Origin of the sequence: Kushneria aurantia DSM 21353 (assembly GCF_000382245.1) — a bacterium.
Taxonomy (GTDB): Bacteria; Pseudomonadota; Gammaproteobacteria; order Pseudomonadales; family Halomonadaceae; genus Kushneria; species Kushneria aurantia.
Window position 1 is genome coordinate 1 of record NZ_KB907887.1, and the last position, 52,351, is coordinate 52,351.

The following is a 52,351-nucleotide window of genomic DNA, read 5'->3' on the forward strand; positions in this document are numbered from 1 at the left end:
CATCGTGCGCGAACTCTACCCTTTAATCATCAAGGATTTACAGGCCGCCAGCGCCGTGCCTTGACATAGGAGCGTCAACGCCCCGACAGAGCGCTTTTTCAGAAGCTTGAAAACGGAATGGATACCGGAGATCGGTTATTCGTGCTTTGTCTCGGCGAAGCGGTCAATCACGGATTATCTGATCGGCTATTACAGTGCTCTCCGGCCCCACAAGCATAATGATGGGCTGCCGCCCAATGTGGCTGAGCAGCTCTATTGGAAGACTCAAAAGACAGTGGCCTAAATCACTTGACCACTACAGATCTCGATCTAGTCCTATGCCCTGCATGCATACAGTTGTTCAGGCTCTGCTGGGGATAGAAGGCGAAATTGATCTCTGGGCCAAGGGTCGGCTACAGCCGAGGAGTGACAGGGCACCAATGACGTTGCCGAGGGAAAGGCTGGCATCTGACCCGGGCCCGCTGTCACAGATGGCGAAGGATGGCTCAAGGGGGCTGAATGACATGGTACCCCATTACAAAAAAGACTGGGGGACTGAGTGGGGGACTGGAGATGGTCAGAAAAAGAAAAAACCCCTGAAATCAGCGGCTTATCTATATTCGGTGGCGGAGGGGGAGGGATGGGCCTCGCTGCGCTCCGCCGCTCGGCGCCCATACCCCCGGGCCCCTTCGGCTCGAACCGGAGGGTTCTCATCACCTCCCCCTGCCTATGCCCTGTTCCAGCCATAAAAAACCGGCCATTGAAGCCGGTTCTTGAAATACCTGGCGGAGGGGGAGGGATTCGAACCCTCGAAGCCTTTCAGCTTACGCACTTTCCAGGCGCGCTCCTTCGACCACTCGGACACCCCTCCGTTTTTGCTGATCTCAAAAGGCAATGCCCCGCGAGACCGGCGCACATCCTGACACGCCAGGGCATCGATTGCAAGTTCAGTCGCTTACGCGCGTCACGTATGCCTGCGGGTCAAGGGGTTTAATACGGCGCGCTCCTTTGGCCTGCCCGATATAGATGAAGCCAACCACTTCGTCGTCGGCCGCCAGCCCCATTTCCCCACGCACAACCTCGTGATAGGTGAAATCGCCGGTGCGCCACATGGCGCCCAGCCCCTGAGCACTGGCGGCGTAGAGGATGGCGTGGGCGGCGCAGCCGGCGGAGAGCAGTTGTTCGCTACGCGGTATCTTTTTCGAAGCCCTGGGGCTGGCGATAACGGCGATTACCATGGGCGCGCGCAGCGGTTTGCCACGCGCTTTTTCTAGTGCCTTGTCACTGGCCTCGGGGTCATCAGCCTGCACGGCACGGGCAAAGGCGTCCCCCAGCCGGTCAAGACCGGCGCCGCTGTATTCGATAAAACGCCAGGGGCGCAGTTCACCGTGGTCCGGCGCGCGCAGGGCGGCGCGGTAAAGGATGTCGAGCTGTTGCGAGGTCGGCGGCGGTCCTTCCAGCCGCCCTTCCGAGCGGCGCTCCAGCAGCAGGGTAATGGCGTCCATGGGGAGTTCTCTATTGGCGCATCAGGCGCACGGTTTTCAGCGGCGGCTCGCCCGGCAGGCAGCGCCAGGGGCTGATATCCAGCCCACCACGGCGCACGTAGCGCGCCATCACCAGCAGCCGGTCGGGCTCGGCCTCACGCAGCAAATCCATGAAGATGCGCTCGACGCAGTGCTCATGAAAATCCTGATGCTCACGGAAGGAGACGATGTAGGCCAGCAACGCATGATGATCCAGCGCCGGGCCGCTGTAGCGGATCAGCAGGCTGCCCCAGTCGGGTTGACCAGTCACCGGGCAGTTGGACTTGAGCAGATGGGAGTGCAGCGTCTCCTCGACGATATGCGACTCGGTGATGATCAGTTCCGGGTCGGGCGTCCAGGTGTCGATCTCGACGTCCAGATCATCGAGGCAGATGCCCGGTAGCCGTGCCGGCGACAAGGCCATGTCGTCGACACCGAACAGGGTCACTTCGACTTCGGCGCCGGCCGTGCGGGAAAGATCGCTGACCAGGGTGCGGCGCACCTCCACCGAGGAGGCGAAGCGGGTCTGATTGAAGCTGTTGAGATAGAGCTTCCACGACTTCGATTCGATCAGAAAGGGGGAGTCCGCCGGTACCCGAAAGCGCGCCACGGCCACCACCGGCTTGCCGGTGGGGGTCAACCAGGAGAGTTCGAATGCCTGCCACTCGTCCTCACCCTCAAAGGGCAGATCGTCATCATCGAGATCCAGCGCCGCGCGGCTGGCGCTGCGCGCGATGGGATACAGCAGCGACGGCTCGTACTCGGTGATATAGGCGCTGGTTCTGCCCAGCGGCGCCTCTTTCAGATCATCGTTCATGATCAGCTACGCAGCCCCTTGCCACGGCGCAGCAGCCACATGGCACAGGCGAAAAAGATCACAATGAAGATCGCTATCGCCCCGACGGCCGCGCCCACGTTGATATCCGAGACACCCAGAATACCGTACCGGAAGGTGTTGACCATATACAGAATGGGATTGATCAGCGACACATGCTGCCAGAACGCGGGCAGCGTATGGATCGAGTAGAACACCCCGCCCAGATAGGTCAGCGGCGTCAGCACGAAAATCGGCACAATCGAGATGTCGTCGAACTTCTTGCCCAGCAGCGCGTTGATGAAACCACCGATGGAGAAAAGAATCGCCGTCATGACCACCACCAGCAGGGTCAGTATCGGATGCTGCATATCAAGATCGGTGAAAAACAGCGAGACGGCGGTAACGATCAGCCCCACGGCCAGACCGCGCGCCGCACCGCCGATCACAAAGCCCGACAGCACCAGGGCGTTAGGCATCGGCGAGATGATCATCTCCTCGACGCTGCGCTGAAACTTGCTGCCGAAAAACGACGAGGCGACGTTGGAGTAGCTGTTGGTGATCACCGACATCATGATCAGGCCGGGCACGATGTACTCCATATAGTTGACGCCATCCATCTGCCCGATACGTGAGCCGATCAGATTGCCGAAGATAATGAAATACATCGTCATGGTGATCGACGGCGGCAGCAGGGTCTGCGGCCAGATCCGCATGAAGCGGCGAATTTCGCTGCGCACAATGGTCCACAGGGCGATCAGAAGCTGGGTCGTGTTCATCAGCGAATCTCTCCCTTTGTCGTCTCGTCGCTGCTCTCCTCCACCAGCCGCACGAACAGCTCCTCGAGGCGGTTGGCGCGGTTACGCATCGACACGACCTCGATATGCTGCTCACTGAGCCGTGCGAAGGCATCGTTGATGCGCTGCCCCTTGTCGACCGACAGCATTAGTTGGCCGCCATCGACCAGCTCGACATCAAAGCCCTCGACCGCGGGACACTGCGTGATCGGTTCGGCCAGATCGAGCACGAAGGTCTCCTGCGACAGCTGAGACAGCAGCTCACGCATGCTGGTGTTCTGCACGATCTCGCCATGATTGATAATGGCGATATTGCGACACAGGCTCTCCGCCTCCTCCAGGTAGTGGGTCGTCAGAATGATGGTCACCCCCTCCTGTTCGTTGATGCGCTTCATGTACTGCCACATGCTGCGGCGCAGTTCGATATCGACGCCGGCGGTAGGCTCGTCGAGGATCAGCAGGCGCGGACCGTGAACCAGTGCACGAGCGATCATCAGACGCCGCTTCATGCCGCCGGAGAGCTGACGCGCAGCGTCATGACGCTTGTCCCACAGCCCCAGATCCTCGAGCAGCTGGTGGGTACGCTTCACGGCTTTCTGTCGTGGAATGCCGTAGTAGCCCGCCTGGGTGAGGATGATGTCCTCGACCTTCTCGAACTGATTGAAGTTGAACTCCTGGGGCACCACGCCGAGGTAGTAGCGGGCGCGGGCAAATTCGCGGTCGACATCGATACCGTAGATCGATACCTTGCCGGCGGTCTTGCGTACCAGCGAACTGACCACGCCCAGAGTGGTCGACTTGCCGGCACCGTTGGGGCCCAGCAGGGCAAAGAAATCGCCTTCAGGTACTTCCAGATCGATGCCCTTGAGGGCGTGAAAACTGTTGTCGTAAACCTTGGTCAGGCCTCTTATGGAGAGGGCGGATTGCACGGTCGGAAAACTCCATGGTCGATCGAAAACGGCGCCTCCCGGGGATGCGCAGACATCAGCGACAGACGCTCTGCCCTGACATTCGCACACGACAGCGAGGCAGCTCCGGCTCGCCGGGGAGAGCGCATGCTGGTCGCGCGTCGGGGCGCGGGCTGACGTAATCGTTGGGGCGCTAATGATAGCCGATCATGCCGCCGCTATCACTTTCAGGTGCAAATCAGGTGTAGAAAAGCCCTGATAAAGCAAGGCATTCACCGCCCCGGGCGGGCGCATCATGGCGGGCCAGGCTATGCTGGCGCTGCGTTCGGTCAAAGGATTCAAAAGGAGAAGCACAGCGTGTTGATGGCAATTGCGGCCGTAATAGCCGGCCTTGTGGTACTCACCTGGAGCGCCGACCGTTTCGTTGAGGGGGCAGCCGCCACGGCACGCCACCTCGGCATGCCGCCGCTTTCGGTGGGTATTGTGATCATCGGCTTCGGCACCTCGGCGCCGGAGCTGACGGTCTCGGTGCTGTCTGCCGCCGAGGGTAATCCGGGGCTGGCGCTGGGTAACGCCTACGGTTCCAACATCGCCAATATCGCGCTGGTAACCGGCCTGGTGGCACTGATCGGCCCGCTGGCGGTACACCGCCGTGTGATACGTCGCGAGCTGCCGCTGCTGGGCGTGGCCACGCTGGCGTCGCTGTGGTGCCTGTGGGACGGTACCGTCTCGCGCCTGGATGGCGCCCTGCTGCTCCTGTTGCTGGTGCTGTCACTGGGTTACAGCCTGCTGCGCTCCGGCAGCCAGAGCAGCGAAGAGGCGGTCCAGGCCGAGGAAGCAGCCGGTCAGATGTCACTCCAGCGTGGCCTCGTCTGGACCCTGATCGGTCTGGCTCTGTTGGTCGCCAGTTCACGTCTGCTGGTGTGGGGGGCCGTCTATATCGCCAGCGCGCTGGGCGTCAGCGATCTGGTGATCGGTCTGACGGTCGTGGCGATCGGCACCTCCCTGCCGGAGCTGGCCTCCTCCATCTCGGCGGTACGCAAAAACCAGCACGACATGGTGTTGGGCAACATGGTGGGCTCCAACTTCTTCAACACCCTGGCGGTGGTGGGGCTGGCCGGCGTGGTGCACCCCATCAGCGTCGGCTCGGAGGTACTGATTCGCGATTGGCCGATCATGGCAGCGCTGACGCTGCTGCTGTTCGTATTCTGCCTGAGCGGCCGGCGCATCAACCGCCCGGAGGGTGGCGTACTGCTGACAATTTTTATCGCCTACACCGGCTGGCTGGTGTATAGCGTGATCGGAGCTGCCAGCGCCTGACGCGCACCCCGGTGTTTAAAGCACAAAAACCGAGGCGCCTGAAACCGTAACTCACGACGGGCGGCCTCGAGGCTCAAAAGTCCCGGCTAGCGTACATATCCGACAGTCAACCGATGTGGAGCAACGGGTGTCGATAGGCAGACACGCTGAAACAATGGCAGAAAATTGCCATCAGAAGAGGGAGAAAAACTGGAGCGGGAAAGGAGATCGACCGGGCTGGCGCCCCAGCTCACGACCCTTGGCAATCCTGGCGTGCCACTAAAGATATGGAGCGGGAAAGGAGATTCGAACTCCCGACCCTCGCCTTGGCAAGGCGATGCTCTACCGCTGAGCTATTCCCGCAAACGACTGATCGATAAAACTGAGGTGGCGTCCCGTAGGGGGTTCGAACCCCTGTTACCGCCGTGAAAGGGCGGTGTCCTGGACCACTAGACGAACGGGACGCAACTATCGGTATTGCTATGCTTTTAAAACATGGCGCGGGAAAGGAGATGGATTGGACCGGCACACCGGCTCACGACCCTCGACAACCCTGCCATTCCACTAAAAGTATGGCGCGGGAAAGGAGATCGACCGGGCTGGCGCTCCAGCTCACGACCCTCGACAATCCTGCCATATCACTAAAAGCATGGAGCGGGAAAGGAGATTCGAACTCCCGACCCTCGCCTTGGCAAGGCGATGCTCTACCACTGAGCTATTCCCGCAACCGATTGATCGATAAAACGAAGTGGCGTCCCGTAGGGGGTTCGAACCCCTGTTACCGCCGTGAAAGGGCGGTGTCCTGGACCACTAGACGAACGGGACGTTTCGGCCTCGTCTCACCGAGTGGCGCGCATATTACCCGCCCCTCCCGGGGGTGTCAAGGCACCCCTTTTGATCGACAGGCGGCGACCCCATATCAGCAACTGTTAACCTATTCCGGGACCGGACCGACTCGCTGCAAAGAGGAGTTTTTACATGGACAAGGTACACAAAAGCGATCAGGAGTGGCGCGAGCAGCTTACCGATGAGCAGTACCGCGTCACCCGTCAGGCGGGCACCGAGCGCCCCTATACCGGCGACTATCAGGTGGAGCCGGTGCAGGGTATTTACCACTGCGTCTGCTGCGGCGCACCGCTTTTTGAAAACGAGCACAAATTCGAGTCGCACTGCGGCTGGCCCAGCTTCGATCGCCCACTGGCCGATGCATCGCTGGAGGAACATCAGGACGACAGCCATGGCATGCGCCGCATCGAGGTGACCTGCCGGCGCTGTGATGCCCATCTGGGCCATGTCTTCCCCGACGGCCCGCGCGACACCACCGGCCAGCGCTACTGCATCAACTCGGTGGCGATCACCTTCCATCAGGGCGAGTAAGCGCCGCCTCTTCGACGCCCGGACTCGGCGGGTTACACTCTCTTTTCACGCGCCCCACCCGGGGCGCTTTTGCGCCTATCAAATGAGGCAGTAACGGGAGAAACGCCATGCTTGGCTGGTATCCGGGGCACATGCACAAGGCGCGGCGCCAGATCAACGAAGCGCTGCCGGAGATCGACGTGGTGATCGAGGTGCTGGACGCCCGCCTGCCCTACTCCAGCGCCAACCCCATGCTGGCCCAACTGATCCGTCACAAACCGTCGCTCAAGGTGCTCTCGCGCGCCGATCTGGCCGATCCCGAACTGACGACACGCTGGATTGCGCACTTCGATGCCCAGGAGGAGACGCGTGCCATGGCGGTCACCACCACCGAGCCGCGCCAGCTCAAGCCGCTCTACAAGCTCTGCCATGAACTGGCCGGCCGGGTGCGTGAGGATCGCGATGTACGGGTCATGGTGATGGGCATTCCCAACGTGGGCAAATCAACCCTGATCAATACGCTTGCCGGTAAAAAGGTCGCCAAAACCGGCAACGAGCCAGCGGTCACCAAGCGCCAGCAGAAAATCCGTATCGGCCAGCGCATCGCCCTGACCGATACCCCTGGCGTGTTGTGGCCACGCATCGAGGATCAGAACAGTGCCTATCGGCTGGCCGCCAGCGGCGCGATTCGCGATACCGCCCTTGAGTACGAAGACGTGGCGGCGGTGACGGCGCTGGCGCTCGCCGAGCGCTACCCGCAGGCGCTGCACGATCGCTACCGGCTCGAAAGCCTTGAAGGCAGCGGCGTAACGCTGGTGGAGGCCATTGCCGCCAAACGCGGCGGCCTGCGCGCCGGCGGCGAGGTCGACCGGCACCGCGGCGCCGAGGTACTGCTGATGGACCTGCGCGGTGGCAAACTGGGGCGCATTACGCTGGAAACGCCGCAGGACATTCCCGACGAGGCGCAGATGGAAGCGATGCGCGAAGAGCGCAGCCGCTTCAACCGCGGCGAGGAGTTTCCAGCAGATGAACCAGTATCCGACGACGCCTCTTACCGGGGGTAAGCCACACCATAAATCGTCCCCTGATTCCGCCCATGGCACCGGTCACGCACGACGCGGTATGCTGGCTCGCAGCACACGCCACTCGTGTCACCTTCATTCCGGCGGCCGGCGCCCTCCTCCACGGCGCCACCCCCAAAAGCGGACAGACCAGCAGCATGACCACGCCGATCAGGAAATCGCACAAGCTCGATCACGTCTCCTATGACATTCGCGGCCCGGTGCTCGAGCACGCCCGGCGTCTCGAGGACGAGGGGCACCGCATTCTCAAGCTCAACATCGGTAACCCCGCGCCCTTCGGCTTCGAGGCGCCGGAGGAGATTCTGCAGGATGTGATGCGCAACCTGCCTACTGCCCAGGGCTACTGCGACTCCAAAGGGCTTTATTCGGCGCGCAAGGCGATCATGCAGGAGTGTCAGCGCCATCGCGTCGAGGGCGTGGGGATCGAGGATATCTACATTGGCAACGGCGTCTCCGAGCTGATCGTAATGGCGATGCAGGCGCTGCTCGATGACAGCGACGAGGTGCTGATACCGGCGCCGGACTATCCGCTGTGGACCGCTGCAGCCAATCTCTCCGGCGGCCATGCGGTGCACTATCTGTGCGACGAGGAGCAGGGCTGGGAGCCGGATATCGACGACATCCGGGCGAAGGTCACCGCGCGCACAAAGGCGCTGGTACTGATCAACCCCAACAACCCCACCGGGGCGGTCTACTCGAAAGAGGTCATCGAGCGCGTACTGCAGGTGGCGCGCGAACATGAGCTGATCGTGTTCGCCGACGAGATCTACGACAAGATTCTCTACGACGGCGCGACCCACACGCCGACCGCCTCGCTGGCGGAAGATCTGTTGATCATCACCATGAACGGCCTCTCCAAGAGCTACCGCTGCGCCGGCTTTCGCTCCGGCTGGATGGTGGTCTCCGGCGAGAAACGCCACGCCCGCGACTTTATTCAGGGCCTGGACATGCTGGCCTCGATGCGGCTGTGCGCCAACGTGCCTTCGCAGCACGCCATTCAGGCGGCACTGGGCGGCTATCAGTCGATCAACGATTTGGTGCTGCCCGGCGGGCGGCTGCTGGCGCAGCGCGATATGGCGTGGGAAAAGCTCAACACCATTCCCGGCGTCAGCTGCGTCAAGCCACAGGGCGCGCTTTATATGTTTCCGCGTCTTGACCCCGAGGTCTACGCTATCAAGGATGATCAGCAGCTGGTGCTGGACCTGCTGCTGGAGGAGAAGATGCTGCTGGTGCAGGGGACTGCCTTCAACTGGCCGACCCCGGATCATCTGCGCATCGTCACTCTACCCTGGGCGGAACAGCTCGAGGACGCTATCGACCGACTGGGTCGTTTTCTGGCGCGGCGGCGCTGAAAACGCCGGTCAACGGCGGATTGACCCAAGGAAGCGCTGAATAAATCGACGAGCGAGATGAAGCGCGAGGCGCATGGAACGCAGAAAACGAGACATAACATGAGGTTAGGCGATTTTTCGAGTACCACGTAACGAAGCGATTCGCTCGCGCAGGCATTTATGCAGCGTTTCCCTAAACGCTGCTTAACCGGAAGTTGAAACCAAAACCCGCTGCAATTATCTAAAGGTCTATACTGCCCGCTGCCGGCATAACGCCGGTCGGGTTCATCCTACATATCGGGGAGCATCGCGATCATGATGAGGATCGTCCTCTTTCTTGCCACCAACCTGGCCGTGGTGCTGGTGGCGAGCATTACCCTGCGCCTTTTGGGGGTAGAAAGCTATCTCACCGGCACCGGGCTCAACCTGACGTCGCTTTTGATCTTCTGTTTCGTGTTCGGCATGGCCGGCTCGCTGGTCTCGCTGCTGCTGTCGAAAAAGATGGCGAAATGGAGCACCAAAGCGCAGATCATCGAGCGGCCGAGCAATGCCAACGAGCAGTGGCTGCATGACACCGTCGCCGAACTGGCCCGCGATGCCAATATCAAAATGCCCGAGGTGGGCGTTTTCCCGGCGCAGCAGCCCAACGCCTTCGCCACCGGCTGGAACAAGAACGACTCGCTGGTATGCGTCTCCGCCGGACTGTTGAACCAGATGCGCCCTGAAGAAGTGCGCGCGGTACTGGCCCATGAGATCGCCCACGTCGCCAATGGCGATATGGTCACGCTGGCGCTGATTCAGGGCGTGCTCAACACCTTCGTGATGTTCTTTGCGCGCATTGCCGCTCAGTTGATCGACAGCTTCCTGCGCCGCGACGACGGCGGCGGTCTGGGGTTCATGGGCTACTTCGGGGTCGTGATTGCGCTGGAGATCGTCTTCGGCCTGATCGCCTCGATTATCGTCGCGGCCTTCTCGCGCTGGCGCGAATATCGTGCCGATGCGGGCGGCGCCCGGCTGGCCGGCAGCGGCGCGATGATCAATGCGCTGGCGCGGCTCAAGGCGAGCCAGGAGATGCCCAACCAGATGCCGGATTCACTGACCGCCTTCGGCATCGCCGGTGGCAAGAGCCGCAAGATCATGGAGCAGCTGTTCGCCAGCCATCCGCCGCTGGATGACCGCATCAGCGCACTGAAAAAGGCGGCCTACCAGCAGTAAAAGGCTAAAGACCGGACAACGGCAAGGCCCGCCGTCTTCTGCGGGCCTTTTTTATGGGTAAAGGCATGTCGACGCCGGACGCCGCGTGAAAAAGCGCCTTCGCCAGCGCCGACGGGGTGAGCCGGATTACTTGCGCCGCTTGTCACGAATCGAGAAGCCGGCGTGCTCGAGCATCTCACGCACCGCGCCGGCACTGCGCTTGAGCTCTACCCGCAGGCTGGAGTACTCGCGCCGCAGAGGGTACTCCTTGCGCATCAGATCGAACCCTTCGGCCATGCCGTAGTGACGCCGGTAGCGCTCCATCAGCAGGGCATCGCGGCGTACGTCGTAGCAGCTGCGGGCACACAGCCTCAACGCCTCCATCGGCGGCGCGCGGCCCGACAGCGCGATGCGCTTGAGCCAGTTTTCCGGCATCATCTGGCCGAGGCTGCGCCGCGCCGGCAGGCCGTAAAAACGGCTGACCGCCTGATAGAGCATCTCGCTGCCCAGCATCTTGCCCTCCAGGCTGTACCCCGCCACGTGCGGCGTGGCGATGGTGGCCAGGCGGTAGAGCGCCTCGTCGATAGCGGGCTCGTTCTCCCACACGTCGATCACCGTGCGCAGCCCCGGGTCGCGCTGCAGGCGCGCCTTGAGCGCTTCGCTATCGACACAGTCACCGCGCCCGGCACTGATCAGTACCTGATCGCTGCGCAGCGCTTCAATACGCTGCTCATTCAGCAGATGAAAAGTGGCATGCCGCCCCTCGCTGACCAGCGGGGTATGCAGCGACACCACATCGGCGCGCTCGAGCAGCTCGTCGAGTTCAACGAAGCCCTCTTCGCCTTCCGCTTCGGCGCGCGGCGGGTCGCATACCAGACACGTCACGCCCAGCGCACGCAGCCGACTGAGCAGCCGTCCACCAACGTTGCCGGCACCCACCACGCCCACCACGCGCTCGGTAAATACCCGGCCATCCTGCTCATCAAGCAGCAGCAGTGACGACAGCACCCAGTCGACCACCGACTCGGCATTGCTGCCCGGCGCACTGGCAAAACCAATGCCGTGCTGGTCGAGATAGTCGCGATCGATATGATCGAAACCGATGGTGGCCGTCCCTACAAAGCGCACCCGGCTACCCTCGAGCAGTTCAGCGTTGACCGGCGTGACCGAGCGCACCAGCAGAATATCGGCATCGCGCAGCTGGTCGGCGCACATCTCGCGCCCCGACAGGCGTGTTATCTCACCGTACTCGCCAAAAAACTCCTCGACGAGCGGCATGTTCTCATCGGCAACTATTCGCATCACGAACTCGACAGACTGAAGTTTGGGGTCGATCCCGAACGCTTTGTGACCACCGCTGCGACCGTTACAATCGGCAGCTTCGCGCCGAGATGCCGTCATCACACAGGAGCCACCCTTGATCATTCGCTGGGAGAGCGACCACGACTACGTGCTGATACACGTCCACCAGGACATGTTCGGTGACTGGATCTTCGTGCGCGCCTGGGGCCAGATCGGCACCGGCTACGGCGGTGTCGTGCACTCGCTGGCAGAAGATTACGCCCGCGCCATGGCGTGGGTCGAGGATATCGATCATATCCAGCGCCTGCGCGGCTATCAAAAGGTGCTCGAGATCAGCGACGACAGTGCCCCCGAGGCCCGCGATGCCATGCACCAGCTGTCGCTCTTGAGCAGCTAAGAGGGTGTTATTGGCCTTCGCGACTCACGATATGAAAGACGTGATGAATATCCGGGCGGCGCTCGAAATCCGGGTCCAGCATTTTGCGTGACAGATCGGTGACAGCATAGCGCGCGCGCAGCGCCTCATCGAGACGAAAACGACGCAGATTGTTGGAAAAGAGAAGCTCGCCGCCCGGCGCCAGATGTCTCATCGCCGCCTCGATCATGGTCGTGTGGTCGCGCTGCACATCCAGCACGCTGTCCATCTTCTTCGAGTTGGAGAAGCTCGGCGGATCGAGGAAAATCAGATCGAACTGCGCCCCGTCCTGCTCCAGCCACTTCATGCAGTCTTCGCGCAGCAGCCGGTGGCGGCGCAGATCGAGACGATTGAGGCGAAAGTTGTCCTCCGCCCACTTCAGATAGGTGTTCGACATGTCGAGGCTCAGACTCTCCCGCGCGCCGCCCAGCGCCGCCTGCACGGTGGCACTGGCGGTATAGCAGAAGAGGTTGAGCACGCTTTTGCCGCCCGCGTGCTCGCCCAGCCAGCGCCGCACCGGGCGGTGATCGAGAAAGAGTCCGGTATCCAGATAGTCGCGCAGATTGACCAGCAATCGGGCGTCGCCTTCGCGCACCTCGAAGCGCTCGCCGGTGCGGTCGCGGCGCTCGTACTGGGCACTGCCCGACTGGCGCTGCCGGCGCTTGAGATAAATCGCCTCGGGGGTAACGCCCAGCACCTCGGGCAGCACACCGAGTGCCTCCATCAGCCGGCGCTCGGCCTGGTCGGCGGCGATCGACGCCGGCGCGGCATACTCCTGCACCTGCACCCGGTCAGCATAGAGATCGATGGCCAGCGCGTACTCCGGCATATCGGCATCGTAGAGACGGTAGCAGCTCACGCCGCTGCGTCGCAGCCACTTCGACAACCGCTTGCGGTTCTTCGCCAGCCGATTGGCAAACATGCGCGCGCCTTCGGAGTGCGAGGCCGCCGCTGTGGCGGCTGCGGTAACGGCCGGCCCGTCCGACGCCGGCGCGCTCCGAGGGTGAACCTCGATCAGCAGCAGGCGGCAGTCGAGGCTGCCATTTTTGAAGGCGTAGTGGCGATGGGCACGCATTCCCAGCCGGTGACCCAGCCTGGCATCACCGGTCAGCAGCGCCAGCGACCAGCCACCCAGATGCTCGCGCAGCGTCGCTCCCAGCCCCTGGTAGAGCGCGATCAGCGCCGGCAGTTCACCCAGCCGCTCCCCATAGGGCGGATTGGTCATTACCAGCCCGCGCGGCATCTCCACAGGCGGCGCGGCCGTAGCATCGCCCTGCTCGAAACGCACCAACGCCTCGACCGGCGAACGGGCGGCGTTGGCGCGGGCGGCGTTGGCGCGGGCGGCGTTGGCGCGGGCGGCGGCAATGGCGCGCGAGTCACGGTCACGGCCAACCAGGGTGAGTGAGCAGTCACGCTGCCCCACACGGGCGCGATGCGCCGCCTCACCGTGAATATCGCGCCACAGCGACTCATCGTGTCGCGCCCAGGCGTGAAAGCCAAAGCGCCGGCGCGATAGATTGGGGGCGATGTCACAGGCGATCAGCGCCGCCTCGATCACCAGCGTGCCCGAGCCGCACAGCGGATCATAGAGGCTTTCACCGCCAGCGGCGCGCTCCGGCCAGCCGGCACGTATCAGCAGCGCCGCCGCCAGATTCTCCTTGAGTGGCGCGCTGGCCCCCTCCAGCCGGTAGCCGCGCAGGTGCAGACTGTCGCCGGATAGATCGACGCCCAGCGTCAGACGACCACGATGCAGGTGGGCGTAAAGGCGCAGGTCGGCATCTCCGGGGTCGACCGTTGGCCGTGCCCGGCCCTGCTCGCCGAGCCGTTGCACCACGCCATCCTTGACGCACTGAGCGCCAAAGCGGGTGTGGCGAATCTCGTCGCCGCGACCGTGAAAATCGACCCGAATGGTGGCGCCCTCGCCGAGCTCATCCTCCCAGCCGACAGTGGCTGCAGCGGCGCTCAGCTGCCTGGCACTGTCGATCTCGTCGAAGCGGCCCAGTACCCGCACGATACGGTTGGCCAGCCGCGACCAAAGACAGAGCCGGTAGAGGGTAGCCATGGTGGCGCTGCCGTGAACGCTGGCAACGCTCTCGCGTGCCACCTCGGCGCCCAGCGCGGTCAGCTCCTCGGCCAGCAGGCCCTCCAGCCCGCGCGGACAGGTCGCCAGAAAGGGGAAAAATGCACAAGCTGCGCTGTCAGACGGTGCGTTCATGGGCTGTCATATTCCTGCAATGTATAAAAAAATGAGTTTTTAATTGAAAACAATTTTCGACAGCATCAGCCCACTCCTGTAAAGGTATTAGCGTAGCTACGCAGTACCGCACGACAGCTGTCAGCCTGCACGCCACCCCGAGCTCATCGATCAATGCGCTCATTGTCATCAGGGTGGTCAACACATGAGAGTGTGAAGCGAGGTTCGCCATGAAGCGACAGAAACGTGATCCCTATCAGAAAGCCTATGTAAGCGGTTACAAGGCAGGCGTAAGCGGAAGATCCCGCGATGAATGCCCTGGCAGTAATATCAACGCGCGTGAGTTCTGGATGAGTGGCTGGCGCGAGGGTCGCGAGGATCAGTGGTCCGGCATGACGGGGATTTCGGGTCTGCACAAGAACCCCATGGCCGCGAGCTGATCGGCTCGAGACTATCTTCACAGCGCCGGGTCCCGTCAGGGGCCCGGCGAATCTCGCCTGCCGGTCCATACGGCCTGTATTGCTGGCTTTATTTATTGACGACCGCGCATCACTCCACCAGTGCCCGCGCGCACTCCCCTGTCAGGGCCGGCCCACGATAGATCAACCCGCTGTAGAGCTGCACCAGATCGGCACCGGCACGGCGTTTCTCCAGCGCGGCCTCGCCGCTGTCCACGCCACCCGCACCGATAATCGCTATCTCCGGCAGCCGCTGGCGCAGTCGTGCGATCACGCCGTTCGAAGCCTCGCGCAGCGGCCGGCCCGACAGCCCGCCGCTCTCCTCGGCGTGCGCTGCACCGGCCACCGCCTCGCGGGACAGGGTGGTATTGGTGGCAATTACCGCATCGATGGCGCAGTCGCGCAGGCAGTCGGCGATCAGATCGATCTCCGGCTCGCTCATGTCGGGAGCGATCTTGACCGCCAGCGGCACCGCTTTCTCCTTCTCGCCGTCAAGGCGGCGGCTCTCCTCGCGCAGCGCCGACAGCAGGGCGTTGAGCTGCTCACCGAACTGCAGGCTGCGCAGCCCGGGCGTGTTGGGCGAGGAGATATTGACGGTGATGTAGTGCGCACTGGCATGTACCGCGCGCAGGCAGATCAGATAGTCATCCAGCGCACGCTCCACCGGCGTGGTGAGGTTCTTGCCGATATTGATGCCCAGCACGCCGGCATAGCGGCTGCGCGCCACGTTGGCGACAAGCGCCTCGACGCCGTGGTTGTTGAACCCCATACGATTGATCAGCGCACCGTGCTCGGGCAGGCGAAAAAGGCGCGGACGCGGATTGCCGGACTGCGCCCTGGGCGTCACCGTACCCACTTCGACGAAGCCGAAGCCCAGCGCACCGAGACCGTCGAGATGTTCGGCGTTCTTGTCCAGCCCGGCGGCCAGGCCAACCCGATTTTCGAACGCAAGCCCCATCAACGTCACCGGGTCGCTGACCGGCGCACCGGCAAGGCGCTGCGCCAATCCCAACCGCCCGACCGCATCCAGCCCGCCAAGCGCCACGGCGTGGGCGCGCTCGGGGTCGAGGCGAAAAAGCAGGGCACGGGCGGTTGCGTACATGGCAGCGAGTCTTGTCGGGTATATGAATCAGCAGGCGTGGTTTCGGCAGGCGGCGGCATGGCCGCCGCGGCATGACAGGCGTTATTCGCCGTCCTGGGAGACGCGCAGCGTCCAGGTATCCCCGGCAATATCGGCGCCGGAACTGGCCTCGACGCGCACGGTATAGATGCCGGGCTGCAGGCGCTCACGGATCTCGAATTTACCGACGAAACCACGGGTGCGATCGCGCCCCACCACGTTACCCTCGGCGTCTACCACCTCGGCGGCAAGGTTGTAACTGCCGGCGTCAGCGGTGGTAAAGCTCTCCACCGTTACCACTCCGGGCGTCACCACCTCAAAGCGCAGCACCTCACCCTCGGCGCGGAAGGAGACGCTCTGCTGAATCAACTCGCGAGCCGGCGCGACCTCCTCGTCCCGCGTCGGCGCAGCACCTGCGCCGCCGGAGGCCGCAGCGTTTTCCAGTGCCCGACCGGAGGGGCCCGGCTGCGGCGCGGGGGCATCCGGGGCCGCGGTCTGGCTGGCGCTACGCTGCGCGCTGCCGGTGCCCGCCAGCGTCGCGTCCTGCTCGACGGTGCCCTGTGGGGCGACCCGGGCGGGGCGCTCGACACTACCGGCGGGCGCCAGCCGAGTGACCCGGTTGGCCTCGGCAAGACCTGCGGTGCGGCTTTCGCCATCGGCATTGCGGACCGTGGCAGTCACCGTCGTGACCCGCTCCCGCGCCGGCCCCTCGCTCTGGCCGGTGACCACTACCTCGTAGTGACCGGGCGAGAGCTGGCGACGAATCGTGGCGCCGTTGCTGCGCGCATCGCCCTTGGCACGGGCCAGTACCTTGCCATCGGCATTTTGCAATACGGCGTTGACCTCGTAGGCGCCGCTGCGGCCCATCGGGGCCCGTACTTCGATGACGTAATCGCCGGCACTTTCGACCTCGAATTCGTGGCTTAACGGCCGCTGACCGAGATAGAGCGAGCGACTCATGGAGTCGGTATCGTTGCTGATATAGCGGGTGAGATCGACCTGGCTGGCGGCCTGTTCGGTGCGCTGCAGCGCCGGGCTGTCGGCCAGCGCAGTATTCGCGCCGAGACCGGCACAAAGGCCGAGAGCGAGGTAGAAACCGCTTTTTTTGACAATCGCCATGATCTCTCTCACTGATGGGGTAAACGATCAACCGGCAGGGTTATGGCCGGGAAGAACGCGCACAGCATATCAGAGCGCGGTGCCCTCGTGCTCGGGGGAAAGCACCACGCGCATTGCGCGCGCAAGCGTCACCCCCTCGCCCGACAGTACAACGGCGTTCTCGCCGAAGAAAGCGCCCTTTTGCTCGACATGCGACATGCGGCTCAGAGTGCCCAGCGGCTCGCCCGGATGCAGGATCTCGCCGCTGCACTGATCGACGGTGACCACCCGACAGCGCTCACAGGGCTTGCACAACCATAGTGAAAAACCCTCGCCGCCAAGCCGCGTCGCCGCGTGCTCGGCAAAGGCCGGGGTGTGGTCGATCACCAGATTGGGCCGAAAGCGGCTCATCGGCACCGGCGGCAGCTCGCGCTCGGCCAGCCGCGCATTGAGTGCCGCCAGCGAAGCGCTGGCGGTAACCAGCAGCGGATAGCCGTCAGCAAAACCGGTGAGAGCGACAAGCTCGCCAAGCCGTTGGGGACTGACCCGACGCCGGTTATCGCGCGGCACCCGCTTGAGACGCACGCTACGACCCAGCGCCGCGCTCAGCCAGGCGGCCGCCTCGTCGCCCTCGTCCTGCCCCTGACACTCGGTTTTGAAGATACGTACCCGATCGGCAGGGGTGGCAGGTTCAGCGAGCGGCACGAACAGATGGCGCCGGCTCGGCGCCGTAATGATCAGATGTTCACTGTCAATCGCGGTGCCGAGGGTCGCCATGGCGGGGCAGTCACGCTGGGTGACGAAGTTGCCCCGCTCGTCGGTGATCACCCAGCGGCGATCGAAGGCCAGCCCCTCACCGGTCAGCATCACGGCGGGCATATCGATACCGGCCAGTGACTTGACCGGATAGATGTAAAGCGCGCTGATGGAGGCCGAGGAAGTCATGGCGACACAACCGGCTCAGATGGCGGACTGGCGATCGGCCAGCTCGCCCAGCGCGCGTACCGCCACTGTGAAAAGCGCATAGCCCAGCTCCTGACTCGAATGCACCTCGTCGAGCAGCGCACACCAGCGATCCACCGCACTGCGATGCTCCGCCATCCAGTGTTCGACACTGTCGTCGACCGACTCGCTCTCCTCACGGCGCAGCACGCTGGCGGTAAGCGCCAGCTGCTGGCGATCAAGGTCGTCGCGCAGCGACTCGCGGGCGATCGCCTGCCAGTTGTCGGCCACCTCCAGACGGTTGACCTGCTCGAGCATCCACGGCAGCGACAACCGCTCACCGATCAGGTAGTAGCTGTCGGCCACCCGCTCCAGAGAAATCCCGGTCATGCGCGCGGTCTCGATGATGCCCAGACCGGCGTAGAGACTCTCGGTGGCGGCAACGATATCGGCCAGCGTCTGTGGCACTCCCGCCGCCACGAAACGGTCGCGCTGCTCGGCCCATTGACGATGCGCCTCGCCGCGCAGGCGCTCGCCGATGCTCTCCTGCAGGCGCGCCAGATCGGGCTGATACTGCTCGATGATATCGCCGGCCAGGGCGTTGGGGTAGTAGCGCAGAAAAAAGCGCGTGGCGCGGCGCAGCAGACGCACCAGCGACAGCATCATGTCGTACTGCAGTTCGGCGTCGACCTGCGTATCGAGTGACTCGATCTGCGCCCACAGCGCCTCCAGTTCAAAGCTGTCGCGCGCCATCACATAGGCACGCACCACCTGGGCGGCGCTGCTGCCGGTAATGTCCATCAGCCGGCGCACGAAAGGGATGCCCATGTGGTTAATGACATCACCGGCGACCTGGGTGGCGACAATCTGCTGACGCAGACGGTGCGCCATCGCTTCATCGCGGTAGCGCTCGATCAGGGTCGCGGGGAAGGCGCGCTCGACGTGGCGGGCCAGCCAGGGCTCGTCGAGAATCTCGCTCTCCTCGGCCAGCATGCCCTTGAGATCGATCTTGGCGTGCGAGATCAGCGATGCCAGCTCCGGATGCGTCAATCCCTCGCCCTGCCGTGAGCGCTCGGCAAGGCTGTCGTCGTCGGGCAGCGCCTCCAGCTCGCGATCCAGCAGGCCGGCGCCCTCCAGATCGTTGATGAAGCGGCGATAAGGGCCAGGGTTCTCTTTTGACAGCAGCCGCGACAGCGACAGCGCCTGGGTCTGCTGGTAGTTGTCGTCGACCACCAGATCGGCCACTTCGTCGGTCATGCTCGACAGCAGGTCGTTGCGCTGCTTGCCGGTCAGGTCACCGCGGGTGACCACCTCGTCGAGCAGAATCTTGATGTTGACCTCGTGGTCGGAGCAGTTGACCCCGCCGGCGTTGTCGATGAAGTCGGTATTGACCCTGACGCCGTGATCGGCCGCCTCGCGGCGCCCCAGTTGGGTAACACCGAGGTTACCGCCCTCGCCGATCACCCGGCAGCCCAGCTCGCAGCCGTCGACCCGCAGGCTGTCGTTGGCCTTGTCGCCGACGTCGGCATGGCTCTCCTCGCTCGACTTGACGTAGGTGCCAATACCGCCATTCCAGAGCAGATCGACCTGTGCCCTGAGCAGCGCGTGGATCAGATCGTTGGGCGCCATGCGCTGCTCGCTGATGCCAAAGCGCTCACGCATCGCATCGCTGATCTCGATCGACTTGGCCTCGCGGGAGAAAACCCCGCCGCCCTCGCTGATCAGCGACTTGTCGTAATCCGCCCAGCTGGAGGTAGCCAGCTCGAACATGCGCTTGCGCTCCTTGAAAGAGGCCTCGCAGTCCGGCTCGGGGTCGATGAAGATGTGGCGATGGTTGAAGGCCGCCACCAGGCGGATCTTTTCCGACAACAGCATGCCGTTACCGAAGACGTCACCGGCCATGTCGCCCACGCCGATCACCGTAAAGGGGTCGGACTGGGTATTGATGCCCAGCTCGCGGAAATGGCGCTTGACCGCCTCCCAGGCACCGCGCGCGGTGATCGCCATGCCCTTGTGGTCGTAGCCGTGCTTGCCGCCCGAGGCGAAAGCGTCACCCAGCCAGAAGTTATACTCATGGGCCAGCGCGTTGGCGATATCGGAGAAGGTCGCGGTGCCCTTGTCGGCGGCGACCACCAGGTAGGTGTCGTCGCCGTCATGGCGCACCACCCGCTCGGGCGCCACTACCTGCTTGTCGACCAGGTTGTCGGTGACATCCAGCATGCCGCGGATCAGCGTCTGGTAGCAGGCGATGCCCTCTTTCTGGATCGCCTCGCGACCGCCACCCTCGGGCAGCTGCCTGCAGATGAAGCCGCCCTTGGCACCGCTGGGTACGATCACCGAGTTCTTGACCTGCTGCGCCTTGACCAGACCCAGAATCTCGGTGCGAAAATCCTCGAAGCGATCCGACCAGCGCATGCCACCACGCGCGATATTGCTGGTGCGCAGGTGCACCCCTTCCATGCGCGGCGAATAGACGAAGATTTCATACAGCGGGCGTGGGCGGGGAATATCGGCCACCCGGCGCGGCGCCAGCTTGAAGGCAATGTAGGATTTGGGGCCGCCATCCGCCCCCGGCTGGAAGTAATTGGTGCGCAGGGTGGCATCGATCAGCGCCATGTAGCGGCGTACCAGTTGGTCGTCGTTGAGGCTGGTGACCTCCTCCAGATGGTGCTCGATACGGCCGCGTATCTCCTCGGCATGCGCCTCGTCACGCTCGGCATCAGGATCGAAACGCGCCCGGAACAGCGCGACCAGCTCACGAGTAATGTCGGCGTGGAGGGTCAAGGCGGTGGCGATATAGTCCTGCGACAGGCCGAAACGCACCTGCTTGAGGTAGTGGGCATAGGCGCGCAGCATCGCCACCTCGCGCCAGTCGAGGCCGGCGGCGATGATCAGACGGTTGAAGCTGTCGCTTTCCGCCGAGCCGGCCCAGATGCGCCGAAAGGCGTCGATGAAAGTGTCGCGCATGCCGTGCAGATCGACGCGATCACGGCCGGCGGATTCGAGATTGAAGTCGTGAATCCACATCTCGCCGTCGCTGCGCTCGATCTCGTAGGGCCGCTCGCTGATCACTCTGAGCCCCATGTGTTCGAGCATCGGCAGCACATCGGAGAGCGGCACCGGGCGGCTGCGATGAAACAGCTTGAGATTGACATCCTCGGTGTTTTCCACCTGACGATAGAGACTCAGGCCGATGTCATCGTTCGCCTCGACCTCTTCCATGTGACCGATATCGTGAATCGCGGTGCGCGGCGAGAAGTCATCGCAATAACTTCCCGGGAAGGCGTCACGATAGCGCTCCATCAGGCGATTGGCGGGCTCCTCGCCGTAGCCCTCGACCAGCGCGGCGTGCAGGTCGTCGCGCCAGCTGCGGGCAATATCCACCACCTTCTGCTCGAGGCGGCGGGCATCCCACTCGGCAGGCCGCTCGCCGTTGAAGCGCAGCACCAGTTGAATGCGCGCCAGTACCGACTCGGAGAGATAGGTGTTGAAATCACCGAAGGTGGCGTCAAGCTCCTCGCACAGCATGTTCTGAATGCGCAGGCGCAGGTCGGTGGAGAAAACATCGCGGGGCACATAGACCAGGCAGGAGTAGAAGCGCCCCGAACGGTCCTCGCGAATAAACAGCCTGACCCGCCGCCGCTCGCGAATGGAGAGGATGCCCAGCGCCGTGCGGCACAGCTCGTCGGTGCCCATCTGGAACAGTTCGTCGCGCGGATAGACCTCCAGAATCTGCTGTAGCTGCTTGCCGTTATGGCCTGCCGGATCGACCCCGGAGGCATTGACTACAGCGTCGATCTTGCGCCGCAGAACCGGAATATTGACCGGCCGCTCGTTGTAGACCGACAGGGTGTAAAGGCCGAGGAAACGGCGTTCGCCGATCACCTCGCCGCGCTCGTTATAGCGCTCGACAATGATGTAGTCCGGGTAGGCGGGACGATGAATGCGCGACGGCCAGGCGCTCTTGGCGAAGGAGATCAGCTCCGGTACCAGCACGTATTCGCCGCTGTCGTCGGCTTCGTTACGCGCCGGCTGTTCCTGATAGCGCGGCTTGTCGAGACGCAGCACGCCCAGTTCGCTGCCTTCAACACGGCGCGGTTCGGGACGAGCACGATCGCCATCGAATTCGTACTCCTCGTAGCCGAGAAAGGTGAAGTGGTCATCGAGCAGCCAGCCGAGAAAGTCGTGCGCCTCGCCAACATCGCGCTCCTCGACATCTTCAGGCAGCCGGCCGGAGAGCGCACTCATTTCGTCCATGGCGCTCTCGGCGCGGCTGCGCATGTCGTCGAAGTCGCCTACCGCGGCACGCACATCGCCGAGCACTTCCTCGAGCCCCTCGCGCAGCGTTTCCAGCATCCGGCGGTCGGAGTGTCGGTCGATCTCGATATAGATGATCGACTCGCGTCGCTCGGGGGCGTTGTCGGCGCGCAGCGGCGTGAAACGCACCAGCCGGTGGGCGTCATCCCGCTCGACGGCAACCACTGCGTTGTGGATGGCGTGTACCGTAACGCCCTGATGGTTGAGCTCGATGCGTACCGAGTCGACCAGAAATGACATATCGCGGCTGAGCACCTCGACTATAGTATGCGTCGATTGCCAGCCGTGCTCCTCGTAATCGGGATTGAAAACCCGCACCCGGGGGCGGTCGATGTGCTCGCGCTGCTGCAGAAAAAACCAGGTGGAGAGCGTGGAGCCGTAGATGTCCTCGAGGCGGCGTTCCTGTAGATCCTCATGGCTGGTGGCAGCATAGTAATGGCGGGCAAAGGCGCTGACCGCCTCCGCCTGTTCGGCCGACAGCCGCTCCCTGAAGCGCTCCTCGAGCGCTGTAAAAAAGGCTTCCTTGCTGTCAAACGCCGTGCTCTGCATCGGTTCTCCTCGCCTCACCGGGAAGTCGTCATGACACACCGCCGCTGCCCGAATGGACAGAGCGGCTCCCGCCCAATGGCGGGATACCATGAAGGAAAAGCTAACACAGATTGGCAGTGACGCAGAGCGGGTGTCGTGGCGGCGCTGAAGTTCCGCTTATGCTCATGGTATGCGGCATCGAGAGCTGAGCGCCTCTCGCAGCGGTGCAGATGTCGGGACTCATGTCATGGTGGATGCAACATCAGGCCGGTATTGCTGCTCGCAGCATGTGCTATCCGACATTACGAAAGAGCGCACGATCCTTGCCAGTTCGCTGCCATCATCGGCCAGCCGGATATGCGTCATGGGCAGGGGCGGCAGCCCACAGGCAGCCGGTACTTCAACCAGCGCCCGGCCGGTCAGTGACAGCGGTAGCGCCGCTACGGCGAGATCGGCACGCAGCGCGGCCAGCTGCCCCATCGAAGTATCACTCGAGTAGGCGATGCGATAGCGTCTTTGCGCTCTCTGCAGCGCATCGAGAGCGACGTCGCGCCATGCACAGCCGACTTCTGCGGCAGCCAGTGGCAGTGGACTCTGCCCGACCGCTCGCCCCTCCCGACACATCAACCACGTCAGTGGTTCCGAAAAAAGCTCGCGGGACGCCAGAGTGGAGCGCCCCACGTCATTGAACAGCGCCAACTGGACATCACCAGCGGTGAAGCTTTCCCGGATGCGCTCGCTGGCCATCAGCCGCACATCGACGTACAGGTCAGGATAGCGGTCGGCCAGCCTGCGCAGCAGCGTCGGCACCAGCGAGATACCCAGATCATGAGGCGCGGCAAGGCAAATTCGACCCGACAGCGGCGCCTGATGAAAAAGACCCAGGGTCTCTTCGCTCAGGTTCAAAAGACGCCGCGCCTGCTCCAGCAGTAGCTCGCCCGCCTCTGTCAATACGACACGACGCGCATTGCGGTCGAGTATTCTCACCCCCAGCCGCTGTTCCAGCTTGCCGATCTGCAAGCTGACTGCCGAGGGAGATTTGTGCACGCGCACAGCGGCAAGCCGAAAGGTGCCTGTCTCACAGATGGCGACAAAGCAACTCAGTGCCTCCAGGTCGAGCGTTCTGCTGGCAGCAAGCGGGCGATGTGACACGACAATGATTGAGCTTTTCTAAACGATTGGATTGGATCATATCGCTTTGCTGATCGCTGTTCCAGCGCCACTCTTCTCTTCATTGCAGAGGAGACAGCACAAATGATACGAGCAGAGCGACTCATCGGCGCCAGTTGGGCACTGATTGCCATTCTGATCTGGTCGGGCTCGCTGGTACTGCTGCGGCTCGGGGTCACCACCACACTGAACGCCTACGACCTGGCGATGCTGCGTTTCACCACGGCGGCACTGGTGCTGGCGCCGATCGCGCTGCGCCACCGTGGCAGCTCCGCCAGACGTCCGGGCTGGGCCGATATCGCCCTGATGGCCGCCCTGTTCGGCGCCCCCTATATTCTGCTGATGGCCTATGCCCTGCAGAGCGCGCCGGCCTCGGCAGCGGGAATCCTCAATCCTGGAGTAATGGCGATCACGGCCGTGGTAATGGGGCGGCTGCGGTTTGGTGACCGCATTGGCAGCGCACGGCTGTGGGGGATGGCAGTGGCCATCAGCGGCCTGCTGGCGTTTCTTTTCAGCACGCGCAATACGAGCGTGACTGCGGGTCATGGCCTGCTGGTGGTGACCGGTGCCATGTGGGCGGGCTATGTGCTGACCGTTCGCCACAGCGGCGTTTCCGCGCTGGGCGCTGCGATGATCGTCGCCATCGGTTCAGCGCTGTGCTATGCGCCGCTCTATCTGCTCTGGCTGCCAAAGCAGATCACGGCCGCACCCTGGACGGATATTGCACTGCAGATCGGTTTTCAGGGCGTTGCCGTCAGCGTCGTCGCCCTCTACGCCTTCAATCGTTCTTTCGAACTGCTGGGACCGGTTGCCGGTGCCACCCTCCCCGCCCTGATCCCGGTGGCCACCCTCGTGCTCGGAAGATTGATCCTCGCTGAGCCGATCGGTATTGGCGAAGCGGTGGCGGCACTGCTGGTCACTGTCGGCGTGGCGCTGGTACTGCTGGGTCCAGCCCTGCTGGCGCGACTGCGGAAATGGGGGACAAACGCCCTCCAGGGAGGCGCTGAATAAATCGCCGAACGAGATGAAGGGCAAGGCGCACGGAACGCAGAAGGCGAGACATAACATGTGGTTAGGCGAGTTTTCGAGTACCGCGCAACGTAGTCATTCGCTCGTGCAGGCATTTATGCAGCGGTTCCCTAACACCGCGCCAGCAGCACCCCGCACTCGCAGTGGTGCGTCCAGGGAAACTGGTCGAACAGCGCCATGCGCACGATACGGTGCGTTTTGCCCAGTATGGCAAGGTTGGCGTGCAGGCTATCCGGGTTGCAGGAGATGTAGACAATGCGCTCGAAGCGGGCGATCTGCGCGCAGCTTGCGTCATCCAGCCCGGCACGCGGCGGGTCGACCAGCACGGTGGAGAAGTCGTGCTCATCAAGGCGCATCTCGCTCACCCGTTGGCCGCGATTGCTGCCCTCCAGCGCGGCAGCGAACGCTTCGCTGGACATGCGCGCGACGTGAACGTTGTCGATGCCGTTGAGCTCAAGGTTGAACTTCGCCGAGGCGACCGAGGTGCGCGAGATTTCGGTAGCCAGCACACGGCGAAAGTTGTCTGCCAGCGCGATGGTGAAGTGGCCGTTACCGCAGTAGAGCTCGACCAGGTCAGTCTCGTGCCGTCCGCCGCCGACCGGCCGGGTCACTTCACGCGCCCACTCGAGCATCTGCGCGGCAATCACCGCATTGGGCTGGGTAAAGCTGTTCTCCACCTGCTGCCAGGCGAAGGTGCGCCCCGCCACCTCGAGGCGCTCGATAACGTCGTCGCGCGCCAGCACCCACCGCTGCTTGCGGGCGCGACCAATAATGGCAACGCCCAGCCGCGTCTGCAGCGCACGCGCCTCGCGCTCCCAGTTATCGTCGAGGCGGCGGTGATAGATCAGGGTGATCAACGCCTGGCCGTCGAGGGTGGTGAGGTACTCCACCTGAAAAAGGCGGTGGCGCAGATCGGGGTTGTCACGCAGCGCCTCGATCAACTGCGGCATCAGCGCGTTGATGCGCCGCGAGGCGACCGGATACTGATCCATGCGCACTACCCGTTTGCCGTCGGGACGCTCGGGGTCGGGCTCGAACATGGCGTGGAAGAGATCGTCGCCGTCATGCCACAGGCGAAATTCGCAGCGCATGCGATAGTAGACGGGCGGCGAGGCGAACACCTCGAGCGGCGGCGGCGAAAGATCGTCAAACTGCGCCTCGAGGCGCCGGCGCTTGTCCGCCAGCTGTTGATGATAACGGGGAGGGTCGACGACGGGTACGCTCACACGGGGGCCCTGACTGCGGCATTAACGGCCCGCCAGTGTAGCGGCTACACCGCTCAGCTCAAGTCCGTTGGCACTCCGCCCGCCCCGCTCACCCCATCGCGCGAGCGCCCGTCAGTTCAAGATTGCGAAATTCGGCATAGAGCTCAGGGTAGTCCTGCTGCAGACGGGCGAAGCGGGTGCGCGCCTGAATCGGCAGGGCATCGCGCAGCTCGGCGTACTCCTGCTCATCGAGACCCGCGTCGAGCAGTGGAAAGAGATGGTCGCGCTCCTGGCGCAGGTAGTGGCGGTGGGCGTCGAGATAGCCGGCCAGCCGCTCGGTGAACAGCGCCATGGGAATAACCGCATCCATCAGAATGCTCTCCAGATCGCCTTCGAGTTCGACCAGCCGCTGGCGCAGCGCCCGCGACTCACCGGCCATTTCGCAGATGCGCTGTCCCGAATCGGCACCGCGCTCGGCAAGGCGGTTGCCGCACAGCATCTCAAGCGGCATGAGATAGTCATCGAGATAGGCACCGATGTAATCGCAGGCTTCGCGCATCAGTCTGAAATCGGGGCGATTACCGGTCACCAGGCGGCGATGCTGCAACGACAGCACGTGCAGCAGGCGTACCATCCGAGCGTGATCCTGACGCAACTGGTTCAGCTTGAACATGGCGGCTTCTCCGGCAGTGGGTAGCGAGGAGTCAGTAGCTAGTGTGGTGTCCCACAAATATCATCCCATCATATCGGCCCATGGCGCCGCCATGCGGCGTTGCTCGTCGTTGCCATAGACCCCACTATGACGCCTCCTCGCGCCTTGCCTGACAACGCCATGCCGCCGATATGTCTTTGCGTTACTTGTGGGACACCACACCAGGAAAGCCTCAGTTTTCCCCTTTTCCACCCGGGATGCCAACGCCATTGGTCTTATATGGCCGCGCTCGAAATACGCTCTTTTCGGCGCCATAACGCGCCATGGCAAGGCCGCGACCGGGATACTCAGGACGCCTTCCCGCCGCCGCTGCGACCATCGGTCGCGGCGACATCGAGCCCGGCCAGCCAGTCGAGCTTGTCGGCGATGCGTTTCTCCAGGCCGCGATCCACCGGGTGGTAGTAGCGCGTGCCCGCAAGTTTATCGGGGAAATAGACTTCGCCGGCGGCATAGGCGTGGGGTTCGTCGTGGGCGTAGCGGTACTCGCGGCCGTGGCCCAGCGACTTCATCAGGCCGGTAGGGGCGTTGCGCAGATGGACCGGCACTTCGAGCCCACCGGTGGCGGCAACATGCTCACGCGCCTTGTTATAAGCCACATAGGCGGCATTGCTCTTGGGCGCACTGGCGATATAGAGAATCGCCTGGGCCACCGCCAGTTCGCCCTCGGGGCTGCCGAGGCGCTCCTGCACCTGCCAGCCATCGAGCGCCACGCGCAGCGCCCGCGGGTCGGCGTTGCCGATCTCCTCGCTGGCCATGCGTACAACCCGCCGGGCAATGTAAAGCGGGTCGGCACCGCCGTCGAGCATGCGGCAGAACCAGTAAAGCGCCGCGTCCGGGGCACTGCCGCGCACCGATTTGTGCAGCGCCGAGATCTGGTCGTAGAAGATGTCGCCACCGCGATCGAGGCGCCGGGTGCTCTCCCCCAGCACCTCCTCAATGACGGCCTCGGAGAGCTGCAGTGGGCCGCCGCCGCTTTCCGCATCGGCCATGTCGGCGGCGATCTCGAGCAGATTGAGGGCACGCCGGGCGTCGCCGTCGGCGGCGTGGGCCAGCAGGTCGCGCACCGCCTCCGGTGCCTCGATGCCCATCTCGCCGAGTCCCGCCGGCTCGCTCAGGGCGCGGTCGACCACCCGGCGCAGTTCCTCATGGGTGAGCGGCTTGAGCACGTGTACCCGCGCCCGCGACAGCAGGGCGTTGTTGAGCTCGAAGGAAGGATTTTCGGTGGTGGCGCCGATGAAGGTGAAAACGCCCTCCTCGACCCAGGGCAGAAAGGCATCCTGCTGCGCCTTGTTGAAGCGGTGTACCTCATCGACAAACAGCAGCGTGCGCTGGCCGCTTTGGCCGCGCTGCTGCGCCTCGAAGGCAGCGGCGCGAATCTCCTTCACGCCGGCCGAGACCGCCGACAGGGTGGCGAAGTGCGAGCGGGTAGTGCCGGCGATCAATCGCGCCAGGGTGGTCTTGCCGACTCCGGGCGGCCCCCACAGGATCATCGAGTAGAGCTGATCGCGCTGCAGTGCGCGAGTCAGCGGCCTGTCGGGCCCCAGCAGATGCGACTGACCGACGTAATCCTCCAGCCGGGCCGGACGCAGCCGCGCCGCCAGGGGCTGACCGGGCGGCGCGTCAGGGTCGAAAAGATCGCTCATGGCGGGCGCTCAGCCGGCGCCTTCGCGGATCACATCGACACCGGCGGGAATGTCAAAGCTGAAACGATCGGCGCTGATGCTCGGGTTGATCTCGATATTGTCAAACGAGATTTCGGTGCGCTGGCCGGTGCTGTCGGTCAGGTTGATACCCGCCAGCTGCTCGCTGTGAAAAATCAGCTCCAGCGCCTCGAACAGGCTGTCTTTGGCCTTCGGCGACAGCGAGAAGATCTCGGTGGTGCCCTGCTGACGGCGCGACACCCGATAGTTGTCGGTCAACTCGTCGGCACGACCGGAGAGCAGCAGCGCCGGGGTATGGGTGACGCGCTGATCCAGCGGGCGAATGCTGACCTGCTCGAGGTCAGGATCGTAGAGATAGACCTGCTGACCGTCGGACACCACCGTCTGACGCCAGGGGTCGTCGACCTGCCAGTTAAAGCGGCCGGGGCGCGACAACCACATATGGCCGCTGGCGTTTTGCAGGTTACCGCCACCGCCGTCGACGACCTGCTGGGTAAAGTCCGCCGAATAGGTACGCAGCGGCTCCAGCAGCGCGGTCAGGCGTGCGGCATCGGGGTTTTGCTGGCCGGCGGCCGCCGGCAGCGCGGTAACGGCGACGAAGAGCGCCAGCGCGGTCAACAGCAGGCGGCGCATCGCAGCGGGCAGAGTGCGGGACATGGCGATCATGAAACGTCCTGTGGTAATGAAATCCGGTAACCCTCTGAGGGCTCGTACTGTTTGGACTGCACCGACGCGCGCGGGTTCGCACGTCGGCATGGTTGAAGTTTAACAGTTCGGCGAAGGATGGATTCAGGCCGGCGGCGAAGCCAGCACCTCGCGCGCGCCGTTACTGCCCATCGGCGATACCACGCCGGCCATCTCCATCGCCTCGACCAGCCGCGCGGCGCGGTTGTAGCCGATCTTGAAGCGGCGCTGCACGGACGAGATGGAGGCGCGGCGCGACTCGGTCACATAAGCCACCGCCTCGTCATAGAGCGCGTCCTGCTCGGGGTCGTCACCCCCTTCGCCCTCGGCCTCGAGGCCGGTCAGGGCATCGGCGGAGACGCCGCCGGAGAGAATTTCGTCGATATACTCCGGTTCGCCGCGGCGCTTCCAGTCATCGACCACCCGATGCACTTCGTCATCATCAACGAAGGCGCCGTGCACGCGGATGGGCTGTCCGGCGCCGGCGGGCAGATAGAGCATGTCGCCGTGACCCAGCAGCTGCTCGGCACCGCCCTGATCGAGGATGGTGCGCGAGTCGGTGCGCGAAGAGACCTGAAACGCCATGCGGGTGGGAATGTTGGCCTTGATCAGACCGGTCACCACATCCACCGAGGGGCGCTGCGTGGCCAGAATCAGGTGAATACCGGCGGCGCGCGCCTTCTGGGCGATACGTGCGATCAGCTCCTCGACCTTCTTGCCGACGATCATGAACATATCGGCGAACTCGTCGATCACCACCACGATGTAGGGCAGCTTCTCCAGCACCGGCGGCTGCTCGTGCATCTCCCACGGCTGCGGCTCCCACAGCGGGTCGGCGATCTGCGCACCGGCTTCGGTGGCCTCGTCGATGCGAGCGTTGAAGCCGGCAAGGTTGCGCACGCCCATCGCCGCCATCAGCTTGTAACGCCGCTCCATCTCGGCCACGCACCAGCGCAGGGCGTTGGCTGCCTCCTTCATGTCGGTGACCACAGGGGCCAGCAGATGGGGAATACCGTCGTAGACCGACAGCTCCAGCATCTTGGGGTCGACCATGATCATGCGCACTTCGTCGGGTGTCGCCTTCAAAAGCATGGAGATCAACATGGCGTTGACCCCCACCGACTTGCCCGAGCCGGTGGTGCCCGCCACCAGCAGGTGCGGCATTTTGGAGAGATTCGCCACCACCGGATTGCCGCCGATGTCCTGACCCAGCGCCATCGAGACAGGCGAGCGCGCATTCTGAAAGACATCGGAGTCGAATACCTCGCGCAGACGGATCATCGCCCGGTTGGGGTTGGGAATCTCGATGCCCACCGTGGGACGGCCGGGAATGATCTCCACCACGCGCACACTCTTGACCATCATCGAGCGTGCCAGGTCCTTGGCGAGATTGCTGATCTTGGAGACCTTCACCCCGGCCGCCGGCTTGATCTCGAAGCGGGTAATCACCGGACCCGGCCAGGTATCGACCACCTCGGCCTTGACGCCGTACTCCCGTAGACGCACTTCGAGCAGTTCGGCCATCTCGCGCAGCTGTTCGTCGCTGTAGTTGGGATCGTGGCTGTCCGGCGGTGTCATCAGCGACAGCGGTGGCAGCCTCCCCTCCGGCGGCGCACCGGCGTCGCCGATGGGACGCTGCTGGGTCTGCATCTGCTGCACGGTCCAGAGCGTCGGCGTGCCCTGGGCCTCCGGCGTTGCGCCACTATCTTCATGGCTCTGCGTTTCATCGCTGTGCGGCTCGGGAACAGGCTCCGGGCGACGCGGCGTCTCGTCATGCACCGGGTGCTCGGGCGGTGGGGCCGCCGGCTCATATGACGTACCTACGGGCTCGAAACGCTCGTCCGAGTCGGCCACGGGGCGGGCATCAGTGCTGCCGAGCGTCGCCTCTTCAGGCGCCGGCTCAACCGATGAAGGCTCGTGCCGGGAGCTGTCGTCATGGCGATCATCCTGGGTGCTCAGCGGCGATGCCGGCTCGGGCTCGGCGTCGTCCCAGCGCAGCACTGCCGGCGCGTCACGCCACACGTCGTCATCATCGGCCCCGAACGTCGGCGCGGCGCTATCCTCAGGCGATGGCGTATGCGACTCGTTCTCCGCTACGAAGGACGTGGGGCGAGTAACGAAGGCGTCAGGGTGCGGCTCGTCGTCATCGTCGTCGTGCGTGCGGGGCTCGGGAATGACCTCGGGAATGCGTCGACGGGTCACGTCGACGCGCTCGCTCGGCTCGGCGTCACTCTGCTGGGTGACAGACGATGCCGCGCCGAGGCGCTCATCTTCCTGTACGGCCTCGTCATCGAAGGCGCTGTCGTGATGTGAGGCGTCATCTGCTGCAGTCTGCTCGGAAGCGCGGGCTGCCGCCGCCTCGCCGCTGGGCTCATCAGCCTCTCCGCTAGCCGGAGCGGCGCCAGCGGCCACATCGGCGCGCGGCGAGCTGTCACTGCGCTCGGCGCGCATCGAGGCGCTCTCGTAAGGCTGCTGCCAGGGGATATCGTCGCCGGTGTTCAGCGCTGCGGCCGGCTCCACGGGCTCACCGCTGTCATCCTGGGGCGGTGCCGCGGCGCTGTCCTCTTCGATATTCGGTGACACCTCACGACGGCGCCGGCGGCGTTCGGCGAAACGCGCCATCAAACCAGGGCGTCGAACCCTGCCCGACTGCTCGGTATTGTCGGCCTCGTCTTCGTCATCGTCGTGGCCGAAGTCGATCTCGTCGGCGGCCTGCTCCGCCTGCCAGCTCTCGCGCCGTTCACGGGCGCGCTCGCGACGACGCTCGCCGAGGCGCGCGCCCCGATCACGCAGCTTTGCCGCGCACCAACGGCCGACACCCAGAACACTGTTCCCCAGTTCATCGACAATCGTCAGCCAGGAGAGGCCGGTCAGCAGCGGTATACCGCACAGAAAGGCAGCCAGCGCCAGCAGAGTAGTGCCGTGCACACCCACCAGCAGCACCAGCGCCGCCGACACGCCTTCACCCACAATACCACCGGAGCCATAGGGCAAATCATTGCTGGCGTTGTAGAAATGCAGCGCTCCCAGAGTGCAGGTCGCCACCAGCACCAGCAGCAGACCACCGCCCCGCACTGCCAGGGCCACCGGGTCCCACACCATGTGGGCTTCACTGATGCGCATCAACCGCCAGGCGCCCACGCCCAGAATGCCGGGCCCCCACAGGGCACTGGCCCCGAACAGGGAATAAAGCACGTCGGCGAGCCAGGCACCGGCCGGCCCCATCCAGTTGGCCACCTCGGTTTCCGGACCGCTGTGCGACCAGCCGGGGTCCCCCTGCACATAGCTGAACAGGGTGAGCAGCAAAAAGGCGCAAAGCGCCAGCATGACAATCGCCACGCCCTCCTTGGCCGCACCCTGCAGTCGGGCACTGAAGCGTTTGGCGTTGTCGCGCGCGCGCGTGACGCGGCTATTGGTGGCGCTTTTTTTTCGGCTGCCTCGCTGAGCTCGCGGGCTCGCCCCCTTTCTGCTGCTTTGACTACGACGCGCCGATGTCGACGACTGCCTGGTCTTGCTGGCGCTCAAGGCCATCCTCCCTGCACTCACGGTTGCGTCGGCAGCCCCGGACGCGCGCCGAGCGGCGCTGGAAACGCCGCGTTTGGTAACGCCGTCAGGCTGCCGCGCAGAACAAGTTGGCGGCGCACCGCATCCACGGCGCGCAGCCAGTGTGGTTATCATACCTGGAGTTGAGGACAGGGCACAGGCCCCCGGCCAACCGCCGGGGACAAAAGGTCAGCCGGGATGGGGCAGCGCCCCCGCTTCGGGCAGCCTGAACACGCGCACGGCGGCGGCAAGCTGTCCGGCCTGATCGTTCAACTGACCGGAAGCGGCGGTCGACTGCTCGACCAGCGCCGCGTTGTGCTGAGTGGTCTGATCCAGGGAGTTCAGCGCGGTGTTGATCTGCTCGATGCCGGCAAGCTGCTCTTCGCTCGCCGCGCTGATCTCCTGCATCATCTCGCCCAGCTTCTCGATACGCGCGGTAATATCGTCGATCCGAGCACTGCTTTCGTGAATGCTGTGACTGCCGCTGGAAACCTCCGCCACCATGTGGCGTATCAGCGAACCGATATCGCCCGAGGCCTCCTGACAGCGATTGGACAACCGCCGCACCTCTTCGGCAACCACCGTGAAGCCGCGACCGTGGACACCGGCCCGGGCGGCTTCCACCGAGGCGTTGAGCGCCAGCAGATTGGTCTGGAAGGCGATACCATCGATGGTATCGATGATCGCCGACATCTGCGCGGCGGTCTTTTCCAGACCCTGCATGGTCGTCGTCGCTTCCTGCAGCTGCTGCTGCCCTTCGACAGCGCCTGCCTGCACGTCCTGCGTCATCTGCCGGCTCTGATCGGTACGCTCGTTGTTCTGACGCACGGTCGCCGTCAGCTCCTCGATGCTGGCTGCCGTCTGCTCCAGACTGGCCGCCTGCCCTTCGGTACGACGCGACAGATCAAGGTTGCCATTGGCGATCTCGCTGGAGGCGTTACCGATGCTGTCGACCGACTCACGAACTTCACCGACGATGCGCCGAAAACCATCGCCAATGCCGTTGATCGAGTTGATCAGATCTCCTATCTCGTCACGACGACGGGTCTCGATGCGCTGACCGAGATCACCCTCGGCCAGCTGCCCCGCGAGCCGCTGCACATCGGCCAGCGGGCGACTCAGCGCGCGACGCATCAGCCAATAGATACCGCCACCGACCAGCAGTGCCAGCGCGAGTGCCAGCAGCAGAAAACGATCGCGCGTGGCGTCGGTAACGCTTTCGATATCGCGATCCACGGTCGTGGCGGCAACCACCCAGTTCCATGCTGGATAGAGGCTGAACCAGGTGGTCAGGCTACCGCGCTCACCGTTGGCAGGCGCATACTCGATCAGCCCTTCGGGCTGCGTCAAAAGCGGTGCCAGCACGGCCTGTCCGCTGTCGTCGCGCAGCTCTCCGATCGGGCCTTCACCAGGCGGAGTGCCGGCCACCACCTCGCCGCTGCGCGCGTCAACAATGGTAAAAAAGCCGCTTTCACCCACCCGTATCTCCGCTACACGTTCGGCAAAGGCCTGCAGATCAGCGGTAATATCGATACCGATAAAGCTTATTCCCACGACCTCGCCGGCGCTGTTGGTCAGCGGCTCGTAGCGGGTGATGTAGGGCGTGCCGAAAAGCCGTGCAATGCCGGAGTAGCTCTGCCCCTGCGAAATTGCCTGCCAGGCACGCGACTGCCGATCAAGCAGGGTCCCCATGGCGCGCTCACCGTTCTCGTTTTTCAACGAGGTGGCCACGCGCACAAAGTCGTCGCCGCGACGGGCAAAAATCGTCACCGGCATGCCGGTACTCCGGGTGAACTCATCGATGCGGCGAATACCCATCAGATTGAGCCCGCCACGCTGGTCGGAGAGCATGGGGGCCATCTCGCCGCCGACCGGCCGGCTGCGCTCGCTGTCCAGTTCAAAGGGAGGCTCGAGCTGCTCGGCCTCGAAAAGGGACAAAAAACGCTCGGCCTGCTGCTGCAGGCTTTCGTCGAAAAGGCCCACCGTGTGTTTGAACTGCCCCACCTCCTCCTGCATGGCATTGACCATCTGATCGTGCTGCGCACGCTCGGAGGACAGTGATGCCCCCCAACTCAGCCCCATCAACGCCACCAGCATCACGACACTGATCAGCAGCGCCAGACGTGAGCCAAGACTCATTCGCCGCAAAACATCCAGCATGCGCCTATCACCTCTTTGATTTATTGGAATCCGGCAAAATTCTTGTCGGTTTTTCATATATATACGGCCATAAGTACGAAAAACTTGAGCGCTCCTGCTTCAAGCCCGCGGCGCTAACGGCGTATGATGATCTGTAAACTCCACAGCGAGCTGTCATGATCGACTGGCTGGATCCCGCAAACATCGGTTTTCCCGATCTCGAATGCGCCCTCGAGGAGCCGGACGGGCTGCTGGCAGTGGGCGGCGATCTCTCTCCTGAATGGCTGATCTGCGCCTATCGGCGTGGCATATTCCCCTGGTTCAGCGCAGACCAGCCGATTCTGTGGTGGAGCCCCGACCCGCGCATGGTGCTGTTCCCCGACGAGCTGAGGGTGCGCCGCAGCCTTGCCAAACGGCTGCGCAACGCGGGCTTTACGATCAGCTTCGATCGCGCCTTCGATGCAGTCATTGATCAATGTGCCGCGCTGCGCGCCAGTGCCGAGGGGACCTGGATCTCGCCGCGTATCAAACGTGCCTACAGCCGGCTGCACGCACTGGGGCACGCCCACAGCGTCGAGGTATGGGAAAGCGACGCGCTGGTGGGCGGACTCTACGGCGTACGTATGGGGCGCGTTTTCTTTGGCGAGTCGATGTTCTCGCGACGCCCCGATGCCTCCAAGATTGCGCTGGTGGAGCTGGTGCGCTGCTTTCGTGAACGTTTCGAGCTCGCCATGATCGACTGTCAGGTGCACACCGATCATTTGCAGCGCATGGGCGCGCGGGAGATCGCGCGGCGGGACTTCACCAGCCTGCTCGAGCGCTATATCGATGCCGAGGCCATCTGACGCCAGCTCCGCCGTGAGGAGACATTGTGATGACCAACTCCGAACACATTCCGCTGCAGCAGCTGCGTTTTTTCCTGACCCGACCGCACGACTGCAGCTATCTCGCCGAGCATGAGGCGACCACGCTGTTTCTCGATCCCGAGGTAGCGATCGACGATTCGCTCTACGCCAGCCTGACGCTGCTGGGCTTTCGCCGCAGTGGCGCTCATCTCTACCGCCCCCACTGCCGTGCCTGCAGCGCCTGCCAGTCGGTACGCATACCGGTCGACGCCTTTCGAGCCGATCGTACCCAGCGGCGGATCGAGCTTCGCAACCGGGACCTGAGCGTCACCGAACGGCCGGCGCACTTTGAAGCGGAGCACTACGCGCTTTTCGAGCGCTACATTCGCGAGCGCCATGCCGACGGCGATATGTACCCCGCCTCCGAAGCGCAGTATCGCGCCTTCCTTATCAATGACAGCGGTTTTTCGCAGCTGGTCGAGTTTCGCCATGAGGGACAGCTGCTGGCCGTTGCCGCCGTCGACCGGTTGCCACACGGACTGTCCGCCATCTATACCTTTTTCGACCCGGACAGCCGCTACAAGGGGCGCTCGCTGGGCAGCTACGCCATTTTGTGGCAGATCGCACGCGCCAGGGAGCTGGGCCTGCCGCATCTCTATCTCGGCTACTGGATTCGCGACAGTCGCAAGATGGCCTACAAAACGCGTTTTCAGCCGCTGGAACACCTTGACCAGCACCGCTGGCAACGCCTCGATCGCGAAGCCCCGAGCGCACAGACGCCGTAGTTTGCCTCGCGCCCCTTTGCGCTCGGCAGCCGCATCAGGCAAAATAACCGCCTCCTGAACACCCGCCGACTGTCTGCGCAAACGCCCTGCAGGCACCGCTTCGTGTGGGTGTATCGCTTACCATCAAGGAAGGCATTGCATGGCAAGAGAAGACCATATTGAAATGGAAGGGGTGATTATCGATACCCTGCCCAATACCATGTTTCGCGTCGAGCTGGAAAACGGTCACGTCGTGACTGCGCATATTTCCGGCAAGATGCGCAAAAACTATATCCGCATCCTGACCGGCGACAAGGTCAAGGTCGAGCTGACCCCCTATGATCTCTCCAAGGGTCGCATCGTCTACCGCTCGCGCTAATAACGGCTGCCGGCCAGCTCCCCTCCGAACCTTACCCTTTCGCCCGACCTGCCGGCCATGGCGAACGCTCGGCCGCCAGCTGCGGCTTGCCAGCCAGTTTCATCACTCTGTTGCATGTGATCCGGTCAGCGGCGATAGCCCGAACCGGAAATGAAAACGCCCTGTCACATGGACAGGGCGTTGATAGTGGCGAAGAAGGCAGGCCACAGGGCTAGGCTACCTGCTCGGCCTCGGTGGAAAAATGAAGTTCGCCATTTTCCAGCGTGACATGGACAGTACCCCCATTCTCGGCCAGGTCGCCGAACAGGATCATCTCCGCCAACGGCTTCTTCAATTTTTCCTGGATCAGGCGTGCCATAGGCCGCGCGCCCATCTGCGCATCGTAGCCGTGCTCGGCCAGCCAGCTGCGCGCCTCGTCGTCGACCTCGAGCTGCACCCGCTTCTCGTCCAGCTGCGCCTGCAGTTCGACCAGGAACTTGTCGACCACGTTGCGCACCACTTCACTGTCGAGATGGCTGAACTGGATGATGCTGTCGAGGCGGTTGCGGAACTCGGGCGTGAAGGTGCGGCGAATCACTTCCATGGCGTCGGTCGAGTGGTCCTGGGTCTGGAAGCCGATCGAACGGCGCGAAGCCTGCTCGGCACCGGCATTGGAGGTCATCACCAGAATCACGTTGCGGAAATCCGCCTCGCGACCGTTGTTGTCGGTCAGCTTGCCGTGGTCCATCACCTGCAGCAGCAGGTTGAAGACATCCGGATGCGCCTTCTCGATCTCGTCGAGCAGCAGCACGCAGTGGGGGTTTTTGGTCACCGCCTCGGTGAGCAGACCGCCCTGGTCATAGCCGACATAGCCCGGCGGCGCACCGATCAGCCGCGACACGGTGTGGCGCTCCATGTACTCGGACATATCAAAGCGCACCAGCTCGATGCCCATGATCTGCGCCAGCTGACGCGCCACCTCGGTCTTGCCGACCCCGGTGGGGCCTGCGAACAGGAAGTTGCCCACCGGCTTGTCGGGGGAGCCGAGCCCGGCACGCGACAGCTTGATCGCCGACGACAGGCCGTCGATCGCCTCGTTTTGACCAAATACCAGCATCTTCAGATTGCGATCGAGATCGGCCAGCAGCTTGCGATCCGAACTGGTAACACTCTTGGGCGGAATACGCGCGATAGAGGCGACGATTGCCTCGATCTGCTCGACGTCGATCTGTGACTGACGTGCCTCGGCCGGCAGCAGGCGCTGATGCGCGCCGGCTTCATCGATCACATCGATTGCCTTGTCGGGCAGATAGCGGTCGTTAATGTAGCGCGACGACAGCCGCACCGCCGTCTCCATGGCCGCATCGGTATACTTGAGCTGGTGATGTTCCTCGAAGCGTCCGCGCAGCCCCTTGAGGATACGAATGGCGTCGTCTACCGAGGGCTCCATCACATCGACCTTCTGGAAGCGCCGCGCCAGCGCGCGGTCCTTCTCGAAGATGCCGCGGAACTCCTGGAAGGTGGTCGAGCCGATGCAGCGCAGCTCACCCGACGACAGCATCGGCTTGAGCAGATTGGAGGCGTCCATAACACCGCCGGAAGCCGCCCCGGCACCGATGATGGTGTGAATCTCGTCGATGAAAAGGATCGAGTTGGGCTCTTTCTTGAGCTCCGCCAGCAGCCCCTTGAGGCGCTTCTCGAAGTCACCGCGGTACTTGGTACCGGCCAGCAGCGCGCCCATGTCGAGAGAGTAGACCACGGCATCGCTGATGACGTCGGGCACGTCCTCCTCGACGATGCGCTTGGCCAGGCCCTCGGCGATGGCGGTCTTGCCGACGCCGGCCTCACCCACCAGCAGCGGGTTGTTCTTGCGCCGGCGGGCCAGAATCTGCACCACCCGCTCCAGCTCCTGATCACGTCCCACCAGCGGGTCGATACGGCCGATGCGGGCCTGCTCGTTGAGATTGGTGGCATAACCGGTAAGCGGATTGGAAGAAGCATCGCCGGAGGCTTCCTCGGTCTCCTCGGACTCGGCGCCGCCACTCTGATTACCCTGCTGGTTATGGCCCGACACCTTGGCGATACCGTGAGCGATGTAATTCACCGCATCGACACGCGCCACGTTCTGCTGCTTGAGGAAATAGACCGCCTGGCTCTCCTGCTCGGAGAAAATGGCCACCAGCACGTTGGCGCCGGTCACTTCCGACTTGCCGGACGATTGAACGTGGAAAACGGCGCGCTGCAGCACGCGCTGGAATCCGAGCGTGGGCTGGGTCTCGCGGTCGTCCTGATCCTCGGGAATCAGCGGCGTCGTGGTATTGATGAAATCCTGTAGATCGGTGCGCAGCTTGTCCAGATTGGCCCCACAGGCACGCAGCACATCGGCCGCCGAGGCGTTGTCCAGCAGTGCCAGCAACAGGTGCTCTACGGTCATGAACTCGTGGCGCTTGGAGCGCGCCACCGTGAACGCGGTGTTCAGGGTCAATTCAAGTTCTTTGCTCAACATGGCAGTCCCCTTTCTGGCCGTTGCGGACGGCTCAGTCCGCGCGGTCGATATCGCACAGCAGTGGATGCTGGCTTTCTCGAGCGTATTGATTGACCTGCTGGCTCTTGGTCTCCGCTACATCACGGGTGAAGATGCCGCAGGCCGCCTTACCCTGGGTGTGAACGGCCAGCATGATCTGTACCGCCTTTTCGTGATCCATGGCAAAAAAGGTCTGAAGCACCTCCACCACGAACTCCATCGGCGTGTAGTCGTCGTTGTGAAGGAAGACCCTGTAAAGCGGCGGCTCCTCGAGTTCGGGGTCACTCGCCTGCTCGGCAACATCACCCTGCTCACCTTCCTGCGGCTGATCAGGGGGCGTCTCGTCGCCCGCCATCAGCGTCATGAAGCGCCGGGGAGATGCTTCGCTGTCTGTCTTGAACATATGTGTCCGGGTCGATGAAAACAAGCGTGAAGATGATTGAATGCGCTCATCGGGCCAAAAGTTTGAGCGCAGGTTACCGACATCGTTCCCTGAAAGATGGGGCTCTATCGGCAACGATGCAAGGAATCATCGTCGAAAACCTCCCCGGTAAGCACTCACTCCAGACGCCGCACCACCGCCTCGGCGAATTCGGTAGTGCCCAGCAGAGTGGCGTTGTCCATCACCTGATGGAAATCGCCGGTCACCTCGCCGCCGGCGATAGTCGCCTCCATAGCGTCGGTCAGCAGGGTTGCCGCCTCGCCCCAGCCCATGTACTCGAGCATCATCGTCGCCGACAGAATCAGCGAGCCCGGATTGGCACTGTTGGTGCCGGCAATCTTCGGCGCGGTACCGTGGGTCGCCTCGAACATGGCGATCGAATCGCCGCGATTGGCCCCCGGCGCGATGCCGATACCGCCCACCTGAGCGGCCAGCGCATCGGAGAGATAGTCACCGTTGAGGTTGAGAGTCGCCACCACATCGAAGTCGCGCGGATGCAGCAGCGCCTCCTGCATCATGGCGTCGGCGATCATGTCCTTGATGACGATCGGCTCGCCGCCGTCGGGGTGGGCCAGCGACAGCCAGGGGCCGCCATCCAGCGGCTCGGCGCCGAATTCCTCACGCGCCACCTCATAGCCCCACTGCTTGAAGGCCCCTTCGGTGAACTTCATGATGTTGCCCTTGTGCACCAGCGTCACCGAGCGGCGGTTGTGGTCGAGGGCGTAGCGGATCGCCTTGCGCACCAGCCGCTTGCTGCCCGCTTCGGAAACCGGCTTGATGCCGATACCGCACTGCTCGGGGAAGCGGATGTTGCCGACCCCCATCTCCTCGCGCAGATAGCGAATCAGGCGATCGGCGTCGGCGCTGCCGGCCTGCCACTCGATGCCGGCATAGATATCCTCGGCGTTTTCGCGAAAGATCACCATATCAACGTGCTCGGGATGACGCACCGGGCTGGGCACGCCATTGAACCAGCGCACCGGACGCTCGCAGACGTAGAGGTCCAGCGTCTGACGCAGCGCCACGTTGAGCGAGCGCATACCGCCACCCACCGGCGTGGTCAGCGGCCCCTTGATCGACACCACATGATCGCGCACCGCGGCAAGCGTTTCGTCGGGCAGCCAGACGTCGTCGCCGTAGACACGGGTCGCCTTCTCGCCGGCATAAACTTCCATCCAGGCGATCTGGCGCTTGCCGCCCCAGGCTTTTTTCACCGCGGCATCGACAACACGACGCATGGCGGGAGTCACATCGGCGCCGATGCCATCGCCTTCGATAAAGGGGATGATGGGGTGGTCGGGCACCGACAGTTGATGATTGTCATCAACGCTGATCATCTCGCCGGTGGCCGGTGTTTCGATCTTACGGTAGCTCATGGGGTGGCGCTCCTTTTGCGGGTGGCGGAGAGCACAACGCCAAATGCGACCGAGCCGCACTGGCATACGCTTTACCGCTTCGCCATGCCGATTGGGTTGAACATCAGGATGGTGGCACGATAAGCCCCTCAATCGGGGTCGTATCAGCTGATATCCTGCACGCTTGCTGTGACTTTCCAATGTAGCATTGTAGCGACAGGTCTGCGTAGAGGTTGTCGACAATCGCCATGAGCGAACTGATCCTTTTTCACAAGCCCTTTCGGGTACTGTCCCAGTTCAGCGATGAGCGCGGCCGGGTTACTCTCGGCCAGTGGCTGACGATTCCCGACGTCTATCCCGCCGGGCGGCTCGACTACGACAGTGAAGGGCTCCTGCTGTTGACCGCCGATGGGGCCCTGGCGCACCGCATCACCCATCCCGCGCGCAAGCAGCCCAAGACCTACCTGGTACAGGTCGAGGGCTGCCCGGACGACGACGCCGTGGCGGCACTGCGCACCGGCGTGACCCTCAACGACGGCCCCACGCGCCCGGCGAAGGTGCGCCGCATCGCGCCACCCGAACTGGCACCGCGCCAGCCACCGGTGCGCTACCGTGCCAACATTGTCGACAGCTGGCTGGAGATCACCCTCACCGAAGGACGCAACCGTCAGGTGCGACGCATGACCGCCCACGTCGGTTATCCCACCCTGCGGCTGATTCGCACAGCGATCGGCAGCTGGCGGCTGGACGGCCTGGCCGCCGGCGAGTGGCGACGCGATGTCATCCACCTGCCGCGTCACAACAGCGGCAGGCAGCGCCGCAAACCGGGGAGAAAACAGTGAGCGACTTCAGCCCGCACGCGACCGTCGCCGTAGTTGTTGAACGCAATGGCCGCTTTCTGCTGGTCGAAGAGTGGCCTCGTCGCGACGCTACAACCATCACCGTTTTCAATCAGCCCGCCGGCCATCTCGAAGCCGACGAATCGCTGACCGCCGCGGCACGCCGTGAATGTCTCGAGGAGAGCGGCTGGCGGGTCGGCATCGACAGCTATTTGGGGCTTTACATCAATACTGCGCCGAGCGGCGTGGTCTATCACAGCCATACCTTTATCGCCCGGCCACTGACGCAGGCCAGCCACAGGCTGGACGACGGCGTGGTGGCGGCGCACTGGCTGACCGCCGCAGAGATTGTCGCGCTGGACGGCGAGAGGCGCCTGCGCAGCCCCCTGGTAGCGCGCAGAGTGAAGGATGCACTGAGCGGCAAGCGCTATCCGCTGGCATTGATCCACAACCTCGACCACGCCGAGACGCCCTGATCAGGCCAGTGCCGTGTCCTGCACGGCCGGCTTCAGATGGAGCTGCTGCAGGGCGTCGCTATCAGCTCCCGGGCGCTCCCTGTCGGCGGCCTCGCGGTCGATCCGAAAGCGGGCCATCAGGTCGGCCAGCCGCTGCGCCTGGCCTTCGAGATCATCGGCTGCCGTACTGGTCTGCTCGACCAGCGCGCTGTTGTCGTGAGTAATGGCACTCACCTCGTCGAGCCCGGCGTTGATCTGTTCGATGTCGTGGCTCTGCTCCCGGGCGGCAGCGGCGATCTCCTCCGCCAGCGACGACAGCCGACGAATCGAATCGACCGTTTCTGCCATGATGTCGCCGCTGCGCTCGGCCTGCTCGACGCCGCGGCCAACCCGCTCGGTGGTGTTCTCGATCAGTTGACGAATCTGTCGCGCCGAGTCGGCACTGCGCCCTGCCAGGGCACGCACTTCGCCGGCCACCACGGCGAAACCGCGCCCCTGCTCGCCGGCGCGCGCCGCCTCCACCGAGGCATTGAGGGCAAGCAGATTGGTTTGAAAGGCGATCGAGTCCATGATGGTAACAATCTCTCGAATCTGATCGGCGCAGCCGGCGATGTCGCGCATCGAGGCAAGCGTCTGCTCGACTTCGCTGCCACCGTGTTGCGCCGCCCGGGAGGCATCGGCCGATAGTGAATCGGCCTCGCGCGCCGCCTCGCTGTTACGCCCTACCCGTTCGGTCAGCTGCGCCATGCGGCCGCTGATCTGGATCAGGGCATCGCGCTGACTACCGGTGCGCCGCGCCAGATCGTGGCTGGCCCCGGAGGTGTTGCCGGCGCCGGCAAAGACGCTCTGGCTGCTGTCGCGCAGCGCCGCTACCAGCTCCCGTAGCTGGCCCTGCATGGTATCCAGTGCGGTAAACAGCTGGCCGATCTCGTTACGCCCGCGGTCGCTTATCGACAGGTTCAGATTTCCCCGGGCGATGTGCTCGAAGCAGCCTACCGCCTCGCGCAGCGGCTTTACCACATCGCGAATCAATAGCCAGCGAATCAGCAGTGCCGTCAAAAGCGCCACCGCCAGCAGCGCGGAGACGACGATCTTCATGTGCTGATTGAAGGACTGCGCAGCGACGATCGCCTCGCGACTGCGCGACTCGGTGTAGTCCACCAGCCCGGCGGCGGCGTTGCTCAACGCCGGGGCCAGCTCATCGAGTGCCGGCTGGCGGCGCTGCACCTGAAACGGCGCCGCCTCCACCAGCGGCGCCAGGCCCTCGCTGACATAGTCGGCGTAGGCCTGCTCGATCGCCGCCAGCAGCGGCGCCCTGGTGTCCTCGGCGCCCAGCACGACGCCGGACAGCTCGTCCATGCGACTGTCGGCCCGCCCCAGTGCGTCGATGGCGCGCTGCAGATACTGGCGCGCCGCCTCGGGGTTGCCCTGGGTGCTGAAGCTGGCGTAGCGGTCCAGGTAGAGCCGCGTTTCGAGCACGTTGAACTGGACACGCCCCGCCAGCCGGTTGAGCTCGGCGTTGGTACCGGCCAGTTCCTGCAGCGTATGCTCGCTGCGCAGACCGGACCAGGCGTTGAGCGCACTGAGCGCCCCGATCATGCCTGCCATGCATAAAAGCGCAGCGGTAATACTCCACTTGATCGACACGTTTTTCATCGCGGCCCTGCCCCTGTGCTGGCTAATAAAGTGGTTGCCACATCAGCTTTAACGGCGCCTTGCGAAGGCCGATGAATACGCCATTGGTCGTGGGCTCAAGCGATATGCCCGGCGCCAATGGCGATAGTGTGGACTCGAACAGCTGCCGCCCTTTCGATTACAATGGCTCCATTTGCACGCTGACCATCGCGCGCATCGCCACTCATGGCGATGCGCCGTCCAGGTAGAGTCCATGACCCACACCGCCTCTCAAACCGCCTCGCCGCAGGCTTCGGGCCGCTGCGATGCGCCGCGCGTCATCGTCGGCATGTCCGGCGGCGTCGACTCCTCGGTGACCGCCCTGCTGCTGCTGGAGCAGGGTTATCGCGTCGAGGGACTTTTCATGAAGAACTGGGACGAGGACGACGGCACCGAGTACTGCACGGCCAGAGCGGATCTCGCCGATGCTCAGGCGGTTTGCGACCGGCTGGGCATCCGCCTGCACAGCGCCAACTTCGCCGCCGAGTACTGGGATAACGTCTTCGAACATTTTCTCGACGAGTATCGCGCCGGACGCACACCCAACCCGGATGTGCTCTGCAACCGCGAGATCAAGTTCAAGGTATTTCTCGACTACGCCGAGCTGCTCGGCGCCGATCTGATCGCCACCGGCCACTACGCACGCACCGCGCGGGACGACGGCCGCACCCGGCTGTGCAAGGGCGTCGACGGCAACAAGGATCAGAGCTACTTCCTGCACGCGGTGGGCGAGTCAGCGCTGGCGCGCACGCTCTTCCCGCTCGGCGAGATGGAAAAATCCGCGGTGCGCGAGCTGGCCGAGCGCCACGGTCTGGCCACCGCGCGCAAGAAGGACTCCACCGGCATCTGCTTTATCGGCGAGCGCCGTTTTGCAGACTTTCTGCGCCAGTATCTGCCGGCGCAGCCGGGGCGCATCGAAACTCCGGATGGTGCGGTCATCGGCGAGCACATGGGGCTGATGTACTACACCTTCGGCCAGCGTCAGGGGCTGGGCATCGGCGGGCTCGATGGCTACAGCGAAGCGCCCTGGTACGTCGCCGACAAGGATCTCGAGCGCAACGTGCTGATCGCCGTTCAGGGCGGCGAGCACCCGCTGCTCTACCGCCAGCAGCTGACCACCGAAACCTTTCACTGGATCGCTGGCGCGCCGGCGGAGCGCGAACTGCGCCTGTCGGCGAAGATCCGCTACCGCCAGAGCGACCGCCCCTGTCGTGTGATCCGCCACGACGACGGCAGCGCCACCCTGATTTTCGACGAGCCGCAGCGCGCCGTGACTCCCGGCCAGTCGGCGGTGCTCTACGATGGCGATGTCTGCCTCGGCGGCGCCGTGATTGCCACCACCCGCCGGGCGGCGCTGGAGAGCGCGGCATGAACCGTGATGAACGACAGGCTCTGGCGCTGGCCGGGGTTTTCCAGGCCGCCACGGTGGTCGACGAGCTGGCCCGCACCGGCCACACCAACGAGCGCGCTCGCGAGACGCTGATCCGCGCCACGCTGGACACCAATCCGGAAACTTTCGAGAGCATCTACGGCGGCCAGATCAACAACCTGCGGCTGGGCATCGACACCCTGGAGGGTGTCCTGACCCGCCAGCAGGCCTCGCCCAACGTGATGCGCTACGGCTTCTCGCTGATTCTGCTGATGAACCGGCTGCGCAACAACGAGCAAATGATGAGTACGCTGGGCGAGCGCCTCACGCGGGTGCGCGGCCAGGCGGATCACTTCGGTGAGCTGCACGACAACGTGGTCGCCAGTCTCGGCGAGATCTATCAGGACACCCTGTCGACCTTTCGCTACCGCATCGTGGTGCAGGGCGACCCGTCGCTTTTGCAAAGCCGCCACATGCCCGAGCAGGTGCGTACCATCCTGCTCTCCGGGGTGCGCTTTGCGCTGCTCTGGCACCAGCAGGGCGGCCGACGCTGGAAACTGGTGCTGGGCCGCAGCGGCATCCGCCGCGCCCTGCAGTCGCTGGATCATTAATTCGGCCTGCCCTTTTGCGCTGCCAGGGTGAGCGCACCAGGGCTCTTGCTTTCGCCCCCTGATTTCGACTCTGGATCGCACCGCCATGCAACTCTCCGCACTTACCGCCCTCTCCCCCGTCGATGGCCGCTACGGCAGCAAAACCGCTGCGCTGCGCGAGCACTTCAGCGAGTTCGGCCTGATCCGCGCCCGCGTGACCGTTGAGGTACGCTGGCTGGAGCGCCTTGCCGAACACGAGCAGATCGACGAGGTAGCGCCGCTGTCACAGGTCAGCCGCGACTTTCTCGACGCCCTGCTGCGCGACTTCTCGGTAACCGACGCCGAGCGCATCAAGGAGATCGAGCGCACTACCAACCACGACGTCAAGGCAATCGAGTACTTCCTCAAGGAGCGCTTTGTCGGCCACGGCGAGCTGGAGCGTATCAGCGAATTCGTTCACTTCGCCTGCACCAGCGAGGATATCAACAACCTCTCTCACGCCCTGATGCTGCGCGCCGGCCTCGACGAGGTGCTGCTGCCCTGCATGCGCGAAGTGGTCTCGGCGATCGAGAAGCTGGCGCTGGCGCATGCCGCGCAGCCGATGCTGTCGCGCACCCACGGCCAGACCGCGAGCCCCACCACCCTGGGCAAGGAGATGGCCAACGTGGTGCACCGCCTGCGCCGCCAGCTGCGCCAGGTCGAGTCGATCGAGATGCTGGGCAAGATCAACGGCGCGGTGGGCAACTACAACGCCCATCTGGCGGCCTATCCGGAGATCGACTGGGCCGCCAACGCGCAGCTTTTCATCGAGCGGCTGGGGCTCACCTTCAACCCCTGGACCACCCAGATCGAGCCCCACGACTATATCGCCGAGTGCTTCGACAGCCTCTGTCGCTTCAATACCATTCTGATCGACTTCGACCGCGACATCTGGGGCTACATCTCGCTGGGCTACTTCAAACAGCGCACCGTGGAGGGCGAGATCGGCTCTTCGACCATGCCGCACAAGGTCAACCCGATCGACTTCGAAAACTCCGAGGGCAATCTGGGGCTCGCCAATGCAGTGCTGGAGCATCTGGCACGCAAGCTGCCGATCTCACGCTGGCAGCGCGATCTGACCGACTCCACCGTGCTGCGCAACCTCGGCGTGGGGCTGGCCCACGGCCTGATCGCCTGGCAGGCGACGCTCAAGGGCATCCACAAGCTGGAGCACAACGCCGAGCGGCTGCAGGATGATCTCGACCACAGTTGGGAGGTGCTCGCCGAGCCGGTACAGACCGTGATGCGCCGCTACGGCATCGAACAGCCCTATGAAAAGCTCAAGGCGCTGACCCGCGGCAAACGCATCGACCAGGCCGGGTTCGCCGCCTTCATCGACGGCCTCGAACTGCCCGAGGCAGTACGCGCGCGCCTGCGTGCCCTGACGCCGGCGGATTACACCGGCAGCGCAGCGCAGCTGGCGCGCGCCATCGAACAGGGGAGCGCACAATGAGCGATGACACATCACTGCCGCTGGGCGGCATGTCGGCGCAGACCTTTCTGCGCGACTACTGGCAGAAAAAACCGCTGCTGATTCGCGGCGCCTTCCCCGACTTCGAGTCGCCGCTCTCCCCCGATGAGCTGGCCGGTCTCGCCTGCGAGGAGAACGTCGAGGCGCGGCTGGTCGAGGTGGAGGGCCCGGAGCGGCGCTGGCAGGTCTCCCACGGCCCCTTCAGCGAGACCACCTTCGCCCGCCTCGGCCGCCGCGACTGGTCGCTGCTGGTGCAGGCGGTGGATCACTATGTACCCGAAGTCGCCGAGCTGCTGGAGCACTTCACCTTCATTCCGCGCTGGCGCCTCGACGACATCATGGTCAGCTTCGCCCCGCCGGGCGGCAACGTCGGCCCCCACGTCGATAACTACGACGTCTTCCTGCTGCAGGCCGGCGGCCCGCGACGCTGGCAGCTGGGCGGCGAGATGAGTGAGGAGGCGCCGATCATCGACGGTATCGACCTGCGCATCCTCGCCGACTTTCAGGTCGAGGCCGATCAGCAGTGGCGGCTGGAGCCCGGCGACATGCTCTATCTGCCGCCGCGCATCGCCCATCACGGGGTCAGCGAGAGCGAGTCGTGCATGACCTTCTCGATCGGCTTTCGCGCCCCCTCGATGGACGAAATGATCACCTCCTTCGCCGACTATCTGGGCGAGCAGCTGCCGCAGTCGCAGCGCTATCACGACCCCGACCTGAGCGCCGGCGACGACCCGGCGCATATCGACGAACAGACGCTTGCCCGCCTGCGCCAGCAGATGCTGGCGACGCTCGACGATCCCGAGCAGATGGCGCAGTGGTTCGGCCGTGTCATGACCCAGCTGAAATACCCCGACCAGCTGCTGCCGCCGATGCAGGCTACCGACCCGGAAAGCCTTGATGAGGCCCTCCAGGAGGGCGATTGCATCGAGCGCGCCCCCGGCTCGCGACTTGCCTGGCAGCGTACGGCGGCGGGTGAGGCCACGCTGTTCGTCGACGGTGACGGCATCGGTTGCAGCGAAGCGCTGGCCCGCGCCCTGTGTGCGGCTACCCCGATCGGCCCGCAAACGGCAGGCCTGGAGGGCGCCAGTGAACTGCTGGTGACGCTGCTCGATCGTGGCAGCCTGCGCTGGGTCGAGGAGGATGACGATTTCGACGACGGGGACGATGGCGACGAACAGGAGTGAGCGGCGATGAGCGACAACATCGCAGTCACCAGCGGCGACTGGCAGACACTGGGCGCGGCCTGTCGCGATATTCGCGAGCGGGTCTTCATCCATGAACAGGGCGTCAGCGAGGCCGAGGAGATCGACGGTCTCGACCCGCACTGCATACACTTTCTGATGACCTGCCGTGGCCAGCCGTGCGGCACTGCACGGCTGCTGACCGATGGTCATATCGGCCGAGTGGCGCTGCTCGCCTCTTTTCGCGGCCGGGGACTGGGGCGAGAGATGGTGCGCGCGATCATTGACGTCGCACGCCAGCGCGGCCATGACAGCTGCCTGCTCGCTGCCCAGACACAGGCGCTCGGCTTCTATGAAAGTCTCGGTTTCAGGGCGCAGGGCGATGTGTTCATGGAAGCCGGCATTGCCCACCGCGAAATGAAGCTTGCCCTGAACTGAGCCCGCCTGCCACTGGCGCTCCATTCGCCCCGGCGCTAAAGTGGAGGTGATTTCAATTCTCTGGAACGCATGCCGCCGAGCGTCGCGAAAAGTGTTGAACGTGATGGTAAACTCGTTGTCAAACAGCGTTCTGGAACAAGAAAAGCCGTAGTCATCGGTGGGCCGATAAAAGGAGTAACACCATGAAGCGTTATCTTGCAGTCGCTGCGCTGGGCGTATTGACCCTGGGGGGCTGTGCCAACAGCGATCTTTATTCCGGTAATACCTACACCGGCAGTCAGGCCAAAACGGCCCGTAACGTCACCTACGCCACCGTGACCAGCGTTCGTCCGGTGACCATTCAGGCCGGCAATGAAAACGACACCGGCCTCGGTGGCATCGGCGGTGCGGTGCTGGGTGGCCTGCTGGGTAACCAGCTGGGCGGCGGCTCGGGCCGCGTGCTGACCACCGCAGTGGGCGGTATCGGCGGTGCGGTGGCCGGCAGCGCCGTCGAAAACCGCGCCAATCAGGTCGGGGCCTATGAAATCCAGGTGCGTACCGACAGCGGCCAGGACATCGTCGTGGTGCAAAAGGCCGACACCAATTACCAGCCCGGCCAGCGAGTGCGCCTGATCGGCTCCGGCAACAGCATGAGCGTGGCGCCCATGTGAAACGCCACGACGATCCCGGCGAACCATTCGACCGCCCCTCGCAGGGCGGTTTTACATTTCTGCCCTCCACCGGGGCATGCCGTCTTCGAATGGGCTACAGTAAGCCTGTTAATTAAAAATGAGTAATACAAGGTAACCCCGCTATGCACTCCCGTGCCCTCCTGCTCGGCGCCTGTCTACTCTGTCCTGTGACGGCCATGGCGGACGGCGTGGCATCCTTCAAGCTCTCCAACGATTTTTTCAGCGCCCGTGACAGCGATGGTCACTACACCAACGGTGCCGAATTCAGCTGGGCCTTCACGCCTGGCGATAACCACTGGACGCGCCGCCTGGCGGACGGCCTGCCCGGCTGGTCGCCACAGTCGGTAGACGCGGTGGCGTACCGCTTCGGCCAGCAGATCTATACCCCCGAGGATATCGAAGAGTCGGCACTGATCGAGGACGACCGCCCCTGGGCGGGCTACCTTTATGCCGGCCTGTCGCTCTACGGCAATGATCTCTCACCCGAATGGCGCATCAATGATGCCCTCTCCCTCGACGTGGGCATGGTCGGACCCGCCTCCGGCGGCGAACTGGTGCAGGAGAACTTTCATCATCTGATCGGCAGCAGGGAACCCGAGGGCTGGCATAATCAGCTCAACAATGAGCCCACAGCGACACTTGCCTGGCAGCGCAGCTGGTGGTATCGCGACCGGCTCGGTGGCCTTGCACTGGAATACGGCCCCAATACCGGACTGGCGCTGGGCAACCTGCACGACCATGTTTCGTTGGGCGCTGCAGTGCGGCTGGGACCGCGCCTGGATAATCAGTTCGCTACCCCCGGTATAGCGCCCAACACCAGCGGCAATCCGCTGTTTTCCCGTGACGGTGGCTTCAACTGGTCGCTGCTGGCGCAGTTTCAGGGGCGGTTCGTGGCGCGCAACCTGTTCCTTGATGGCAACACTTTCGAGTCCAGTCATAGCGTCGACCGGCGCCAGTGGGTGGGTGATCTACAGCTCGGTGGCAACATCAACCGGGATCGCTTCAGTCTGCGCCTGGTGACCGTCACGCGCACCCGCCAGTTCGAGCAGCAGGACGGCAATGATTACTTCGGCACGCTGATCTTCTCCAGCTGGTTATGACATGCGGTTCGCTCCCATTCCAGCAGGCGGCGCTAATCAAGGCATCCTTCATAACTACTGACTATCACTCCCATTTCAAATATTAACGCTTTTTTACGTGACAAGCAGAACACTGTTTCCTATATTGTTCGCCAAGGGTTAGGAAACACCGTTTCCCTACATGGATCATAACGAGGCCTCACCCTTTAAAGGTCTCGATAAAGGAGCAGGATCATGAAACTGAATCGTCTTTTTGCGACTTCCATTCTTCTTGGCAGCAGTGTCCTGGTCGCTCAGTCGGCAATGGCATACGGTCAGGGTGACGTCTTTTTTCGTGCAGACGCTGTCAAGACCGACATGACGGCCAACGACAAATATGACGGCGAGAACACCTGGAGCGGTGCGATTGGTGTCATGCCCTTCGATCAACTGGGCGTCGAGCTCAGCGGCACTGACAAGGACACCTACACCACCAATACTGGCGATAGCTTCGAAATGGCCCAGTACAGCCTGATGGCTCAGTACTATCCGCTGGGTGGCACTGACGCCCGCGTACAGCCATACGCCGGTCTGGGTGCTACCTATTTCGACTTCGGCGATTCCAGTCTGCTTAACGGCACTCGCTCCTTCGAAAGCAAGCAGTGGGCACCCACGGCCCAGGCCGGTGTTGACCTGATGATCACCGATAACTGGGCAGTCAACGGCTACGCTCAGTATTCTGATCTGGATGTCGATTACAACCAGGGCAATGAGCGCAAGCTGAACCCCGTCACGGTAGGCGGTGGCGTCTCCTTTCGCTTCTAATCGATCTTCAGATCACACTGTTACCCATCGGGCCACCCTTCGGGGTGGCCCTTTTATATTCTGAAACATGCACTCCGCAGTCGGTCCGGCTCAACGCTGCGTGCCGGCATAAATCCCCAGCATCGTCAGGCTTCGGCGATCCAGTTCATCAACGCAGGGCTGCGCGCAGAGCCTGCGGTAGTAGTCATCGCTCAGATAGTCGCGCCCGGCCAGCAGATGGTCGAGATACTCCCGCGCCGGCAGGCAGTTATCATCAGTATTCTCGACGGGCGCGATGTAGACCCAGCCGCTCAGAGCGCCCTCCTCGGTAGCTATGGTGCAAACTTCCCGGCGATAGGCCTCGGGGTGCCCCTCGAAAGGGTCCATGTCCAGAATCTGCGCCGGTGCCGTAAGTTGATACAGCACCCCTTCGACCACTGCGCCCTGCTGCTGGCGCACGTTGGCGTGCGCTAGCAGCCTGTCGGACTTTCCACGCCGGGCATGAGATAATACCGACATCCATCTGATCCCGGATCCGCCATGAGCCACTTCCGCCCTGTCGATCGCCACACGCCCTATCTGCTTCCGCCATCCGTTGATGAGTGGTTGCCTCAGGATCATCTGGCGCGCTTCATCGTCGAGGTCGTCGACGGCCTCGATCTGCGCGCGATGGT

General features: G+C 63.6%; 43 protein-coding genes, 5 tRNA genes and 1 pseudogene. 22 read left to right on the forward strand and 27 right to left on the reverse strand.

Going from position 1 to position 52,351, the window contains the following annotated elements:
- Positions 1 to 76: 76 nt before the first annotated feature.
- A pseudogene (locus H146_RS21490) lies at positions 77 to 283 on the forward strand (integrase core domain-containing protein); the annotation flags it as partial.
- A gap of 479 nt (positions 284 to 762) precedes the next feature.
- Here H146_RS21490 and H146_RS0114925 read toward each other — a convergent pair.
- From H146_RS0114925 to H146_RS0114945, 5 genes are all read right to left on the reverse strand, one after another.
- Positions 763 to 850 (reverse strand) — tRNA-Ser (locus tag H146_RS0114925).
- Positions 851 to 926: 76 nt separating this feature from the next.
- Positions 927 to 1,484 (reverse strand): nitroreductase family protein, encoded by a 558-nt coding sequence (locus H146_RS0114930; protein WP_019952694.1) that lies wholly within the window; start codon positions 1,482 to 1,484, stop codon positions 927 to 929.
- Between the two features lie 10 nt (positions 1,485 to 1,494).
- Complete coding sequence (gene queF, locus H146_RS0114935; protein ID WP_019952695.1) at positions 1,495 to 2,319, reverse strand: NADPH-dependent 7-cyano-7-deazaguanine reductase QueF; 825 nt, start codon at positions 2,317 to 2,319, stop codon at positions 1,495 to 1,497.
- A gap of 2 nt (positions 2,320 to 2,321) precedes the next feature.
- The gene (locus tag H146_RS0114940) at positions 2,322 to 3,095 is read right to left on the reverse strand and encodes an ABC transporter permease (RefSeq protein ID WP_019952696.1); all 774 of its coding nucleotides are present in this window, start codon (positions 3,093 to 3,095) and stop codon (positions 2,322 to 2,324) included.
- A complete protein-coding gene (locus tag H146_RS0114945) occupies positions 3,095 to 4,042 on the reverse strand; it encodes an ABC transporter ATP-binding protein (RefSeq protein WP_019952697.1) in 948 nt (315 codons plus the stop codon). The genes H146_RS0114940 and H146_RS0114945 overlap by 1 nt, the downstream gene beginning before the upstream one ends.
- Before the next feature lie 342 nt (positions 4,043 to 4,384).
- Here H146_RS0114945 and H146_RS0114950 point away from each other — a divergent pair, with 342 nt between their 5' ends.
- Complete coding sequence (locus H146_RS0114950) at positions 4,385 to 5,341, forward strand: calcium/sodium antiporter (protein WP_019952698.1); 957 nt, start codon at positions 4,385 to 4,387, stop codon at positions 5,339 to 5,341.
- A 267-nt stretch (positions 5,342 to 5,608) separates the two neighbouring features.
- Here the strand turns inward: H146_RS0114950 and H146_RS0114955 are convergent.
- From H146_RS0114955 to H146_RS0114970, 4 genes are all read right to left on the reverse strand, one after another.
- A tRNA-Gly gene (locus tag H146_RS0114955) sits at positions 5,609 to 5,683 on the reverse strand.
- Between the two features lie 25 nt (positions 5,684 to 5,708).
- A tRNA-Glu gene (locus tag H146_RS0114960) sits at positions 5,709 to 5,784 on the reverse strand.
- 186 nt (positions 5,785 to 5,970) lie between these two features.
- Positions 5,971 to 6,045 (reverse strand) — tRNA-Gly (locus H146_RS0114965).
- 24 nt (positions 6,046 to 6,069) lie between these two features.
- Positions 6,070 to 6,145, reverse strand: a tRNA-Glu gene (locus H146_RS0114970).
- A gap of 153 nt (positions 6,146 to 6,298) precedes the next feature.
- Here H146_RS0114970 and msrB point away from each other — a divergent pair.
- The 4 genes from msrB (at position 6,299) to htpX (ending at position 10,304) form a co-directional block, all read left to right on the forward strand.
- The gene (gene msrB, locus H146_RS0114975; protein WP_019952699.1) at positions 6,299 to 6,697 is read left to right on the forward strand and encodes a peptide-methionine (R)-S-oxide reductase MsrB; all 399 of its coding nucleotides are present in this window, start codon (positions 6,299 to 6,301) and stop codon (positions 6,695 to 6,697) included.
- A gap of 107 nt (positions 6,698 to 6,804) precedes the next feature.
- Complete coding sequence (gene ylqF, locus H146_RS0114980; RefSeq protein ID WP_019952700.1) at positions 6,805 to 7,740, forward strand: ribosome biogenesis GTPase YlqF; 936 nt, start codon at positions 6,805 to 6,807, stop codon at positions 7,738 to 7,740.
- Between the two features lie 155 nt (positions 7,741 to 7,895).
- The gene (locus H146_RS0114985) at positions 7,896 to 9,110 is read left to right on the forward strand and encodes a pyridoxal phosphate-dependent aminotransferase (RefSeq protein WP_026352023.1); all 1,215 of its coding nucleotides are present in this window, start codon (positions 7,896 to 7,898) and stop codon (positions 9,108 to 9,110) included.
- A 294-nt stretch (positions 9,111 to 9,404) separates the two neighbouring features.
- Positions 9,405 to 10,304 carry a protease HtpX gene (gene htpX / locus H146_RS0114990; RefSeq protein ID WP_019952702.1) on the forward strand — a complete coding sequence of 300 codons (900 nt, stop codon included), beginning with the start codon at positions 9,405 to 9,407 and terminating at the stop codon, positions 10,302 to 10,304.
- A 126-nt stretch (positions 10,305 to 10,430) separates the two neighbouring features.
- On the opposite strand, the gene pdxB is transcribed toward htpX, so the two are convergent.
- Complete coding sequence (gene pdxB / locus H146_RS0114995; RefSeq protein WP_026352024.1) at positions 10,431 to 11,585, reverse strand: 4-phosphoerythronate dehydrogenase PdxB; 1,155 nt, start codon at positions 11,583 to 11,585, stop codon at positions 10,431 to 10,433.
- Positions 11,586 to 11,700: 115 nt separating this feature from the next.
- Between pdxB and H146_RS0115000 the strand changes: the two genes are divergently transcribed.
- Positions 11,701 to 11,982 (forward strand): hypothetical protein, encoded by a 282-nt coding sequence (locus tag H146_RS0115000; protein ID WP_019952704.1) that lies wholly within the window; start codon positions 11,701 to 11,703, stop codon positions 11,980 to 11,982.
- A gap of 7 nt (positions 11,983 to 11,989) precedes the next feature.
- On the opposite strand, the gene rlmKL is transcribed toward H146_RS0115000, so the two are convergent.
- Entirely contained in the window at positions 11,990 to 14,215 is a 2,226-nt protein-coding gene (gene rlmKL, locus H146_RS0115005) for a bifunctional 23S rRNA (guanine(2069)-N(7))-methyltransferase RlmK/23S rRNA (guanine(2445)-N(2))-methyltransferase RlmL (protein WP_019952705.1), read from the reverse strand.
- A 209-nt stretch (positions 14,216 to 14,424) separates the two neighbouring features.
- Here rlmKL and rmf point away from each other — a divergent pair, with 209 nt between their 5' ends.
- The gene (gene rmf / locus H146_RS0115010) at positions 14,425 to 14,634 is read left to right on the forward strand and encodes a ribosome modulation factor (RefSeq protein WP_019952706.1); all 210 of its coding nucleotides are present in this window, start codon (positions 14,425 to 14,427) and stop codon (positions 14,632 to 14,634) included.
- Positions 14,635 to 14,743: 109 nt separating this feature from the next.
- On the opposite strand, the gene H146_RS0115015 is transcribed toward rmf, so the two are convergent.
- The 5 genes from H146_RS0115015 to H146_RS19540 all read right to left on the reverse strand — a co-directional run bounded on the left by H146_RS0115015 (position 14,744) and on the right by H146_RS19540 (position 23,809).
- The gene (locus H146_RS0115015) at positions 14,744 to 15,754 is read right to left on the reverse strand and encodes a quinone-dependent dihydroorotate dehydrogenase (protein WP_019952707.1); all 1,011 of its coding nucleotides are present in this window, start codon (positions 15,752 to 15,754) and stop codon (positions 14,744 to 14,746) included.
- Between the two features lie 81 nt (positions 15,755 to 15,835).
- Complete coding sequence (locus tag H146_RS0115020; protein WP_019952708.1) at positions 15,836 to 16,891, reverse strand: hypothetical protein; 1,056 nt, start codon at positions 16,889 to 16,891, stop codon at positions 15,836 to 15,838.
- 69 nt (positions 16,892 to 16,960) lie between these two features.
- Positions 16,961 to 17,815 (reverse strand): MOSC domain-containing protein, encoded by an 855-nt coding sequence (locus H146_RS0115025; protein WP_019952709.1) that lies wholly within the window; start codon positions 17,813 to 17,815, stop codon positions 16,961 to 16,963.
- A gap of 15 nt (positions 17,816 to 17,830) precedes the next feature.
- Positions 17,831 to 22,678: an NAD-glutamate dehydrogenase gene (locus H146_RS0115030; RefSeq protein ID WP_019952710.1), complete on the reverse strand. Its 4,848-nt coding sequence runs from the start codon at positions 22,676 to 22,678 to the stop codon at positions 17,831 to 17,833.
- A gap of 219 nt (positions 22,679 to 22,897) precedes the next feature.
- Entirely contained in the window at positions 22,898 to 23,809 is a 912-nt protein-coding gene (locus H146_RS19540) for a LysR family transcriptional regulator (protein WP_211213348.1), read from the reverse strand.
- 102 nt (positions 23,810 to 23,911) lie between these two features.
- Here H146_RS19540 and H146_RS0115040 point away from each other — a divergent pair, with 102 nt between their 5' ends.
- On the forward strand, positions 23,912 to 24,838 hold the full coding sequence (locus H146_RS0115040; RefSeq protein WP_019952712.1) for a DMT family transporter: 927 nt from the start codon (positions 23,912 to 23,914) through the stop codon (positions 24,836 to 24,838).
- 128 nt (positions 24,839 to 24,966) lie between these two features.
- Here the strand turns inward: H146_RS0115040 and trmA are convergent, their stop codons facing one another.
- The 6 genes from trmA to H146_RS0115070 all read right to left on the reverse strand — a co-directional run bounded on the left by trmA (position 24,967) and on the right by H146_RS0115070 (position 34,821).
- Positions 24,967 to 26,082, reverse strand: a complete 1,116-nt coding sequence (gene trmA, locus H146_RS0115045; RefSeq protein WP_019952713.1) for a tRNA (uridine(54)-C5)-methyltransferase TrmA — start codon at positions 26,080 to 26,082, stop codon at positions 24,967 to 24,969.
- Between the two features lie 88 nt (positions 26,083 to 26,170).
- Positions 26,171 to 26,734 (reverse strand): hemerythrin domain-containing protein, encoded by a 564-nt coding sequence (locus tag H146_RS0115050; RefSeq protein WP_019952714.1) that lies wholly within the window; start codon positions 26,732 to 26,734, stop codon positions 26,171 to 26,173.
- 326 nt (positions 26,735 to 27,060) lie between these two features.
- On the reverse strand, positions 27,061 to 28,416 hold the full coding sequence (locus H146_RS0115055; RefSeq protein WP_019952715.1) for a replication-associated recombination protein A: 1,356 nt from the start codon (positions 28,414 to 28,416) through the stop codon (positions 27,061 to 27,063).
- A 9-nt stretch (positions 28,417 to 28,425) separates the two neighbouring features.
- Complete coding sequence (lolA, locus tag H146_RS0115060; protein WP_019952716.1) at positions 28,426 to 29,100, reverse strand: outer membrane lipoprotein periplasmic chaperone LolA; 675 nt, start codon at positions 29,098 to 29,100, stop codon at positions 28,426 to 28,428.
- 123 nt (positions 29,101 to 29,223) lie between these two features.
- Entirely contained in the window at positions 29,224 to 32,643 is a 3,420-nt protein-coding gene (locus tag H146_RS0115065; protein WP_019952717.1) for a DNA translocase FtsK, read from the reverse strand.
- A gap of 207 nt (positions 32,644 to 32,850) precedes the next feature.
- Positions 32,851 to 34,821, reverse strand: a complete 1,971-nt coding sequence (locus tag H146_RS0115070) for a methyl-accepting chemotaxis protein (protein ID WP_026352026.1) — start codon at positions 34,819 to 34,821, stop codon at positions 32,851 to 32,853.
- Between the two features lie 155 nt (positions 34,822 to 34,976).
- On the opposite strand from H146_RS0115070, the gene aat reads away from it, so the two are divergent.
- From aat to infA, 3 genes are all read left to right on the forward strand, one after another.
- Entirely contained in the window at positions 34,977 to 35,645 is a 669-nt protein-coding gene (gene aat, locus H146_RS19545) for a leucyl/phenylalanyl-tRNA--protein transferase (protein ID WP_019952719.1), read from the forward strand.
- Between the two features lie 29 nt (positions 35,646 to 35,674).
- Entirely contained in the window at positions 35,675 to 36,430 is a 756-nt protein-coding gene (locus H146_RS0115080; RefSeq protein WP_019952720.1) for an arginyltransferase, read from the forward strand.
- A gap of 139 nt (positions 36,431 to 36,569) precedes the next feature.
- Entirely contained in the window at positions 36,570 to 36,788 is a 219-nt protein-coding gene (infA, locus tag H146_RS0115085; RefSeq protein ID WP_026352028.1) for a translation initiation factor IF-1, read from the forward strand.
- 211 nt (positions 36,789 to 36,999) lie between these two features.
- Here infA and clpA read toward each other — a convergent pair whose 3' ends face one another.
- The 3 genes from clpA to icd all read right to left on the reverse strand — a co-directional run bounded on the left by clpA (position 37,000) and on the right by icd (position 41,109).
- Entirely contained in the window at positions 37,000 to 39,273 is a 2,274-nt protein-coding gene (gene clpA / locus H146_RS0115090; RefSeq protein ID WP_026352029.1) for an ATP-dependent Clp protease ATP-binding subunit ClpA, read from the reverse strand.
- 31 nt (positions 39,274 to 39,304) lie between these two features.
- Positions 39,305 to 39,694 (reverse strand): ATP-dependent Clp protease adapter ClpS, encoded by a 390-nt coding sequence (gene clpS / locus H146_RS0115095; protein ID WP_019952723.1) that lies wholly within the window; start codon positions 39,692 to 39,694, stop codon positions 39,305 to 39,307.
- 155 nt (positions 39,695 to 39,849) lie between these two features.
- Positions 39,850 to 41,109, reverse strand: coding sequence for an NADP-dependent isocitrate dehydrogenase (gene icd / locus H146_RS0115100; protein ID WP_019952724.1), 1,260 nt, complete (start codon positions 41,107 to 41,109; stop codon positions 39,850 to 39,852).
- A gap of 227 nt (positions 41,110 to 41,336) precedes the next feature.
- Here icd and H146_RS0115105 point away from each other — a divergent pair, with 227 nt between their 5' ends.
- Complete coding sequence (locus H146_RS0115105) at positions 41,337 to 41,930, forward strand: pseudouridine synthase (RefSeq protein WP_019952725.1); 594 nt, start codon at positions 41,337 to 41,339, stop codon at positions 41,928 to 41,930.
- Positions 41,927 to 42,403, forward strand: coding sequence for an NUDIX domain-containing protein (locus H146_RS0115110; RefSeq protein WP_019952726.1), 477 nt, complete (start codon positions 41,927 to 41,929; stop codon positions 42,401 to 42,403). Before H146_RS0115105 ends, H146_RS0115110 begins: the two co-directional genes overlap by 4 nt.
- Here H146_RS0115110 and H146_RS0115115 read toward each other — a convergent pair whose 3' ends face one another.
- Positions 42,404 to 44,038 carry a methyl-accepting chemotaxis protein gene (locus tag H146_RS0115115; protein WP_083920898.1) on the reverse strand — a complete coding sequence of 545 codons (1,635 nt, stop codon included), beginning with the start codon at positions 44,036 to 44,038 and terminating at the stop codon, positions 42,404 to 42,406.
- 232 nt (positions 44,039 to 44,270) lie between these two features.
- On the opposite strand from H146_RS0115115, the gene mnmA reads away from it, so the two are divergent.
- The 8 genes from mnmA (at position 44,271) to H146_RS0115155 (ending at position 51,698) form a co-directional block, all read left to right on the forward strand.
- A complete protein-coding gene (gene mnmA, locus H146_RS0115120; RefSeq protein WP_019952729.1) occupies positions 44,271 to 45,428 on the forward strand; it encodes a tRNA 2-thiouridine(34) synthase MnmA in 1,158 nt (385 codons plus the stop codon).
- Positions 45,425 to 46,036, forward strand: coding sequence for a high frequency lysogenization protein HflD (gene hflD, locus H146_RS0115125; protein WP_019952730.1), 612 nt, complete (start codon positions 45,425 to 45,427; stop codon positions 46,034 to 46,036). Before mnmA ends, hflD begins: the two co-directional genes overlap by 4 nt.
- Positions 46,037 to 46,121: 85 nt before the next feature.
- On the forward strand, positions 46,122 to 47,507 hold the full coding sequence (gene purB / locus H146_RS0115130; RefSeq protein WP_019952731.1) for an adenylosuccinate lyase: 1,386 nt from the start codon (positions 46,122 to 46,124) through the stop codon (positions 47,505 to 47,507).
- Positions 47,504 to 48,709 (forward strand): cupin domain-containing protein, encoded by a 1,206-nt coding sequence (locus tag H146_RS0115135; RefSeq protein ID WP_019952732.1) that lies wholly within the window; start codon positions 47,504 to 47,506, stop codon positions 48,707 to 48,709. The genes purB and H146_RS0115135 overlap by 4 nt, the downstream gene beginning before the upstream one ends.
- A 6-nt stretch (positions 48,710 to 48,715) precedes the next feature.
- The gene (locus tag H146_RS0115140) at positions 48,716 to 49,144 is read left to right on the forward strand and encodes a GNAT family N-acetyltransferase (RefSeq protein ID WP_019952733.1); all 429 of its coding nucleotides are present in this window, start codon (positions 48,716 to 48,718) and stop codon (positions 49,142 to 49,144) included.
- Between the two features lie 182 nt (positions 49,145 to 49,326).
- On the forward strand, positions 49,327 to 49,794 hold the full coding sequence (locus H146_RS0115145) for an outer membrane lipoprotein (RefSeq protein WP_019952734.1): 468 nt from the start codon (positions 49,327 to 49,329) through the stop codon (positions 49,792 to 49,794).
- A 143-nt stretch (positions 49,795 to 49,937) separates the two neighbouring features.
- A complete protein-coding gene (locus tag H146_RS0115150; protein ID WP_019952735.1) occupies positions 49,938 to 50,915 on the forward strand; it encodes a lipid A-modifier LpxR family protein in 978 nt (325 codons plus the stop codon).
- Positions 50,916 to 51,128: 213 nt separating this feature from the next.
- Positions 51,129 to 51,698: an OmpW/AlkL family protein gene (locus tag H146_RS0115155; RefSeq protein ID WP_019952736.1), complete on the forward strand. Its 570-nt coding sequence runs from the start codon at positions 51,129 to 51,131 to the stop codon at positions 51,696 to 51,698.
- Positions 51,699 to 51,788: 90 nt separating this feature from the next.
- On the opposite strand, the gene H146_RS0115160 is transcribed toward H146_RS0115155, so the two are convergent.
- Positions 51,789 to 52,196 carry a gamma-glutamylcyclotransferase family protein gene (locus tag H146_RS0115160; RefSeq protein ID WP_019952737.1) on the reverse strand — a complete coding sequence of 136 codons (408 nt, stop codon included), beginning with the start codon at positions 52,194 to 52,196 and terminating at the stop codon, positions 51,789 to 51,791.
- Positions 52,197 to 52,351 lie beyond the last annotated feature (155 nt).

Excerpts from the sequence above, each read along its gene's own strand:
- rmf (WP_019952706.1), top strand. The coding sequence starts at position 14,425 with ATGAAGCGACAGAAACGTGATCCCTATCAGAAAGCCTATGTAAGCGGT.
- H146_RS0115115 (WP_083920898.1), bottom strand. The coding sequence starts at position 44,038 with ATGAAAAACGTGTCGATCAAGTGGAGTATTACCGCTGCGCTTTTATGC.
- H146_RS0115055 (WP_019952715.1), bottom strand. The coding sequence starts at position 28,416 with ATGAGCGATCTTTTCGACCCTGACGCGCCGCCCGGTCAGCCCCTGGCG.
- H146_RS0115160 (WP_019952737.1), bottom strand. The coding sequence starts at position 52,196 with ATGTCGGTATTATCTCATGCCCGGCGTGGAAAGTCCGACAGGCTGCTA.
- hflD (WP_019952730.1), top strand. The coding sequence starts at position 45,425 with ATGAACCGTGATGAACGACAGGCTCTGGCGCTGGCCGGGGTTTTCCAG.
- pdxB (WP_026352024.1), bottom strand. The coding sequence starts at position 11,585 with ATGCGAATAGTTGCCGATGAGAACATGCCGCTCGTCGAGGAGTTTTTT.
- mnmA (WP_019952729.1), top strand. The coding sequence starts at position 44,271 with ATGACCCACACCGCCTCTCAAACCGCCTCGCCGCAGGCTTCGGGCCGC.
- icd (WP_019952724.1), bottom strand. The coding sequence starts at position 41,109 with ATGAGCTACCGTAAGATCGAAACACCGGCCACCGGCGAGATGATCAGC.
- H146_RS0115050 (WP_019952714.1), bottom strand. The coding sequence starts at position 26,734 with ATGTTCAAGCTGAACCAGTTGCGTCAGGATCACGCTCGGATGGTACGC.
- H146_RS0114985 (WP_026352023.1), top strand. The coding sequence starts at position 7,896 with ATGACCACGCCGATCAGGAAATCGCACAAGCTCGATCACGTCTCCTAT.
- H146_RS0115105 (WP_019952725.1), top strand. The coding sequence starts at position 41,337 with ATGAGCGAACTGATCCTTTTTCACAAGCCCTTTCGGGTACTGTCCCAG.
- rlmKL (WP_019952705.1), bottom strand. The coding sequence starts at position 14,215 with ATGAACGCACCGTCTGACAGCGCAGCTTGTGCATTTTTCCCCTTTCTG.
- H146_RS0114940 (WP_019952696.1), bottom strand. The coding sequence starts at position 3,095 with ATGAACACGACCCAGCTTCTGATCGCCCTGTGGACCATTGTGCGCAGC.
- H146_RS0115025 (WP_019952709.1), bottom strand. The coding sequence starts at position 17,815 with ATGACTTCCTCGGCCTCCATCAGCGCGCTTTACATCTATCCGGTCAAG.
- ylqF (WP_019952700.1), top strand. The coding sequence starts at position 6,805 with ATGCTTGGCTGGTATCCGGGGCACATGCACAAGGCGCGGCGCCAGATC.
- msrB (WP_019952699.1), top strand. The coding sequence starts at position 6,299 with ATGGACAAGGTACACAAAAGCGATCAGGAGTGGCGCGAGCAGCTTACC.
- H146_RS0114950 (WP_019952698.1), top strand. The coding sequence starts at position 4,385 with ATGGCAATTGCGGCCGTAATAGCCGGCCTTGTGGTACTCACCTGGAGC.
- H146_RS0115020 (WP_019952708.1), bottom strand. The coding sequence starts at position 16,891 with ATGGCGATTGTCAAAAAAAGCGGTTTCTACCTCGCTCTCGGCCTTTGT.
- H146_RS0115145 (WP_019952734.1), top strand. The coding sequence starts at position 49,327 with ATGAAGCGTTATCTTGCAGTCGCTGCGCTGGGCGTATTGACCCTGGGG.
- H146_RS0115135 (WP_019952732.1), top strand. The coding sequence starts at position 47,504 with ATGAGCGATGACACATCACTGCCGCTGGGCGGCATGTCGGCGCAGACC.
- H146_RS0114930 (WP_019952694.1), bottom strand. The coding sequence starts at position 1,484 with ATGGACGCCATTACCCTGCTGCTGGAGCGCCGCTCGGAAGGGCGGCTG.
- infA (WP_026352028.1), top strand. The coding sequence starts at position 36,570 with ATGGCAAGAGAAGACCATATTGAAATGGAAGGGGTGATTATCGATACC.
- H146_RS0115150 (WP_019952735.1), top strand. The coding sequence starts at position 49,938 with ATGCACTCCCGTGCCCTCCTGCTCGGCGCCTGTCTACTCTGTCCTGTG.
- H146_RS0115030 (WP_019952710.1), bottom strand. The coding sequence starts at position 22,678 with ATGCAGAGCACGGCGTTTGACAGCAAGGAAGCCTTTTTTACAGCGCTC.
- H146_RS0115015 (WP_019952707.1), bottom strand. The coding sequence starts at position 15,754 with ATGTACGCAACCGCCCGTGCCCTGCTTTTTCGCCTCGACCCCGAGCGC.
- aat (WP_019952719.1), top strand. The coding sequence starts at position 34,977 with ATGATCGACTGGCTGGATCCCGCAAACATCGGTTTTCCCGATCTCGAA.
- queF (WP_019952695.1), bottom strand. The coding sequence starts at position 2,319 with ATGAACGATGATCTGAAAGAGGCGCCGCTGGGCAGAACCAGCGCCTAT.
- clpA (WP_026352029.1), bottom strand. The coding sequence starts at position 39,273 with ATGTTGAGCAAAGAACTTGAATTGACCCTGAACACCGCGTTCACGGTG.
- H146_RS0115080 (WP_019952720.1), top strand. The coding sequence starts at position 35,675 with ATGACCAACTCCGAACACATTCCGCTGCAGCAGCTGCGTTTTTTCCTG.
- htpX (WP_019952702.1), top strand. The coding sequence starts at position 9,405 with ATGATGAGGATCGTCCTCTTTCTTGCCACCAACCTGGCCGTGGTGCTG.
- H146_RS0115140 (WP_019952733.1), top strand. The coding sequence starts at position 48,716 with ATGAGCGACAACATCGCAGTCACCAGCGGCGACTGGCAGACACTGGGC.
- H146_RS0115070 (WP_026352026.1), bottom strand. The coding sequence starts at position 34,821 with ATGCTGGATGTTTTGCGGCGAATGAGTCTTGGCTCACGTCTGGCGCTG.
- H146_RS0115040 (WP_019952712.1), top strand. The coding sequence starts at position 23,912 with ATGATACGAGCAGAGCGACTCATCGGCGCCAGTTGGGCACTGATTGCC.
- H146_RS0115155 (WP_019952736.1), top strand. The coding sequence starts at position 51,129 with ATGAAACTGAATCGTCTTTTTGCGACTTCCATTCTTCTTGGCAGCAGT.
- lolA (WP_019952716.1), bottom strand. The coding sequence starts at position 29,100 with ATGATCGCCATGTCCCGCACTCTGCCCGCTGCGATGCGCCGCCTGCTG.
- clpS (WP_019952723.1), bottom strand. The coding sequence starts at position 39,694 with ATGTTCAAGACAGACAGCGAAGCATCTCCCCGGCGCTTCATGACGCTG.
- purB (WP_019952731.1), top strand. The coding sequence starts at position 46,122 with ATGCAACTCTCCGCACTTACCGCCCTCTCCCCCGTCGATGGCCGCTAC.